The 56,553-nt window shown below is 74.7% G+C and carries 53 protein-coding genes and 1 pseudogene (1 of these 54 only partly in view); 21 read left to right on the top strand and 33 right to left on the bottom strand.

What is annotated here, in order from left to right; genetic code table 11:
* Positions 1-517 carry the 5' portion of an SHOCT domain-containing protein gene (locus ACI782_RS12205; RefSeq protein WP_456909480.1) on the bottom strand. It extends 38 nt beyond the left edge of the window, so 517 of the gene's 555 nt are visible here — the first part of the coding sequence; it begins with the start codon at positions 515-517; the stop codon falls past the left edge of the window.
* A 1,034-nt stretch (positions 518-1,551) separates the two neighbouring features.
* Positions 1,552-2,100 carry an MFS transporter gene (locus tag ACI782_RS12200; RefSeq protein ID WP_456909478.1) on the bottom strand — a complete coding sequence of 183 codons (549 nt, stop codon included), beginning with the start codon at positions 2,098-2,100 and terminating at the stop codon, positions 1,552-1,554.
* A 61-nt stretch (positions 2,101-2,161) separates the two neighbouring features.
* Here ACI782_RS12200 and ACI782_RS12195 point away from each other — a divergent pair, with 61 nt between their 5' ends.
* Complete coding sequence (locus ACI782_RS12195) at positions 2,162-3,292, top strand: serine hydrolase domain-containing protein (protein WP_456909476.1); 1,131 nt, start codon at positions 2,162-2,164, stop codon at positions 3,290-3,292.
* A gap of 25 nt (positions 3,293-3,317) precedes the next feature.
* On the opposite strand, the gene ACI782_RS12190 is transcribed toward ACI782_RS12195, so the two are convergent.
* Positions 3,318-3,782 (bottom strand): MaoC family dehydratase, encoded by a 465-nt coding sequence (locus ACI782_RS12190; RefSeq protein ID WP_456909474.1) that lies wholly within the window; start codon positions 3,780-3,782, stop codon positions 3,318-3,320.
* 45 nt (positions 3,783-3,827) lie between these two features.
* On the opposite strand from ACI782_RS12190, the gene ACI782_RS12185 reads away from it, so the two are divergent.
* From ACI782_RS12185 to ACI782_RS12175, 3 genes are all read left to right on the top strand, one after another.
* Entirely contained in the window at positions 3,828-4,991 is a 1,164-nt protein-coding gene (locus ACI782_RS12185) for a CaiB/BaiF CoA transferase family protein (RefSeq protein ID WP_456909472.1), read from the top strand.
* Between the two features lie 39 nt (positions 4,992-5,030).
* Positions 5,031-5,795 carry a crotonase/enoyl-CoA hydratase family protein gene (locus ACI782_RS12180; RefSeq protein ID WP_456909470.1) on the top strand — a complete coding sequence of 255 codons (765 nt, stop codon included), beginning with the start codon at positions 5,031-5,033 and terminating at the stop codon, positions 5,793-5,795.
* A gap of 114 nt (positions 5,796-5,909) precedes the next feature.
* A complete protein-coding gene (locus ACI782_RS12175) occupies positions 5,910-7,202 on the top strand; it encodes an MFS transporter (protein ID WP_456909468.1) in 1,293 nt (430 codons plus the stop codon).
* Between the two features lie 8 nt (positions 7,203-7,210).
* Here the strand turns inward: ACI782_RS12175 and ACI782_RS12170 are convergent, their stop codons facing one another.
* The 4 genes from ACI782_RS12170 to ACI782_RS12155 all read right to left on the bottom strand — a co-directional run bounded on the left by ACI782_RS12170 (position 7,211) and on the right by ACI782_RS12155 (position 11,285).
* Positions 7,211-7,588: an ester cyclase gene (locus ACI782_RS12170; protein WP_456909466.1), complete on the bottom strand. Its 378-nt coding sequence runs from the start codon at positions 7,586-7,588 to the stop codon at positions 7,211-7,213.
* Positions 7,589-7,610: 22 nt separating this feature from the next.
* Complete coding sequence (locus ACI782_RS12165; protein WP_456909464.1) at positions 7,611-8,852, bottom strand: acyl-CoA dehydrogenase family protein; 1,242 nt, start codon at positions 8,850-8,852, stop codon at positions 7,611-7,613.
* 79 nt (positions 8,853-8,931) lie between these two features.
* Complete coding sequence (locus tag ACI782_RS12160) at positions 8,932-9,630, bottom strand: Clp protease N-terminal domain-containing protein (RefSeq protein WP_456909462.1); 699 nt, start codon at positions 9,628-9,630, stop codon at positions 8,932-8,934.
* A 164-nt stretch (positions 9,631-9,794) separates the two neighbouring features.
* Complete coding sequence (locus ACI782_RS12155) at positions 9,795-11,285, bottom strand: amidohydrolase family protein (RefSeq protein ID WP_456909460.1); 1,491 nt, start codon at positions 11,283-11,285, stop codon at positions 9,795-9,797.
* Positions 11,286-11,536: 251 nt separating this feature from the next.
* On the opposite strand from ACI782_RS12155, the gene ACI782_RS12150 reads away from it, so the two are divergent.
* The 5 genes from ACI782_RS12150 to ACI782_RS12130 all read left to right on the top strand — a co-directional run bounded on the left by ACI782_RS12150 (position 11,537) and on the right by ACI782_RS12130 (position 15,931).
* Positions 11,537-12,745, top strand: a complete 1,209-nt coding sequence (locus ACI782_RS12150; RefSeq protein ID WP_456909458.1) for a CaiB/BaiF CoA transferase family protein — start codon at positions 11,537-11,539, stop codon at positions 12,743-12,745.
* Complete coding sequence (locus tag ACI782_RS12145; protein ID WP_456909456.1) at positions 12,742-13,605, top strand: citryl-CoA lyase; 864 nt, start codon at positions 12,742-12,744, stop codon at positions 13,603-13,605. The genes ACI782_RS12150 and ACI782_RS12145 overlap by 4 nt, the downstream gene beginning before the upstream one ends.
* Positions 13,598-14,461 (top strand): DODA-type extradiol aromatic ring-opening family dioxygenase, encoded by an 864-nt coding sequence (locus ACI782_RS12140; protein WP_456909454.1) that lies wholly within the window; start codon positions 13,598-13,600, stop codon positions 14,459-14,461. The genes ACI782_RS12145 and ACI782_RS12140 overlap by 8 nt, the downstream gene beginning before the upstream one ends.
* Positions 14,462-14,492: 31 nt before the next feature.
* The gene (locus ACI782_RS12135; RefSeq protein WP_456909452.1) at positions 14,493-14,852 is read left to right on the top strand and encodes a hypothetical protein; all 360 of its coding nucleotides are present in this window, start codon (positions 14,493-14,495) and stop codon (positions 14,850-14,852) included.
* Positions 14,853-14,947: 95 nt separating this feature from the next.
* Positions 14,948-15,931, top strand: coding sequence for a quinone oxidoreductase family protein (locus ACI782_RS12130; RefSeq protein ID WP_456909450.1), 984 nt, complete (start codon positions 14,948-14,950; stop codon positions 15,929-15,931).
* 174 nt (positions 15,932-16,105) lie between these two features.
* On the opposite strand, the gene ACI782_RS12125 is transcribed toward ACI782_RS12130, so the two are convergent.
* The 3 genes from ACI782_RS12125 to ACI782_RS12115 form a co-directional block, all read right to left on the bottom strand.
* Positions 16,106-17,245: a glycerate kinase gene (locus ACI782_RS12125; protein WP_456909448.1), complete on the bottom strand. Its 1,140-nt coding sequence runs from the start codon at positions 17,243-17,245 to the stop codon at positions 16,106-16,108.
* 7 nt (positions 17,246-17,252) lie between these two features.
* Positions 17,253-18,542, bottom strand: coding sequence for a nickel-dependent lactate racemase (gene larA, locus ACI782_RS12120; protein WP_456909446.1), 1,290 nt, complete (start codon positions 18,540-18,542; stop codon positions 17,253-17,255).
* Between the two features lie 455 nt (positions 18,543-18,997).
* Positions 18,998-19,825, bottom strand: a complete 828-nt coding sequence (locus tag ACI782_RS12115) for an IclR family transcriptional regulator domain-containing protein (protein ID WP_456909444.1) — start codon at positions 19,823-19,825, stop codon at positions 18,998-19,000.
* Positions 19,826-20,263: 438 nt separating this feature from the next.
* Here ACI782_RS12115 and ACI782_RS12110 point away from each other — a divergent pair, with 438 nt between their 5' ends.
* A complete protein-coding gene (locus ACI782_RS12110; protein WP_456909442.1) occupies positions 20,264-21,295 on the top strand; it encodes a chemotaxis protein CheB in 1,032 nt (343 codons plus the stop codon).
* Positions 21,296-21,299: 4 nt separating this feature from the next.
* Positions 21,300-23,297: a CheR family methyltransferase gene (locus tag ACI782_RS12105; protein ID WP_456909440.1), complete on the top strand. Its 1,998-nt coding sequence runs from the start codon at positions 21,300-21,302 to the stop codon at positions 23,295-23,297.
* A gap of 13 nt (positions 23,298-23,310) precedes the next feature.
* Here the strand turns inward: ACI782_RS12105 and ACI782_RS12100 are convergent, their stop codons facing one another.
* The 11 genes from ACI782_RS12100 to ACI782_RS12050 all read right to left on the bottom strand — a co-directional run bounded on the left by ACI782_RS12100 (position 23,311) and on the right by ACI782_RS12050 (position 35,767).
* A complete protein-coding gene (locus ACI782_RS12100; RefSeq protein WP_456909438.1) occupies positions 23,311-24,609 on the bottom strand; it encodes an ANTAR domain-containing protein in 1,299 nt (432 codons plus the stop codon).
* Between the two features lie 14 nt (positions 24,610-24,623).
* The gene (locus tag ACI782_RS12095; RefSeq protein ID WP_456909436.1) at positions 24,624-25,052 is read right to left on the bottom strand and encodes a hypothetical protein; all 429 of its coding nucleotides are present in this window, start codon (positions 25,050-25,052) and stop codon (positions 24,624-24,626) included.
* Between the two features lie 47 nt (positions 25,053-25,099).
* On the bottom strand, positions 25,100-26,023 hold the full coding sequence (locus tag ACI782_RS12090; protein WP_456909434.1) for an LLM class flavin-dependent oxidoreductase: 924 nt from the start codon (positions 26,021-26,023) through the stop codon (positions 25,100-25,102).
* A 2-nt stretch (positions 26,024-26,025) separates the two neighbouring features.
* Positions 26,026-27,702, bottom strand: a complete 1,677-nt coding sequence (locus tag ACI782_RS12085) for a benzoate-CoA ligase family protein (RefSeq protein WP_456909432.1) — start codon at positions 27,700-27,702, stop codon at positions 26,026-26,028.
* Positions 27,703-27,713: 11 nt separating this feature from the next.
* Positions 27,714-29,195: a benzoyl-CoA 2,3-epoxidase subunit BoxB gene (gene boxB, locus ACI782_RS12080; RefSeq protein ID WP_456909430.1), complete on the bottom strand. Its 1,482-nt coding sequence runs from the start codon at positions 29,193-29,195 to the stop codon at positions 27,714-27,716.
* A gap of 2 nt (positions 29,196-29,197) precedes the next feature.
* Positions 29,198-30,928, bottom strand: a complete 1,731-nt coding sequence (boxC, locus tag ACI782_RS12075) for a 2,3-epoxybenzoyl-CoA dihydrolase (protein ID WP_456909428.1) — start codon at positions 30,926-30,928, stop codon at positions 29,198-29,200.
* Between the two features lie 183 nt (positions 30,929-31,111).
* A complete protein-coding gene (locus ACI782_RS12070; RefSeq protein ID WP_456909426.1) occupies positions 31,112-31,813 on the bottom strand; it encodes an ABC transporter ATP-binding protein in 702 nt (233 codons plus the stop codon).
* A gap of 1 nt (position 31,814) precedes the next feature.
* Positions 31,815-32,606: an ABC transporter ATP-binding protein gene (locus ACI782_RS12065; protein ID WP_456909424.1), complete on the bottom strand. Its 792-nt coding sequence runs from the start codon at positions 32,604-32,606 to the stop codon at positions 31,815-31,817.
* Entirely contained in the window at positions 32,603-33,625 is a 1,023-nt protein-coding gene (locus tag ACI782_RS12060) for a branched-chain amino acid ABC transporter permease (protein WP_456909422.1), read from the bottom strand. The genes ACI782_RS12065 and ACI782_RS12060 overlap by 4 nt, the downstream gene beginning before the upstream one ends.
* Positions 33,622-34,506: a branched-chain amino acid ABC transporter permease gene (locus ACI782_RS12055; RefSeq protein WP_456909420.1), complete on the bottom strand. Its 885-nt coding sequence runs from the start codon at positions 34,504-34,506 to the stop codon at positions 33,622-33,624. The genes ACI782_RS12060 and ACI782_RS12055 overlap by 4 nt, the downstream gene beginning before the upstream one ends.
* Before the next feature lie 46 nt (positions 34,507-34,552).
* Positions 34,553-35,767: an ABC transporter substrate-binding protein gene (locus tag ACI782_RS12050; RefSeq protein WP_456909418.1), complete on the bottom strand. Its 1,215-nt coding sequence runs from the start codon at positions 35,765-35,767 to the stop codon at positions 34,553-34,555.
* A 188-nt stretch (positions 35,768-35,955) separates the two neighbouring features.
* On the opposite strand from ACI782_RS12050, the gene ACI782_RS12045 reads away from it, so the two are divergent.
* A complete protein-coding gene (locus tag ACI782_RS12045) occupies positions 35,956-36,801 on the top strand; it encodes a PaaX family transcriptional regulator (RefSeq protein ID WP_456909416.1) in 846 nt (281 codons plus the stop codon).
* 41 nt (positions 36,802-36,842) lie between these two features.
* On the opposite strand, the gene ACI782_RS12040 is transcribed toward ACI782_RS12045, so the two are convergent.
* Together ACI782_RS12040 and ACI782_RS12035 are read right to left on the bottom strand one after the other, a co-directional pair.
* Entirely contained in the window at positions 36,843-39,200 is a 2,358-nt protein-coding gene (locus ACI782_RS12040) for a bifunctional salicylyl-CoA 5-hydroxylase/oxidoreductase (protein WP_456909414.1), read from the bottom strand.
* Positions 39,201-39,205: 5 nt separating this feature from the next.
* Positions 39,206-40,816, bottom strand: coding sequence for an AMP-binding protein (locus ACI782_RS12035; protein ID WP_456909413.1), 1,611 nt, complete (start codon positions 40,814-40,816; stop codon positions 39,206-39,208).
* A gap of 121 nt (positions 40,817-40,937) precedes the next feature.
* Here ACI782_RS12035 and ACI782_RS12030 point away from each other — a divergent pair, with 121 nt between their 5' ends.
* Positions 40,938-41,783: a PaaX family transcriptional regulator gene (locus tag ACI782_RS12030; protein ID WP_456909411.1), complete on the top strand. Its 846-nt coding sequence runs from the start codon at positions 40,938-40,940 to the stop codon at positions 41,781-41,783.
* Position 41,784: 1 nt separating this feature from the next.
* On the opposite strand, the gene ACI782_RS12025 is transcribed toward ACI782_RS12030, so the two are convergent.
* Together ACI782_RS12025 and ACI782_RS12020 are read right to left on the bottom strand one after the other, a co-directional pair.
* Positions 41,785-42,189, bottom strand: coding sequence for a RidA family protein (locus ACI782_RS12025; protein ID WP_456909409.1), 405 nt, complete (start codon positions 42,187-42,189; stop codon positions 41,785-41,787).
* On the bottom strand, positions 42,186-42,944 hold the full coding sequence (locus ACI782_RS12020; protein WP_456909407.1) for an SDR family NAD(P)-dependent oxidoreductase: 759 nt from the start codon (positions 42,942-42,944) through the stop codon (positions 42,186-42,188). The genes ACI782_RS12025 and ACI782_RS12020 overlap by 4 nt, the downstream gene beginning before the upstream one ends.
* Before the next feature lie 105 nt (positions 42,945-43,049).
* On the opposite strand from ACI782_RS12020, the gene ACI782_RS12015 reads away from it, so the two are divergent.
* The 4 genes from ACI782_RS12015 to ACI782_RS12000 all read left to right on the top strand — a co-directional run bounded on the left by ACI782_RS12015 (position 43,050) and on the right by ACI782_RS12000 (position 47,068).
* On the top strand, positions 43,050-43,847 hold the full coding sequence (locus ACI782_RS12015; RefSeq protein ID WP_456909405.1) for an enoyl-CoA hydratase-related protein: 798 nt from the start codon (positions 43,050-43,052) through the stop codon (positions 43,845-43,847).
* A 103-nt stretch (positions 43,848-43,950) separates the two neighbouring features.
* Complete coding sequence (locus tag ACI782_RS12010) at positions 43,951-45,747, top strand: AMP-binding protein (RefSeq protein WP_456909403.1); 1,797 nt, start codon at positions 43,951-43,953, stop codon at positions 45,745-45,747.
* Position 45,748: 1 nt separating this feature from the next.
* Positions 45,749-46,609 (top strand): amidohydrolase family protein, encoded by an 861-nt coding sequence (locus ACI782_RS12005; protein WP_456909401.1) that lies wholly within the window; start codon positions 45,749-45,751, stop codon positions 46,607-46,609.
* Positions 46,610-46,627: 18 nt separating this feature from the next.
* Positions 46,628-47,068, top strand: a complete 441-nt coding sequence (locus ACI782_RS12000; protein ID WP_456909399.1) for a hypothetical protein — start codon at positions 46,628-46,630, stop codon at positions 47,066-47,068.
* Positions 47,069-47,108: 40 nt separating this feature from the next.
* Here the strand turns inward: ACI782_RS12000 and ACI782_RS11995 are convergent, their stop codons facing one another.
* On the bottom strand, positions 47,109-47,372 hold the full coding sequence (locus tag ACI782_RS11995; RefSeq protein WP_456909397.1) for a hypothetical protein: 264 nt from the start codon (positions 47,370-47,372) through the stop codon (positions 47,109-47,111).
* A gap of 91 nt (positions 47,373-47,463) precedes the next feature.
* Here ACI782_RS11995 and ACI782_RS11990 point away from each other — a divergent pair, with 91 nt between their 5' ends.
* Together ACI782_RS11990 and ACI782_RS11985 are read left to right on the top strand one after the other, a co-directional pair.
* A complete protein-coding gene (locus tag ACI782_RS11990; RefSeq protein ID WP_456909395.1) occupies positions 47,464-48,165 on the top strand; it encodes a hypothetical protein in 702 nt (233 codons plus the stop codon).
* A gap of 84 nt (positions 48,166-48,249) precedes the next feature.
* On the top strand, positions 48,250-48,849 hold the full coding sequence (locus tag ACI782_RS11985) for a YceI family protein (RefSeq protein WP_456909393.1): 600 nt from the start codon (positions 48,250-48,252) through the stop codon (positions 48,847-48,849).
* 53 nt (positions 48,850-48,902) lie between these two features.
* Here the strand turns inward: ACI782_RS11985 and ACI782_RS11980 are convergent, their stop codons facing one another.
* From ACI782_RS11980 to ACI782_RS11960, 5 genes and pseudogenes are all read right to left on the bottom strand, one after another.
* A complete protein-coding gene (locus ACI782_RS11980) occupies positions 48,903-49,202 on the bottom strand; it encodes a hypothetical protein (RefSeq protein ID WP_456909391.1) in 300 nt (99 codons plus the stop codon).
* 112 nt (positions 49,203-49,314) lie between these two features.
* The gene (locus tag ACI782_RS11975; protein ID WP_456909389.1) at positions 49,315-50,838 is read right to left on the bottom strand and encodes an acetyl-CoA hydrolase/transferase family protein; all 1,524 of its coding nucleotides are present in this window, start codon (positions 50,836-50,838) and stop codon (positions 49,315-49,317) included.
* 9 nt (positions 50,839-50,847) lie between these two features.
* Positions 50,848-51,000 (bottom strand): hypothetical protein, encoded by a 153-nt coding sequence (locus tag ACI782_RS11970; protein ID WP_456909387.1) that lies wholly within the window; start codon positions 50,998-51,000, stop codon positions 50,848-50,850.
* A 118-nt stretch (positions 51,001-51,118) separates the two neighbouring features.
* Positions 51,119-51,427: pseudogene (locus ACI782_RS11965) on the bottom strand (dihydroxy-acid dehydratase domain-containing protein); the annotation flags it as partial.
* Entirely contained in the window at positions 51,367-51,531 is a 165-nt protein-coding gene (locus ACI782_RS11960; RefSeq protein ID WP_456909650.1) for a hypothetical protein, read from the bottom strand. The pseudogene ACI782_RS11965 and the gene ACI782_RS11960, both read right to left, overlap by 61 nt.
* Before the next feature lie 931 nt (positions 51,532-52,462).
* Here ACI782_RS11960 and ACI782_RS11955 point away from each other — a divergent pair.
* On the top strand, positions 52,463-53,326 hold the full coding sequence (locus ACI782_RS11955; RefSeq protein WP_456909385.1) for an FAD-dependent oxidoreductase: 864 nt from the start codon (positions 52,463-52,465) through the stop codon (positions 53,324-53,326).
* A 16-nt stretch (positions 53,327-53,342) separates the two neighbouring features.
* Entirely contained in the window at positions 53,343-53,762 is a 420-nt protein-coding gene (locus tag ACI782_RS11950; protein WP_456909384.1) for a hypothetical protein, read from the top strand.
* On the opposite strand, the gene ACI782_RS11945 is transcribed toward ACI782_RS11950, so the two are convergent.
* Positions 53,711-55,114 carry an MFS transporter gene (locus tag ACI782_RS11945; protein ID WP_456909382.1) on the bottom strand — a complete coding sequence of 468 codons (1,404 nt, stop codon included), beginning with the start codon at positions 55,112-55,114 and terminating at the stop codon, positions 53,711-53,713. The two genes, ACI782_RS11950 and ACI782_RS11945, sit on opposite strands and share 52 nt — an antisense overlap.
* Before the next feature lie 110 nt (positions 55,115-55,224).
* Positions 55,225-56,448 (bottom strand): formaldehyde dehydrogenase, glutathione-independent, encoded by a 1,224-nt coding sequence (fdhA, locus tag ACI782_RS11940; RefSeq protein ID WP_456909380.1) that lies wholly within the window; start codon positions 56,446-56,448, stop codon positions 55,225-55,227.
* Positions 56,449-56,553 lie beyond the last annotated feature (105 nt).

Here is a 56,553-nt window from a genome sequence, read left to right as displayed (position 1 = left end):
ACTCCTCCTCGGTGAGGGCTCCTTGATCGCGGAGGAGCGCGAGTTTCCCGATCTGCTCCGCAACATCCAACTGAGGTGCTGACTGCGCGGCGACGGGGTCGGACCCGGGCGCGAGAGTCGCCGTGGCCTGGCGCTCCTTGAGGACGACTGTGAGGTGGATGAAGAGCTTCTCCGGCAGCCGGATGAGGGACTGCTTTCCGTCCGACCAGTCGACGCGGATGGTGCGCGGTGGACGGGCGGTCGACCCGAGGGTGGCATCGATCGCGGCCCCCGCCACCTTGCCCATGAGGCCAGGCAGGACTGCGCCCGCAACGATCTTGCCAACTGCGCCAGCCGCTGCAGAGCCGCCGCCCGTCTCAGCGGTGATCTCTGTCCACTCTGCGACTTCGGCGGCGGTCAGCTTCCGCCCCCTGAAGCCCGTTTGGATGACAAGGTCGCCCTTGTTGCCGGTGAACACGGCCGAGTTGATGTAGTGGCCGCCTACGACCTTGCCCTGGCCGCCCATTCCTTCGAACATGACTGGACCGTAACGAGACTTGCCGACGTCGTTCGGACGGATCGCTGGTTTCGCCTACCGGGATGCTGTTCAGTCTTCACACCAGCCCCGGGCTCGCCACACGTCCCAGGTACGGTCGCTCCAGACCTAGGACGCCGTCTCAGTAGGTGTCCCTGGAGCCGCCTTCGGGGCGAAGTCTGTTGCAGATCGCAGTACCAACCCTGGGGCGCTGTCGGTGCTTGCCCCGGCTGACGGACGGTGCCTCGAGCCGCCAACGTTGCACCCGTCGTCACCGCCCCTGTGGAGAGCAGCGCCCGACCCCGACCTCTGGATCAGCTGCGCAAACTCGCCGAGTTCCGGGATGCGGGCGTGTTCACCGAGCCGAGTTCACGGCGAGGAAGGCTGAGCTGATGCAGCGCTTTCGAGGGCGTCCGATTGATAGGACCGCGGCTTCCAGCGCCCCGCACGCTCCGGCAGGCGGGGCGTTCCCGTTCAGGGTCGGTCATCCCATGGGCCGTGGCTCAGGCAGTCGCGGCAGCGACTGCGCGCCGCGAGCCCGACTCGTTCGCCTGCATCGGCGGCAACGATGTCCCCGTTTCCCAGCCGCTCCCACGCGCGGGGGGCATCCAGTCGAATCTCACCCCACCGACTGCGGTCGGGGTCGTCGCCCTTGTGATGACGGCCGGGGAAGTGGGCGACATGGGCAGGGGAAATCTCCAGCCAACCGACACTGTTGGTCCGCCGCGCATCGCGATCCCGCTTCCCGTGGGAACAGTACGCACGTGGCAAGTCGCACCGATCGCAGTGGAGATCCACCCAACAAACCGTAGTCGCCTCCCCATGACGATTCGCGCCGACGCGTGGCCCGCGGCCGCCGCTCTGATGGCCGCCCGACTGGACGGTTCACACACCGGACGCTCAAGGGACACGCGCGTCTCAGAAGCCGCTCTCAGGGACACCGCATGTCCGGGTGCGGCCTCCTCCCACTCGACGCGACCGACCTCCTGTCGCGATCAGTCGGGGGCCTGAGTGCCGGCGGGTGGGACGCGGCTCGCTCAGGCGCCGGCGGGCGCCGGCAGTCGCCGGTGGCGGAGGTCGCGCACGGCCAGGCCGCCCACGACCGGCCCGGCGGCGGTCGTGACGCCGACCGCGGCGCCGAGCGCACCGAACGCCGTCTCGCGCTCGGCCGGCGGGAACAGCTGCTGGACCAGGCCGGCGACCTGGGGGTTGATGATCCCGGCGGCCAGCCCCTGCAGCACCCGGGCGGCGATCATCGCCCCCGCGGTCGCCGCCAGCCCGACGAGCGCGCTGCACGTGGTGAACGCGCCGACGCCGGCGAGCAGCACTCGTCGGCGACCGCGGTCGTCCCCGAACCGGCCGCCGACGATCGGGACCATGCCGAACGCCAACGCGTAGCCGGAGACCACCCACTGCAGGTCCGCCGCATCCCCGCCGAGCCCGCGGCCGATCGAGGGCAGTGCGACGACCACGATGCTGACGTTGAGCAGCGGGAGGAGGACCGCCGTCAGGCAGACCGCGAGCGCCGGCCACCGGCAGGGTTCGGTGCGCCGGCGTCCGAGGTCACCGTTGCAGTCTGCAGCCACGAGCGCCGGAGTATGGAGGCCCCTGCCGATGAGTCCCGGGGCCGGCGGGGGTCGACACGGAATGAGCCTGCGCCTCGAGCCCGTCCGGACCGTGCTGCAGCGCCAGGTCGACACCGGCCGGCTGCCCGGCTTCGTCGCCGCCGTCCGGCACCGCGGCGAGACCGCGGTGCTCACCGGCGGGACGACGGCGTTCGGCCGAGCCGCGCCGATGCGCGAGGACACCCTGTTCCGGCTCGCCTCGGTGACCAAGCCGTTCGCCGGGGCGCTCGCGCTCGCGCTGGTCGAGGACGGCGTCCTCGGCTTCGACGACCCCGTGGACCGCTGGCTGCCCGAGCTGGCGGCACCGCGCGTGCTCCGCGACCGGGCCGGTCCGCTGTCCGACACCGTCCCCGCGCAACGGCCGATCACCGTCCGGCACCTGCTGACCAACACCCCGGGCTTCGGCGGGCTCTGGGACGGCAGCCCGCTCGACCGCGCCGTCGAGGAGCGGCAGATCGCCCCGGGGCCGTGGGGGCCGCCGGTGGAGCCGGACGAGTACCTGCGCCGGCTCGGTGAGCTGCCGCTGGCCGCACAGCCCGGCGAGGTCTGGCTCTACCACCTGGCCAGCGACGTGCTCGGCGTCCTGGTCGCCCGCGCCACCGGCCGCTCCGTCGCCGACCTGCTGGCCGAGCGGGTGACCGGGCCCCTCGGCCTCGTCGACACCGCCTTCTGGACGCCGGCCCCGGATCGGCTGGCCACCTGCTACCTGCCGACCGACGCCGGGATGGAGGAGGTCGACGCGCCCGGCGGCCTCGGCCGGCCGCCCCGCTTCGAGAGCCTGGCCGCGGGCCTGGTGTCGACCGCGCCGGAGGTCCTCGCCTTCCTCGCCGCCCTGGCCGACGGTGGCGGCCCCGTGCTGCCCGCTCCGGCGGTCGCCGCGATGACCGCCGACGCCCTGACCGCCGCCCAGCGGGCCGCCGCGGCCGAGGTCCTGGGGCCGGGGACGTCCTGGGGCCTGCAGGTCGGGGTCTGCGTGGAGGCCGTCCGCCCCTGGGCGACGCCCGGCCGGTGGGGCTGGGACGGCGGCACCGGCACCAGCGCCTGGGCCGACCCCGCCCACGACCTGGTCGCCGTCCTGCTCACCCAGCGCCTGTACGGCGGCCCCGACGACGAGCCGGTCGAGTTCTGGCAGACCCTCACCGCCTGCCTCTGAGCGGCCATCGTGGCCACAAAGGCCCTCATGGGCGGGTGCGGATCAGGTTCATCGCCACCATGGTCAGCGCGACCACGCCGTCCTGGTTCAGCAGCTCGATCCGGGTGCGCACCAGGCCCCGGTCGGGCTTGGACCGCGACAGCCGGGCCTCCTCGACGGTGGTCCGCAGGGTCAGCTCGTCGCCGGGGCGCACCGGCGCGATCCAGCGCAGCTCGTCGACGCCGGGGGACCCGAGGCTGGAGACGGGGGAGAGGTACTCGTCGGCGAACAGCCGCATCATCAGCGCGCAGGTGTGCCAGCCGCTGGCGATCAGGCCGCCGAACGGGCCGGCCGCGGCGGCCTGCGCGTCGACGTGGAACGGCTGCGGGTCGAAGCGCCGGCCGAAGTCGACGACGTCGGCCTCCTCCACCCGCAGCCGGCCGACCTCGGCGGTCGTCCCGGGCACGTAGTCCTCGAACCAGCGCTCCGTCGCCTGGGGGAAGTCGCTCACCTGCACGAACGTAGCGGCCGGTGGCCGTCGTCACAGGTTGCTAGCGTGACCGGCGTGCAGCCCACCTCCGGCCCCCTGGCGGGCACCCGCGTCGTCGAGCTGGCCGGGTTGGGCCCCGCCCCCTTCGCCTGCATGCTGCTGGCCGAGCTCGGCGCCGACGTCGTCCGGGTCGACCGGCCCGGGGGCGGCACGCAGCTGGTGTCCCCGGAGAAGGAGGCGCTGCACCGCAGCCGCCCGTCGATCGCCGTCGACCTGAAGACCCCGGCCGGCCGGGACGTCGTCCTGCGGCTGGCCGAGTCCGCCGACGTGCTCGTCGAGGGACTGCGGCCGGGCGTCACCGAGCGGCTCGGCGTCGGGCCCGAGGACTGCGCCGCGCGCAACCCGCGGCTGGTCTACGCCCGGATGACCGGCTGGGGCCAGGAGGGGCCGCTCGCCGCCCGCGCCGGCCACGACATCAACTACCTCGGCCTCACCGGCGCGCTGCACGCCATCGGGCCGGCGGACAAGCCGGTGCCTCCGCTCAACATCGGCGCCGACTTCGGCGGCGGGGCGATGTTCCTCGTCGTCGGCGTCCTCGCGGCCCTGCTGGAGCGGGGCACCAGCGGACAGGGGCAGGTCGTCGACGCCGCGATGGTGGACGGCGCCAGCGCCCTGGTCACGATGGTCTACGGGATGCTCGGCGCCGGGCTCTGGCAGGACCGGCGGGCGGCGAACCTGCTCGACGGCGGCGCGCCGTTCTACGACACCTACGCCTGCGCCGACGGCCGGCACGTGGCGGTCGGCGCCCTCGAGCCGCAGTTCTACGCCCAGTTCCTGCACGGGCTCGGCTTCGACGGCGACCTGCCCGGCGGCCAGTACGACGTCGACCGGTGGCCCGACCAGCGGGAGCGGATCGCCGAGGTGTTCGCCACCCGCACCCGCGGCGAGTGGACTGCGGTCTTCGAGGGCACCGACGCGTGCGTCACCCCGGTCCTCGGGCTCACCGAGGCCCCGGCGCACCCGCACCTGGCCGCCCGCGGCACGTTCACCGACCGCGACGGCGGCCCGCAGCCGGCGCCCGCCCCGCGCTTCTCCCGGACCCCCGGCGCGGTCCGCGGCGCCCCGCGGGCACCGGGGCAGGACACGCGGACGGCGCTGGAGGCGTGGGGCTTCCCCGCCGACGAGGTCGACCGGCTGCTGGAGGCCGGCGCGGTGGTCCAGGCCGACTGACCCGGGCCGCTGACCCACGACGAGGATCCGGAGGAGCCCGTGGCGGACGAGGTACTGGTCGAGCGGCACGACGCCGTGCAGGTGATCACGCTCAACCGGCCGGAGGCGCGCAACGCGCTGACCCGCGCCGTCGCCGTGGCCGTGGCCGCGGCCGTCGACGAGCTCGACGCCTCCGACGACCTGCGGGTCGGCGTGCTCACCGGCGCGGGGGGCACCTTCTCGGCCGGCATGGACCTCAAGGCGTTCCTGCGCGGGGAGACCCCGGCGATCGAGGGCCGCGGGCTGTGCGGCATCACCCGGACCCCGCCGCGCAAGCCGCTCATCGGCGCGGTCGAGGGGTGGGCGCTGGCCGGCGGCTTCGAGCTGCTGCTGGCCTGCGACCTCGTCGTGGCCGCGGAGACGGCGCGCTTCGGCGTCCCGGAGGTCAAGCGCTCGCTGGTCGCGGCCGGCGGCGCCGCGCTCTTGCTGCCGCGGCGGGTGCCGTTCAACGTCGCCCTGGAGATGCTGCTGACCGGAGAGCCGATCGACGCCCCCCGGGCGGCGGCGGTCGGGCTGGTCAACCGGCTGACCCTGGAGGGCGGCGCGCTCGACGGGGCCCTCGCGCTGGCGGCGACGATCGCGGCGAACGGGCCGCTCGCGGTGGCCGCCACCAAGCAGGTGGCCCGCAACAGCACCGACTGGACCACCGCCGAGGGCTGGTCGCGCCAGGACGACCTCGTCGGGCCCGTCTTCGCCAGCGAGGACGCCCGCGAGGGCGCCGCCGCGTTCGCGGAGAAGCGCCCGCCGGTGTGGCGCGGGCGCTGAGCGAGCCGGTCCTCCGCCTGCCGGGAGTCGGCTCGGAACCGGCGGGTCCGCGGTGGTAGACCGGTCGGGAGCAGTCGCGACCGGAGGACCGGCGCACGCCGATCGAGGGGGACCATGAGCGCGGAGACCACGCCGGACGCCGGGACCGCCCCCGGGCCGACGGCGGCCCCGCCACCGCTCGGCGCCCTGGGCATCCTGCGGATCGGCGGCTTCCTCGTGCTGTACCTCAACGCCGCGGCGGTGTTCATCGGCGTCATGGCCCAGGCCATCGCCCGCAGCTGGCTGGCCTTCCAGCTCACCGGCTCCAACGCCGCGCTCGGCGGGGTGCTGCTCTCCTTCGGCGTCGCCCTGCTGGTGGCCACCCCCTGGGGCGGGGTCGCGGCCGACCGGCTGCCGAAACGCCTCGTGCTGCAGACCTCGGTGCTGCTGCTGGCGACGTCGAGCGCCTGGATCGGGCTGGCCGTCCTGTTCGACGTCATCGCCTACTGGATGCTGCTCGGCGCCGGCGTGCTGCAGGCGGTCGGGTTCGCGCTGTTCAACCCCGCCCGCATGGCCTTCCTCGCCGAGCTGGTGCCCCGGGGGTCGGTGCCCCAGGCGGTGTCCCTGCTGCTGGTCAACACCGAGGTCAGCCGGGTCGTCGGCCCGGCGCTGGCCGGCGTGGTCATCGGCGCGGTGACCTGGGGGACCGAGGCGATCTTCCTGGCCAGCGCGGTCCTCGCCACGCTCGGCGTCCTGCTCACCGGGGCACTGCCGCCCGGGCACCGGCGCGGGGAGCCGTCGGACCGCTCGCCGCTGGGGGAGCTGGCCGACGGCGTGCGCTACGTCCGCCGGCACCCCGAGCTGTCCGCGCTGACCTGGTGCGGGATCGGCGTGACCATGTGCGGGATGCCGTACCTGGCGTTCATGCCGACCATCTCCAGCGACCTGTACGGGCTGGGCTCGGTCGGCTACGGCGTCCTGTCGGCGACCTCCGCGGTCGGCGGCGTGACGGCGGGCCTGCTGCTGGGCCGGCGCTCGTCGCGGACCGGGGAGACCCGCGTGTTCGCGCTCTCCGGAGCCCTGTTCGGGCTGGCGATCGTCGGGCTGGCCGTCGCGCCCAACGCCTACGTCGCCGTCGTCGTCCTGCTGCTGCTGGGCGGCTCGATGCTCGCCTTCCAGACCACCAACCAGTCGCAGCTGCTCGCGCTGTCGGACATGGAGTACCACGGCCGCGTGCAAGGGCTGATCATGCTCAGCTTCGGCGCCTTCGGCATCGCCGCGCTGCCGCTGGGGCTGCTCGCCGACGTCGCCGGGCTGCGCGTCACCCTGGCCGGGATGGGCGGCGGCGTGCTGCTCTTCGTGCTCCTGTTCGCGCTGGTCAGCCGCAGGCGGGTGGCCGCGGCCACCCGCCTGCGCGACCTGGGCTGATCCCGGCGTCAGCCGCGCCAGTCGACCCCGGGGATCGTGGCGCTCCAGGACTCCACGATCCGGCCGCCGGCCACCCGGTGCACCACCAGCCACGTGACCACCGTGGTCTCCCCGGTGTCGAGGTTGACCCCCGTCGTCGTGGCGCGGGTCCACACCCGGTCGCCGGCGGCCACCTGGTCGTCGACCGTGGTCGCCGGGTCGTGCAGCAGCTGCCAGGAGGCGCTGACCTCCCGCTTGAACTCGACGCGGCTCAGCGACCGCGTGCCGGAGGAGGAGTGCCGGACGTAGGGGTCGGCGATCAGCTCGTCGATGACGCCGAGGTCACGCCGGTTCCACAGCCCGTCCCAGTAGCGCCGCACGATCGCCGTCCCCGCTTGCTGCTCCACGACGGGCGATCTTAGGGACGCGTCAGTCGACGACCGGGCGGCCGGCCGGCAGCAGCGGCTCGCGGCGGAGCTCGGCGCGGGCCACCGACCGCAGGTGCACCTCGTCCGGGCCGTCGAAGAGCCGCATGGCCCGGTGCCAGGCGTACATGGCCGCCAGCGGCGTCACGTCGGTCATCCCCGCGCCGCCGTGCACCTGGATCGCCCGGTCGATCACCCGGGTCGCGGCCCGCGGGACGGCGACCTTGGCCATGGCGACCAGGTTCCGCGCCGCCTTGTTGCCCTCGGTGTCGATGACCTGGCAGGCGAGGTGGCACAGCAGCCGGGCCTGCTCGATCTCCAGCCGGGACTCGGCCACCTGCTGTTGGACGACGCCCTGGTCGGCCAGCGGCCCGCCGAACGCCACCCTCTCCTGGGCGCGCTGCACCAGCAGGGCCAGGGCCCGCTCGGCCGCCCCGAGCGCCCGCATGCAGTGGTGGATCCGGCCCGGGCCCAGCCGCGCCTGGGCCGCGGCGAACCCGCCGCCCTCCTCGCCGACGACGTTGGTCACCGGCACCCGCACGTCCTCGAACCGCACCTGCGCGTGCCCGTGCTGGTCGTGGTGGCCCATCACCGGGTAGTCGCGGACGACGGTCACGCCGGGGGTGTCCCGCGGCACGATCACCATCGTCTGCTGCCGGTGCGCCGGCGCCGACGGGTCGGTCTTGCCCATGAGGATGAACAGCGCGCACCGCGCGTCCATCGCGCCGCTGGTCCACCACTTGCGGCCGTTGACGACGTACTCGTCGCCGTCCCGAACGACGCGGGTGCCGATGTTGGTCGCGTCGCTGCTGGCCACGTCGGGCTCGGTCATGGCGAAGGCCGAACGGATCTCGCCGTTGAGCAGCGGCTCCAGCCACTCCTTCTTCTGCTGCTCGGTGCCCAGCAGGTGCAGCAGTTCCATGTTGCCGGTGTCCGGGGCGGCGCAGTTGATGGCCTCCGGCGCCAGGTCCAGGCTCCAGCCGGACAGCTCCGCGATCGGCGCGTACTCGAGCTGGGTGAGCCCCGACTCCGCGGGCAGGAACAGGTTCCACAGGCCCCGCTCGCGGGCCTTGCGCTTGAGCTCCTCGATGACCGGCGGCACCTCGTGGCCGTCGGGGCCGGCCGCGCGGCGGTGCGCCTGGTAGTCCGCCTCCGCGGGCAGCACCTCCTCCCGCATGAAGGCGAGCATGCTGTCGTACAGCTCCCGGGCGCGGGCCGAGGGGGCGGCCAGGTCGTACGCGGTCATCGGGACCTCCAGTCGGGCCGGGTGGACGCTCCTCCTGCGACCGTAGGGACTCCCCGGCCCGACCGCGCGACCACCCGTCTCAGCCCGCGGCGAGCGCCCCCTCGACGCCGTCCGCCGTGACGCCGAGACCGGTCAGCAGCCCGGCGCCCTCCTCGACCTCGAGCAGCGCGAACAGCAGGTGCTCGGTGTCGATCGCGTCGTCCCCCCGCCGCTCGGCCACGGCGAAGGTGCGCTCCAGGGCCTGCCGCGCCGCCTCGTCGAAGGGCACGAAGTCGGGCACGTCCGCCACCGGCGGGGGGAACGTGCCGGCCGCGGCGGTCCGGACGGCCTCGGCCGTGCGGCCGTCGGCGAGCAGCGCCCGGGCCGCGGCGCCGTCGGAGGCGGCCAGCAGCCCCAGGACCAGGTGCGCGGTGCCGATCTCGGGGCTGCCGGCGGCCCGGGCCTCGTTCTGGGCCGCCACCACGACGTTGCGAGCCGACTCGGTGAAGCGGCCGAAGCCGTCGGGTGCCGGCGGCTGACCGGACGCCCTGCCCACGAACCTCTTCTGCGCCGCCTGCCGGGTGACGCCCATGCTGCGGCCGATGTCCGACCAGGAGGCGCCCGACCGGCGGGCCTGGTCGACGAAGTGGCCGATCAGGGAGTCGGCCACCTCACCGACGGCGTCGGCCAGCAGCACCGCGCTGGAGAGCTGGGCGAGGACGTCCTCGTCCACCTTCCGGACGGCGGCGATCAGGTCGTCGAGGCGGACGGGGTTGGACATCTGGACCGGAGGAGTCATGTGTCAACCGTAGGTTGACGCTAGCCAGGTGTCAACGCGCGGTTGACGCTCAGCCGGTCGCCTCCGCCGCCCGCCGGGCCTCTCCGGCGAGATCGCCGATCTCGCACGCCTGCGGCAGCGGAACCGGGCGAGATCGGCGACCTCGCCCGGTTCCGCTGCCGACCTCAGCGACCCAGCACGCGGTCCTCGCCGCCGGCGCGCTTGGACTCGTCCTTGAAGTCGGTGTACCGGTACGGGTTCTCGAGGATCTCCGCCTCCGCGGCGGGCTTGTCCGGGAACATCCCCGCGGTCCACGCCTCCTCGCCGAGCTCGGCGCGCAGGTGGTCGACGGTCGCCTCGACCTCGCGCCGGACCGCTGCCAGGTCCACACCGACCAGCTCGTGCGCGTACTTCACGACCCGGCCGTCGACGATGACCGTGTGCACGTCCGCGCGCTGCGCCTGGAAGGCGACGTGGCCCAGCGGGTTCAGCAGCGGGAAGGACACCGGCGACCGGTCGTTCTTGACGAGCACGACGTCGGCCTTCTTGCCCGCCTCGAGGCTGCCGAGGTCGTCGTCCCGGCCGATGGTGTGCGCGCCGCCGCGGGTCGCCCACTCGACGACCTGCTGGGCCCGCAGCCGCAGGTGGGTGATCGTCTCGCCCTTGAGGTGGGCGTCCATGTGCTCGGACATGCGGTCGGTGTTCAGCGTGGCCCGGATCGCGGAGAACATGTCGCCGCTCCACCACACGCTGGTGTCCGCCGAGAGCGACACCGGGATGCCGTACTGCAGCACCTGCTCGGTGGGGGCGTGGCCTTGCCCGGCGCTGCACTCGGACTCGGTGGCCACCGAGATCGACCCGCCGGTGGCGGCGATCCGCTGGTAGCTGTCCCGGGTGAGCGTCGAGGCGTGCACGTACGTGGTCTCGGGCGTCATGAACCCGTGCTCGTGCATCTGCTGGATGCCGGTGTCGCTCGTGGCGCCCCACACCCCGGCGTGGGTGGTGACCGGGATGCCGAGGTCGCGGGCGGCCTCGAAGGCGGCCTTCTCGGGGAACGCCGGGTCGCCGGTGACGTCGAAGGCGATCTGCACGCCCATCCTGTCGTCGCGCGCGTCGCGCAGCCGCTCGAGGAACGACCGGACGGCGGGGTCGGCGGTCCACTCCCACGGGCCCTGCTGGATGTTGCCGTAGGCGAGCACGAACCGGCCGGGGACCGAGCGCAGCGCCTCCAGCGCGGCCTCGCCGTGCTCCACCGACGACAGGCCGTGCGACCAGTCGACGGTCGTGGTGACGCCGGCGTCGAGGGACTCGATGGCGGCCAGCCGGTTGCCGGCGGCGACGTCCTCGGGGCGGAACTTCTTGCCGTGCTCGAGGTAGTACCAGACGAAGTACTGGGTGAGCGTCCAGTCGGCGCCGTAGCCGCGCATGGCGGTCTGCCACATGTGCCGGTGGGTGTCGATCATGCCGGGCATGACGATGCCGCCACTGGCGTCGATGACCAGGGCGCCCTCGGGAGCCTCCAGGCCCGGGCCCACGGCCGCGATCCGGTCGTCGACGACGAGGACGTCGGCGTCGGGCAGGACGGTGCAGGCGGCGTCCATGGTCAGCACCGTGCCCCCGCGCAGCAGCACGGGCCGGCCGGGCTGGGGGACGGCCCCCTCGGCGGAACTGGTCATCGTCTCCTCCTCGAGACTCGCGACTCGCGACCGCAGCGGACCTGCGTCCGTATACCGGTCAGTACCTCGGACCTGGTCACCTTCGTCGCGGCGCGAGGAGGCTGTCAAGACGCGCCCGCGCGTAGCGCCTCGGTCGACAGGAGGAAAGAGTGTTGCTTGACACCTCTGGGTACCGGGCGAAGACTCCGGCCCATGCATTGCGGACCAACGTCCGCATGCCGGTCACCGAGCCATGAGAGGTGCACTGACCCATGACCGCACAGCAGCTCGTCCCGGGTGCGACGCCGGGGCGGGGGCCCCTCGCGGGTCTGCTGGTCGCCGACTTCTCCCGCGTCCTGGCCGGGCCCTACGCGACCATGCTGCTCGCCGACCTGGGCGCCGAGGTCGTCAAGGTGGAGAGCCCCGCCGGTGACGACACCCGCAGCTGGGCCCCGCCGGTCCGCGACGGCATCTCGACCTACTACCTCGGCGTCAACCGCAACAAGCGGTCGATCGCGCTGGACCTCAAGGACCCCGACGACGCCGCCGCGGCCCGCGAGCTGGCCCGCCGCGCGGACGTGTTCGTGGAGAACTTCAAGCCCGGCGGCCTGGCCCGCTTCGGCCTGGACTACGAGACCGTGGCCGAGGGCAACCCGGGCGTCGTCTACGCGTCGATCAGCGGCTTCGGCAGCGGCCCGGAGGGCCGGAAGCTGCCCGGCTACGACCTCATCGTGCAGGCCATCTCCGGCTTGATGAGCCTCACCGGCGACCCGGACGGCGAGCCGTACCGCGCCGGCATCTCGGTGTTCGACGTGATGGCCGGCCTGCACGCGAGCATCGGCATCCTGAGCGCGCTCAACGCCCGCCACGAGACCGGCGCGGGCCAGCACGTGGAGGTCAACCTGCTGGCCTCGGCGCTGTCCGGGCTGGTCAACCACTCCAGCGCGTACGTCGCCGGCGGCGTCGTCCCGTTCCGGATGGGCAACAGCCACCCCAGCCTGTTCCCGTACGAGCCCCTGCCGTGCGCGGACGGCGACCTGATCGTCACTGCCGGGAACAGCGGGCAGTTCCGCAAGCTGGTCGAGGTCCTCGGCGTGCCCGAGCTCGCCGACGACCCCCGCTTCCTGCGCAACGAGGACCGCACCGCCAACCGCGACCAGCTGCGGCCGCTGCTGGTCGAGCGGCTGCGCACCCGCACCAAGCAGGAGTGGTTCCGCGACATCATCGCCGCCGGCGTGCCCTGCGGACCGATCAACACCGTCGACCAGGGCGTCGCCTTCGCCCAGGAGGTCGGCCTCGACCCCGTCGTCAGCGTGGGGGAGGGGGACGACGCGGTGCCCTCAGTGCGCAACCCGATCACGTTCTCTTCCACCCCGGCCGACTACCGCTTGCCACCGCCCCGCCTCGACCAGCACGGTGCGGAGATCCGCGAGTGGCTGGCCGCGCCGGTCGCCCGCAGCGCCGGCGAGGAGGACGCGTGACGGACGACGGACGCCCGGTGTACCCGACGGCGCTGGGCGCCTCCAGCCTGGAGAGCATCACGCTGCTCGGGCAGGACCTGGCCCGCGACGTCATGGGCGAGGTCGGCTTCGGCGAGCTGGCCTTCTGGCTGGCCACTCAGCGCCGGCCGTCGAAGGGGGAGGCGCGGGTCTTCGAGGCGGTCCTGGCGGCGCTGGCCGACCACGGCTTCACCCCGACGGCTATCGTCACCCGGCTGACCTACCTGTCCGCGCCGGACTCGGTGCAGGGCGCGCTGGCGGCGGGCCTGCTCGGCGGCGGCTCCCGGTTCCTCGGGGTGACCGAGGACTGCGGCCGCTTCCTGCACGACGTCCTCACCGGCGTGGACGGCGACCTGCCGACCGACGACGCCGGCTGGGACGCCCTGGCCCTGGAGACGGTGACCGCCCAGCGGGCCGCGCGCCGCTTCGTCCCGGGCCTCGGGCACCACGTGCACAAGAACGGCGACCCGCGCACGCCGCGGCTGTTCGCGATCGCCGCGGAGGAGGGCCGGTACGGCCCGCACCTGTCGCTGTTCGCCGCGATCGGCCGCGTGCACCCGCAGGTGCTCGGCAGGACGCTGCCGCTCAACGGCGCCGGGGTGTGCGGCGCGGCGCTGGCCGACCTCGGGCTGCCGCTGGAGCTGCTGCGCGGGTTCGCGCTGCTGGCCCGCACCGCCGGGCTGATCGGCCAGCTGGCCGAGGAGCTGCGCTCCCCGGTGGGCAACGACATCTTCCTCTCGGTGGACCTCAACAACCGGTCCGTCCCGCCCGACCCCTACGTCCCGGACCCCCTCCCGGGCACCCACTCGGACACCGACACCAACGGAGGTCGTCGTGGCTGAAGTAGCCGCGGTCATCGCGTCCACGCACCACCCTTTCTACTACCGGGCCAGCACGTCGACCGGCGCCGACCGGCCGCCGTTCGCCGACGAGTGGGTGGCCAAGATCGAGCGGTTCCGGGAGACGCTGACCAGGGCGGAGCCCGACGTGCTGGTGATGGTCGGCAGCGACCACTTCCACCAGCTGTGGCTGGACAACATGCCGCAGTTCCTCGTCGGCAAGGCGCCCTGGTTCGACGCCAACTGGTACAACGAGGAGCGCGAGTTCGGGCTGCCGCGGATGAAGCTGCGCGGCGAGGAGGAGCTGGCCGCGCACCTCCTACGCGACGGGCTGGACCGCGACTTCGACCTGGCGTTCTCCAACGAGCTGCGGATCGACCACAGCATCACGTGTCCGATCATCACGCTGCGCCCGCAGGCGGACCTGCCGATCGTGCCGATCTACACCAACATCTTCGCCCCGCCGCTGCCGCAGCCGAAGCGGTTCGTGCAGCTCGGCCGCGCGATCCGGGAGATGGTCGAGTCCTGGGAGAGCGACAAGCGGGTCGCCATCATCGGCACCGGCCACCTGTCGCTGGAGCTGGGCGGGCCGCGCCAGTTCGGCGAGCACGGCCCCGACCCCGAGTTCGACCGCAAGGCCGTGGAGTGGATCGCCGGCGGCGACATCGAGGGCTGCCTGGCCGAGGTCTCGCTGGACAGCCTGCACGCCCCGGGCAACGCCACCCACGGGTTCATGGACTTCATGCTGATGATGGGCGTCGCCGGCGAGGGCCGGAAGGCCGACCACGTCGACACCCTCGACCTGTTCCACACCATGGAGGCCTACTTCACCTGGTACCCCAACGGGGCCCCGGCCTGAGCCCGCGGACGAACGGAACGGAGACAGCCGCATGAGCAAGTACCTGCTCGACAAGTTCCTCTTCACCGTCGACCGCGACCCCGAGCTGGTCGAGCGCTACCGCGAGGACCCCGCCGGCACGGTCGAGTGGTGGGAGGCCGAGAAGGCCAACGAGCTGCTCAACTGCACCGCCGCCGAGAAGTCCACCTGGCTCGCGTTCACCGACGAGGAGCGGACGGCGCTGCGCGAGCACGACCACGTGCGGCTGTTCGAGATGGGCGCCCACCCGTTCCTCACGCTCACGCTCTTCATCGCGATGTTCGAGCGCGACCACGGGCCGCTGGAGTACCAGAAGGCCTACGGCAAGGCCATGGAGCACATCACGCTGCCGTACCCGGACATCGCCACCTGAGAAAGGACCCCCTGCCCCCCACCGCTCGCAGGCTCGCGGCGGGGCCCTGCAGGGGGCCGGGGGCCGGGGCAGTCCCACCTCCCGAGGAGGAACAGATGCGCGCCGCCGTCCTGCACACCCCCGGTGCACCCCCGGCGTTCGGGCCGCACCCCGACCCGACGGCGGGGGAGGGGCGGACGCTGGTGCGGGTGACCGCGGCGCCGGTCGTCCCGCTCGACCAACTGTGCGCCTCGGGCACCTCCTACTTCGGCACCCCGGCGACGCCCTACGTCCCCGGCGTCCAGGGCGTGGGCGTGGTCGAGGAGTCCGGCGCGCACCCGCCCGGGACGCGGGTGTGGTTCGCGACGTCCGCCGGCATGGCCCCCGGCGACGGCAGCCTCGCCGAGCGGTGCTCGGTGCCCGACGCCGACGTCGTCCCGGTGACCGCGGCGGTCCCCGACACCCTGGTGGCCGCGCTCGGGCTGTCCGCGATCGCCGCCTGGATGGCGCTGACCTGGCGCGGCCGGGTGCAGCCGGGCGAGCGGGTGCTGGTGCTCGGGGCGGGCGGCGCGGTCGGCCAGGTGGCGGTCGGCGCGGCGCGGCTGCTCGGCGCCGGCCGCGTGGTCGCGGTCTGCCGGTCGGCGGCGGCGCAGGAGCGGGCGCGCCGGGCGGGCGCGGACGCGGTGGTCCCGCTGTCGGGGGACGTCGACGACCTCACCGCGCGGCTGGCCGAGGCCTGCCGCGGAGCCGCCGACGTCGTCGTCGACCCGGTGTTCGGCGTGGCCGCAACAGCGGCCTCCCGGGTGCTTGCGCCGTCCGGGCGGCTGGTCAACCTCGGCGGCGCCTCCGGGGACACCGCGACCTTCTCCTCCTCGGTGCTGCGCAGCCGCAGCGCCGAGGTGCTGGGCTACACGAACAACGCGCTCACGGTGCAGCAGCGGGCCCAGGCGCTGACCGCCGTCCTGGGCCACGCCGAGCGCGGCGCGCTGGGGCTGGACCACGAGGTGCTGCCGCTCGAGGAGGTCGAGCGCGGCTGGGCGCTCACGGCCGAGGGCACCGGCCGGCGGGTCGTCCTGGTGCCCGAGGCGCGGCCCGCCTGACGCCCCGCCTGAGTCCGCGCCGCGGGTCGCCCGGTTCCACCTGCAGGGCACCGAGCGCGCGCTGAACAACCTCATCCACGCCTTCGGCCGCGTCGACGTCACCGTCGACCGGGCCTGACCGCCTCCTGACACGGGTGCCCCCGGGACGCCGACCGTCCCGGGGGCACCGGTGCGTCAAGAGGCGCCGCGGAGCTCCTCGCCGATCCGCCCCCCGACGGTCTCCAGCAGCGCGGCGGCGTCGGTCATGCAGCGCGCCGGGTCCGGCTCCAGGTCGGTGAGCGCGTGGACGGCGCCCAGGCCCGCCGCGCGCGCCTCGTCAGGGCTGATCAGGCTGCGCCCCGCCACCGCGACCACCGGCGTCCCGGCCGCGCGGGCCAGGGCGGCCAGCCCGATCGGGCCCTTGCCGCGCAGGCTCTGGGCGTCCAGCGAGCCCTCGCCGACGACGACCAGCGCGGCGTCGCGGACGACGTCGGCGAACCCGGTGAGCTCCATGAGCAGCCCGACGCCGGGGGTCAGCCGCGCTCCCAGCACGCTCGACAGCCCGAACGCGATGCCCCCGGCCGCGCCGGCGCCCGGGCGGTCCCGCAGGTCGCCGCCGGTCGCCGCGGCGACCACGTCGGCCCAGCGCGCCAGGGCGGCGTCCAGCCGGGCCACCGCCGCCGGCGTCGCGCCCTTCTGCGGGCCGTAGACGGCCGCGGCGCCGGCGGGCCCGGTGAGCGGGTTGTCGACGTCGCAGGCCACCACGACCTCCGCGCCGGCCAGCCGCGGGTCCAGGCCGGCGATGTCCAGCCGCGCCGCGTCCGCCAGGCCGGCGCCCCCGGGCGGGACGTCGTCCCCCTCCGCGGTGAGCACGCGGGCCCCGAGACCGACCAGGGCGCCCGCGCCGCCGTCGGTGGTGGCGCTGCCGCCGACGCCGATCACGATCCGCCGCGCGCCCGCACCGAGGGCGTCTGCCACCAGCCGGCCGGCGCCGAGGGTCGTGGCGGCCAGCGCCGTCTGCTCCGTGGGCCCCGGCGGCGGGAGCAGCGCCAGGCCGGCGGCGGCGGACATCTCGACGACGGCGGTGTCGCCGCGGAGGGCGTACCGCGCGGTCACCGGGTCGCCGAGCGGGCCCGGGACGACGCAGGTGCGGGCGGTGAACCCGGCGGAGAGCACCATCTCGACGGTGCCCTCGCCGCCGTCGGCGATCGGCTGCTCGACGACCTCGGCGTCCGGCAGGCTCCGCCGGAGCCCACGGGTCAGCGCCGCGGCGACCTCGGGCGCGGTGAGCGAGCCCTTGAACTTGTCGGGGGCGAGGACGATCCGGACGGCCACGGGGCGCTCAGCCGGCCAGGTAGGGGATCGTCTGCGGCCCCTCGGGCAGGTAGCAGACCCGGGCCCGCTCCCCGTGCCGCTCGACGGCCTCGGCGATCGCCCCGGCCAGGTCGGTCACCGGGACCAGGTGGGCGGCCCGGACCTCCTCCGGGGGCAGGCCCGAGCAGAACAGCCGCACGTCGGCCTTGGCGAGGACCCGGGCCAGCACCTGCACCTGCCACTGGTCGGGCACGCTGAACCCCGGGGAGCCGATCAGCTCGAGCAGCCCGGCCGGGTCGGGAGCGGACCCCAGGACCTCGGCGAAGGAGCCGTGGGCGGGCAGCCCGTCGGCGCACTCGGCCGCGACGACGACCGTCCCGCCGGGTCGGACCACCCGCTCGGCGGCGGCCATGCCCTTCACCGCCTGGTAGAGGTTCTGGTCCAGCGGGAACCCGGAGTTGGTCGTCACGACGACGTCCATCGCCTCGGGGACCGCGCGCATCGCGGCGGCGCGAGCCAGCTCGCAGGCGTGCGCGTGCATGGTGGAGAGCTCGCCGCAGACCACGTGGGTGATGCGCTTGGCGCGGTCGAGCAGCACGTCGAAGGCGAGGTCCGGCGGCGCGGCGGCCGCGCAGGCCCGGATGTCACGGTGCACCGGGTTGTCCTCGACCACGCCCCAGGTCGCCAGCGGGCTGCCGATGCGGGCCGCGTCGTGCAGGACCATCACGGTGTCGAGGCCGGCCAGGCCCGGCGCGACCATCTTGGGGCCGCCGCTGAAGCCCGCGAAGAAGTGCGGCTCGACGAACCCGGTGGTGATCCGCAGGTCGGCCTCGAGCCACCGGGAGTTCAGCCAGAGCGGGACGCCGTCCCCCACGGTGCCCACGAAGGTGAGGGAGTCGCGGTCCCGGGCGTCGTGGTTGACCACCTCGCAGCGGGCGACCACCTCGTCGCCCAGCATCGCGCGCAGCTCCTCGGGGGTGTTGCCCCGGTGGGTCCCGGTGGCGACGAGGACGGTGACCTCACAACCGCGGGCCGCGCCGTCGATCTCCTCCAGCAGCGCGCGCAGCACCGGCTCGCGCGGCTGGGCCCGGGTGCCGTCGCAGACCGACACGGCGATGGACATGCCGTCCCGGACGAGCGCGGCCAGCGGGGGAGCGCCGCGGGGAGCGCGCAGCGCCGCCCGGAGCGCGGCGGCGGGGTCGCGCAGGGCGGGGTCGTCGTGCGGCGTGATGACCACGGCACCCTCGGCCCGGGGCACCTCGACGGTGCCGCGGCCGTAGGCGAGGGCCACCGTGCCGGCCGGGGAGGTGAGGGTCATGGGTGCGCCGTCCGTCCTCTGGTCCGCATGCCGACCGCGTGTACGTCCACCGTCGCCACAGCCAGTGTGAGCACCTCAGTCTGCCCGGCGGACCCGGTCTTCCGCTGGGAGAACGTGGCCCGTGACACAGGCGCGCGTCGCTGCCGAGACTGGCCGACCGATCCCCGCCTGCGCGCGCCTGCGCGGTCGCCCGAGACCGTCGCCGACTCGAAACGGACAGGTGTACGTTCCGGCGGTTGACGGGGACCGTGGTCGCTGCACCCACCGCCACCGGGGACTCCGGCGGCTCCGACAGCGGGGGGCGAGGCGTCCGAGGGGCCGTTCTCCGTCGCGGCCCTGGGCGGGAAGATCCTCTCGATGCCGGTGAGCAGCCGGCTCGAGGCTGCGACCGCACGGCCCGCACCGCATGCCGCGCCGGAGACCGAGTGAGCGTCGGCCGGGCCGATCCGGGGCGCTCAGGCGGTCGCCGGGCCCTCCTGCGGCCGGGCGGTCTCGACGTGCGGCCGGGTCTGCCACAGCGCCCACTCGGCGCTGACGTCGCCGGCCGTGCGCAGCAGGTGGGGGAGGTGCTCCTGCACGAGCCGCTCGGTGGTGGTCTCGGCGGCGTGCACCGTGACGTTCATGGCGGCGCGGACCGCGCCGGTGCGGTCGCGGACCGGGACGGCCACCGAGCGGATGCCCGGGGCCAGCTCCTCGTCGGCCAGGGCCCAGCCGCGGGCGCGCACCCGCACCAGCTCCTCGCGCAGCTGCTCGGGGGAGGGGTTCGCGGCCGCGGGCAGCCCGGCGCGGCTGGGCTCCGCCAGCACGGCGTCGAGCTCCTCGGGGGAGAGGGCGGCCAGCAGCACCTTCCCCTGCGAGGTGCGGACGGCGGGGAAGCGGGTGCCGATCTCGACCCGCAGCGTGATGATCTTGGGCACCGACACCCGGGCCACGTAGACGATGTCGGACCCGTCCAGCTGGGCCATCGACGACGACTCGCCGGTCCGGGCGACCAGCGCCTCGAGGTGCGGCCGGGCGATGTCCCAGAGGCCGAGCGAGCTGACGTAGGCCATGCCGAGGCTGAGCACGCGGGGCGTGAGCTGGAAGGCGCCACCGGAGGTCCGGACGAACCCCATCTCCTCGAGGGTCAGCAGCAGCCGTCGGGCGGTCGGGCGGGCGAGCCCGGTGGCGGTGGCGACCTCGGTGAGCGACATGGTGGGGCGGTCGGCGCTGAACGCGGCGATGACGTCGAGGCCGCGTGCGAGGGCCTCCACGAAGTCCGGCCCGGTACCGCGCCCGGCCATGGGCTCCCCCTCCGCCTCGGTGCTCGACGCAGGCGACCCTATCGACGGCCGCGCCCATCCGCCGTCGCCCGCGCCGCCGGTGGCACCCCGACGGGGGAGACCGGCCGCCGGTGATCAGGAGGGCGTGCCGTGGCGCCGGCCGGAGCCGGGCCGCCGGCGTGCGGCGTCGGCGACCGGGGGCCGGACGCCGTCCGGGGCTCCCAGGTGTGCCAGGCCGTCGAGGACGTGGGCGGGGAGGGCTCCGCGCGCCGCGACACCACTGACGTGTGCGTCCGGCCGCGGCTTCGACCCGGGCCGGACGGCACCGATCCGGCGGCCCACCTGCCCGGCAGACGGCGCGGCGGTCTCCCGCGTGTCGGGGGGCCGAGGCAACTACCGTTCCGTGCACACCCCGGGACTGCAGACCGCCGGTCGCGGGACGAGGGACGGTGAGGCCAGGTGTCGACGACACAGCGCGATCTCGTGGTGATCGGCGCCTCCGCGGGCGGGGTCGAGGCGCTGCGCGAGCTGCTGGCCGGCCTGCCGGCCGACCTGCCGGCAGCGGTCCTGGTGGTGCTCCACATGCCGTCGAGCGGGCGCAGCTCGTTGCCGCGCATCCTCCAGCGGGTCTCCGCACTCCCCGTCCGCGCGGCCGAGCACGGGGCCCCGCTGCAGCCCGGGACGGTCACCGTCTGCCTGCCCGACCACCACCTGATGGTCATGGACTCCGTGGTCTCGCTGACCAGGGGTCCCCGCGAGAACGGTCACCGGCCCGCGGTCGACGTCCTGTTCCGCTCGGCGGCGCGGGCGGCCGGTCCCCGGGTCGTGGCGGTCGTGCTCTCCGGCGCGCTCGACGACGGCACCGCGGGCATGGTCGCCGTCCGCAGCCGGGGTGGGCTGGGGGTGGTGCAGCACCCCGAGGACGCGATGTACGCCAGCATGCCGCTGCACGCCCTGGAGGTCGGCGGCGCGGACCACGCCGTACCCGTCGCCGAGATGGGGGCGCTGCTCGCCGGCCTGCTCACCGAGAAGGTCGAGGTGGAGGACGTCCCGCCGCCGTCCGACCTCATGGAGACGGAGACCGCCATGGCCGAACTGGACGGCGACACGCTCGACGACGAGGACCGGCCCGGTGTGCCCTCCGGGTTCGGGTGTCCGACCTGCCACGGAGCGCTGTTCACCATCACCGAGGGGGCGATGGAGCGCTACCGCTGTCGGGTGGGGCACGCGTGGTCCCCGGAGGCGCTGGCCGAGGAGCAGTCCCAGGCGCTCGAGGGCGCCCTGTGGATGGCGCTGCGCGGGCTCGAGGAGCGGGCGGCGCTCAGCCTGCAGATGGGCCGGCGCGCCCGGGAGCGCGGGCACAACCACAGTGCGCTGCGCTTCCAGCAGCGGCACGACGAGGCGCAGGACGCGGCCGCCCTGCTGCGTCGGCTGCTGCACCGCGGGGAGCTGAGCGGGAGCGCCCTGCCCGACGAGATGAACGAGGCCTGAGCAGATGGACGAGCGCAGTTCCGGGCACCGGGCGGACGACGACCCGGGAACCGTGCAGGTCGACACCTCCTCGTTGGACGACCCGGACCCCGCGTTCGACGCAGTCGACGACGACCCGGAGGACGACGCGGCCGACGAGGGCGCGGCCGAGATCCCGCACGCCGCGGCGGGCCCGGACCCGGACTTCGAGGCGCTCCTGGTGTTCCTGCGCGAGCGCCGGGGCTTCGACTTCACCGGCTACAAGCGCCCGAGCCTCATGCGGCGGGTCCGGCGGCGCATGGCCGAGGGGGGCATCGACTCGTTCGGTGACTACCTGGACCACCTGGAGGTCCACCCCGGCGAGTTCACGCCGCTGTTCAACACCATCCTCATCAACGTCACCAGCTTCTTCCGCGACCACGCGGCCTGGGACCACCTGCGCCAGGACCTGCTGCCGGACCTGCTGGCGGCGAGCGGCCCGGCGATCCGGGTCTGGAGCGCCGGGTGCGCCTCCGGCCAGGAGGCCTACAGCCTGGCGATCCTGCTCGCCGACGCCCTCGGGGCCGACGAGTTCCGCAAGCGGGTGAAGATCTACGCGACCGACGTCGACGAGGACGCGCTCACCTCCGCGCGGCAGGCGCTGTTCACCGAGCGGGAGATGGTAGGCCTCACCCCCGACCAGATCCGGGAGTACTTCACCGTCGAGGGCGGACGGTTCGCGTTCCGCAAGGACCTGCGGCGCTCGGTGATCTTCGGCCGCAACGACCTGGTGCAGGACGCGCCGATCTCGCACATCGACCTGCTGCTGTGCCGCAACACGCTCATGTACTTCACGGCCGAGACGCAGGCGCGGATCCTGGGCCGGCTGCACTACGCGCTCAACCCCAGCGGCGTGTTGTTCCTCGGCAAGGCGGAGATGCTGCTGTCGCACAACCAGCTGTTCACCCCGGTGGACCTCACCCGCCGGTTCTTCCGGAAGCGGGACGGCGCCTCGACGCCGGAGCGGCGACCGGTCGTCCCCCCGGTGCGCGCGGTCCCCGACCCCGTCAACGAGAACCTCGCCCGGCTCCGGCGGGAGGCCCTCCTCTCCGGACCGGCCGCCCAGCTGGCCATCGACTCCGAGGGCCGGCTGGCCGTGGTGAACCGCCAGGCCGAGCGGGTGTTCGGCGTGGACCAGCGGGACGTCGGCCGGCCCTTCCAGGACCTGGAGATCTCCTACCGGCCGGTGGAGCTGCGCTCGTCGATCGCCGAGGCGGGGCAGACCCGCCGGCCGCTGTGGCTGCGGGGGGTGGAGCGGCGGCGGCCCGGGCAGGAGCCGACGGTGTTCGACGTCCAGATCGTCCCGATCTACCGCGAGGACGGCGAGCTGCTGGGCACGACGGTGGTCTTCGACGACGTCACGCGGTACCGGCGGCTCCAGCGCGAGCTGGAGGTCGCCAACCGTCAGCTGGAGACCGCCTACGAGGAGCTCCAGTCGGCCAACGAGGAACTGGAGACCACCAACGAGGAGCTCCAGTCGACGGTCGAGGAGCTGGAGACCACCAACGAGGAGCTCCAGTCGACCAACGAGGAACTGGAGACGATGAACGAGGAGCTCCAGTCGATGAACGACGAGCTCCACTCCACCAACGAGGAGCTGCGCGCGACCACCGACGAGGTCGGCGCGGTCAACCGGTTCATGAACGGCGTGCTCGGCAGCTTCCGTGCCGGGGTGGTCGTGGTCGACGCCGACCTGCGGGTGCTGGTGTGGAACGCGGCGGCCGAGGACCTCTGGGGTCTGCGGCAGGACGAGGTGCAGGGCCAGCACCTGCTCAACCTGGACATGGGCCTGCCGATGGGCCCGCTGCACCCGCTGCTGCGCTGGCAGGTCTCCGACCAGGGCGACGGGCACGACACGGTGGAGGTGGACGCGGTCAACCGGCGGGGCCGGCCGGTGCGCGTCCGGCTGACCGTCACGCCGTTCACCCAGGCGCCGGGTGAGCGGCGGGGGGCCGTCGTCCTGATGGACCCGATCGACGGCTGAGGAAGGGCCGGCCTCACCGCTCCGCTGCGGCGATCACCTCCGACGCGTGACCCTCGACCACCAACTGGGCCAGGTCGCGGAGCTTGACGTTGAGCCGGTTGCTCAACGCGACCAGCCGGGCGAACGCGTCGTCGGCATCGATCCCGAGGCGGGCCATGAGGACCCCCTTGGCCTGGTCGATGACCGCGCGGGAGGTCAGCGCCTTCTCCAGGTTGGCGGCGAGCTCCCGCAGCGACTCCCGCTCGGCGACGCTCTGCAGCACGCCGCCCACGGCCGCGGCCACCAGTTCGGCGATGCGGAAGCTGTCGGGACCGAAGGCGTCGACCGTCGCGGCGTACACGTTGACGACACCGACCGGCTGCTCACCCTCGCGCAGGGGGAGCGCCAGGACGCCGCGGACGTCCCCCGCGGCCATGCGCCCGAGAGTCGGCCACCGCTCGTCTGCGGTGACATCCGGTGACAGCACGGCCGTCCCGGTGACGTGGGCGTCCCAGCACGGGCCCTCGCCGGCCTGCATCTGCAGGCCGTCGAAGGCCTGCGCGCCGACCGAGTCGCTGCCCAGGTTCTGCGGCTCCAGCGGGGAGCCGAGGGTGATGCTGACCGCGGCGGCGGCGGGGACGGCGCTGCGCACGAGGACCGCCATCCGGGTGAGGAGCCGCTGGCGGTCGTCCTCGCCGATCGGCAGGGTCGAGAGCTCGGCCAGGGCCGCCGCGAGCCCCAGGGACTCGGTGGGGGAGAGCTCCGCCGGCGTGGCCGGCAGGTCCCTGGCGGCCCGGGCCTCCTCGGGCGGCTGGACCGGGAGCAGCACCCACTGCAGGCGGGTACCGGGGCCCTGGCCGTCGGGGACGTCGACGAAGCCGAACATGTCGACGGGGGTCTCGCCGCGCCGGCGGCCGCGGACCGTGACGTGCAGCCGTCGCTCGGTGGCCCGGCCGGTCGAGAGGTCGCGCACCGCCGACCGGAACCCAGGGACGTCGTGGGGGGTGAGGAAGACGCTCAGCGGCTTGCCCCGCAGGCGGACCAGCGGCACCTCCAGCAGGGCGGCCAGCGCGGTGTTGGCGTCCAGCAGCGCCCCGGCGCCGTCCGTGCTGCCCAGTGCCACCGGGGCCAGTCCCGACAGGTGACTGCGCCACCGGCGCTCGGTCTCGTACCGTCGGAGCAGCTGCTCGATCTGGGCCTGCTGGACACGGACCTCCTCCTCGGCGACCCGGAGCTCCTCGTGGGCGACCTCGAGGTCGGCGAGGGTGCGCAGCGCCTCCTCCACGGGCAGGCTCCCGTCGGGCCGCGCAGCCGGATCGGAGTCGGTTCCCATGTCGTTCCCCTCGGTCAGGTGGCGCTGACGCCGTCCGGCTCCGCACCGGCGGGCTCCGCTCCCTCGTCCGGGTGCACGGAGGCGGAGTGGAGGGCCTCGGCCCGCGCGGCGGCGCGGTCGGCGACCGCCTCCCGTCGGTGCTCCGCCGCCCGCTGCAGGTGCTCGTCGCGGTTCCCGATCCCCTGCTGCGCGGCCTTCTCGTGCGCCTCCGCCGCGGCCTCGTGGCCCCGCGCGGCCCGTTCGTGGCCGGACACGGCCCGGTCGTGCGCCTCCTGGGCGCGCGCCGCGGCCTCGCCGGCGTGTTGCTGCGCGGACTCGACGTCCTCGAGCGAGGGCGCGTGCTCGGATCTCATGCGGGCGAGCCGCTGGGCGATCTCTCGGGCACGGATCCCGGCCTCGGCGGCCCGCGACGCCGCCTGGCGGCCCGGGGATTCCTCGGACATGGCGCGATTGTCCTCCCGTGCCGCCCCGTCGCACAGGTCGGCGGACGTCACCGGACCGGGTCGCCGCGCAGCTGCGGCAGGACCGCGGCGGTGAACAGCTCGACCAGGGCGGCCCGCTCGGGGCCCCGGCCGACGGGGGAGAACACCAGTGTCTCGGCGCCGGCGTCCGCGTACTCGCGGACGCGGGCGGCGACGCGGTCGGGGTGGCCGTGCAGGAGGTAGCGGTCGGCGAGCGGGTCGAAGTCCTGCTGGTAGACCGCGCTGACCGTGTCGACGACCTGCTGCCGGGACCGGGCGGGGTCCTCGCCGACCCCACCCCAGCAGAACACCGCTCCCCGCACCGCCGCCGGGTCCCGGCCCGCGGCCTCGGCCGCCTCGCGCACCTCGGCGAGGCTGCGGGCCAGTTGCTCGGGCGCGTACATGTACGGCATCCAGACGTCGCCGAAGCGGCCGGCCCGGCGGATGGCGGCCGGGCGGCGCCCGCCGAGCCAGATCGGCGGGCCGCCGGGCTGCACCGGCCCCGGGTCGAGGGCCAGGCCGGGCACCCGGGTGAAGCGGCCGGCGAAGTCGACCGGGCCGCCGGCCCACAGCGCGCGGAACAGCTCCAGCGCCTCGTCGGCCCGCGCGCCGCGCTCGGTGACGTCGACCCCCGCGGCGACGAACTCCGGGGGGTACTCGCCGCCCACGCCGACGCCGAGGTCGAACCGGCCGCCGCTGACCCGGTCCAGCGTGGTGGCCAGCTTCGCGGCCAGCGCCGCCGGGTAGAGCGGGACGACGGTCAGGGCGCTGAGCACGCGGATGCGGCTGGTCGCCCCCGCGGCCGCGGCCAGGGCGACGAAGCCGTTCGGGTGGCTGCTGTGGAAGAACAGGTGCTCGCCGGCCGCCACGCCGTCGTAGCCCGCGTCCTCGGCGGCGCGGGCCTCCGCGGCGACGGCGGTCTGGTCGCTGCTGAGGCTCAGGACGACGCGCACGGTCAGGCCTGGCCGCCGGAGGTGAGGTCGTCCGAGCGGGCGGCGCCGCGCAACCGGGCGAGCGCGAGCTCGCGGATGCGGAAGCGCTGCAGCTTGCCGGTCGCCGTCGTGGGCAGCTCGGCGAACACCAGCACGTGCCGGGGGCGCTTGAAGGCGGCCAGACCCTCCCGGCAGAAGGCCACGAGGTCCTCGGCCGTCGTCGCCGCGCCGGGCAGGAGGACGACGCAGGCGACCGGCTTGTCCAGCCCGTCGGCGTCCGGGATGGACACGACCACGGCCTGGGTGACGTCGGCGTGCTGGCGCAGCCGCTCCTCGACCTCGGTGGGGGAGACCCAGATCCCACCGGCCTTGATGATGTCGTCGGTGCGGCCGAGCGAGGAGTAGTAGCCGTCGGCGCTGCGCACGTAGGTGTCGCCGGTGCGCACCCAGGGGCCCTGGAAGACCCGCCGGGTCACCTCGGTGCGCTGCCAGTAGCCGGTGGCGGCCGAGCTGCCGCGGACGTAGAGGTGTCCGGGGGTGCCGTCGGGCACGGGCGCGCCCTCGTCGTCGACGATCTTCGCCTCGTACCCGGCGACGATCTCGCCCGTGGCGCCGGCGCGGGTCCGCCCGGGGCGGCCGCTGATGAAGATGTGCAGCATCTCCGTCGAGCCGATGCCGTCGAGCACCTCCACGCCGAACGTCGAGGTGAACCGCTCGAACAGCGCGGCCGGGAACGCCTCCCCGGCCGAGACGCAGGCCCGCACCCCGGCGAACGCGTCGGGGGGCAGGCCGGCGGCCAGCAGCGCGGCGTAGTAGGTCGGCCCGCCGAAGAACAGCGTCGGCCGGTGCTCCTGCAGCACCCGCAGCGTGCTCGCCGGGTTCGGCCGCGCCCGGTCCAGGACGGTGCTCGCGCCCACCGCGAACGGGAAGGTCAGGCTGTTGCCCAGGCCGTAGGCGAAGAAGAACTTGGCAACCGAGAAGGTGACGTCGTCCGGGCCGATGGCCAGCACGTCGCGGGCGTAGGTCTCGGCGGTGTCCCGCAGGGAGCCGTGCCGGTGCATCGCCCCCTTGGGCATGCCGGTGGTGCCCGAGGTGTAGAGCCAGAAGGCGGGGGAGTCGGCGATCGTCGGGTAGGGCTCGGCGGCCTGCTCGCGGCACCCGGCGCCGGCGGCGACGAAGTCGGCCCATCTGCGCACCCGGGTGCCGGCGACCTCCGGCAGCGCGTCGCCGGTCAGGACGACGACGTCGGCGAGGTCGCGCAGGCTGCCGACGGCCGGGGCCAGGCCGGTGAACTCGGCGCTGAGCGCGACCAGCCGGGCCCGGCTGTCCCGGGCGAGGACGGCGATGTCCTTGGCGGTGAGCATCGTGCTGACCGGTACCGGGACCGCGCCGATCCGCAGCCCGGCGAGGAACGCGGTGACCAGCTCCGGGGTGTCGCCCATGCACAGCAGCAGGCGCTCCTCGGGGCGGACGCCGGAGGCGATCAGCGCCGCGGCGAACGCGGTGACCGCCTCGTCGAGCTCTCCGTAGGTGACCGTGCGGACGCTGCCGTCGAGGTCGATCGCGGTGATCGCCCGCTGGTGCGGGGTGGCTCGCGCGTGCCGGCTGACCAGCCAGTCGGCGGCGTTGAAGAGCTCCGGGCTCGGCGGGACGACGCCCGGGAGGGACGCCGCGGGCGAGGGGACGTCGAGGAGGGACACGGCAGCCTTCTTCAGAACCGCACGTAGTCGTACTCGACCGGCAGCTGGTTGATGCCCACCGACGGCGGCGCGATCCAGCTCGCGAACTCCCCGGCCTCGTGGCAGGGCACCATCAGCTCGGCGACCCGCGCCCGGTCCTCCGCCGTCGGCAGCCACTCGTCGGCCTGCGCGGTCCAGGTCGCCTCGTCGACGATCTCGCCGAACGGCGTCACGGAGTGACCCGCGAACGCGCCGACCTTGCGGGAGAAGCCCTGGTGCGGCAGGTACAGCGTGGGCTCGAGGCCCGCCTTCTCCAGCTCGCCGTTCCAGCGCTTGACCCCCGCGCGGCAGTCGTCGGCGTACTCGTTGCGCAGGTCCAGGTTGAGCGCGGTGAGCATCGGGACGGTCTTCGTCGTCATCACGCCGTCCTCGATGACCGGGACGTCCATCGTGAGGTCGGTGAGCACGTGGTCGTCCTTGCGGCGGGTCTCCATCCACCGGCCCTTGAGCCCGGCGGTGAAGTAGGACGCCGCGTTCGAGGAGACCTCGGAGCCGAACAGGTCCAGCGACAGGGAGTAGTGCAGGTTCAGGTACTTCTGGATCACCGACAGCGGGATGCCGCCGTGCTCCCACACGTCGTCGGTGCCGTGCTCCTTCATCAGCTCGGCGGTGCGCTGCACGGTGCGCTGCACGCCCGTCGTCCCGACGAACATGTGGTGCGCCTCCTCCTTCAGCATGAAGGTGCAGGTGCGCGCCAGCGGGTCGAAGCCGCTCTCCTTGAGCGTGCCGAGCTGGTACTTGCCGTCGCGGTCGGTGAAGTACGTGAACATGAAGAACGACAGCCAGTCGGTGGTCGCCTCGTTGAAGGTGCTGAGGATCCGCGGCGAGTCGTAGTCACCGGAGTTGCGCTGGAGCAGCTGCTCGGCCTCCTCGCGGCCGTCGCGGCCGAAGTAGGCGTGCAGCAGGTAGACCATCGCCCAGAGGTGGCGGCCCTCCTCCACGTTGACCTGGAACAGGTTGCGCATGTCGTACAGCGACGGCGCGGTCATGCCCAGGTGCCGCTGCTGCTCGACCGACGCGGGCTCGGTGTCGCCCTGGATGACGATCAGCCGGCGCAGGTCCGCGCGGTACTCGCCGGGGACCTCCTGCCAGGCCGGCTCGCCCTTGTGGCGGCCGAAGCCGATGGTCCGGTCGGGGTCGCGCTCGGCGAGGAAGATGCCCCAGCGGTACTGCTCCATGGGCACCCGGTCGAAGTGCGCCCAGCCGTCGCGGCCGACCGCGATCGCCGTCCGCAGGTACACGTCGTGGGTCGGGATGGAGGGCCCGAGGGTCTTCCACCAGTCGAGGAACTTCGGCTGCCAGCCCTCCAGCGCCCGCTGCAGCCTGCGGTCGCCGGCCAGGTCGACGTTGTTGGGGATGCGCTCGCTGTAGTCGATCGTCGACAGCGGGCCGGTGGGGGCGGGGGCGTCGCCGGTGACCGTGCCCGTGGTCGGCGTCGATTCGGTGGCCGTCATCGTCAGACCCGCTTCCTGTCGTAGTCGGCCCGCTGGCCGGTGCCGTAACGGCGCAGGGCGCCCTCGGGGCCAGCGGCGTTGGGCCGCTGGAAGATCCAGTTCTGCCAGGCGGTGAGCCGGCCGAACACCTTCGTCTCGGGCGTCTCCCGGCCGGCGAAGCGGAGGTTGGCCTCCATGCCGGTGAGCGCGTCGGGGGAGAAGCTGGCCCGCTCCTCGACGGCGAGCCGGATCTCGTCGTCCCAGTCGATGTCGTCGGGCGTGCTGGTGACCAGGCCCAGCTCCGCGGCGTCGGCGGCGAGCAGGTCGCGGCCGGTGGCGGCCTCCGCGGCGGCCAGCTCGTCGGCACTGCCCAGGAAGCGCACCTGCAGCCGGGTCAGGCCGTTGCCCATCGGCAGCAGGCCCGTGTTGAAGGCGTCCAGCCGGATCGCGGCGGGCGGCGCCGGGTCCTCGTCGTCCTCGAACTGCCCCTCCAGCACGTACTGGCGGTCGGCGGCCAGGGCGATCTCGGCCAGCGCGCCGGCGGAGCAGGACCCGGGCTCGATCAGCGCGAACAGGCTGCGAGAGGTGGTGTCCAGCCGCTTGAGCACCCGCCGGTAGAAGGCGATCGTCTCGTTCACCAGCCAGTCGTCGCGGTGCGCGAGGAGGAACTCGTCGTAGGCGGCGGTGGTCGCCAGGTCGCCCTCGGTGCGCAGCAGCCAGGTGCCGGTCGCCGGTTCGTTGGTGCGCAGCCGCAGGACGACGTCGTCGAGCTCGCGGCTCACCGCCAGCAGCCACGCGGCGTCGCCCTGCTCGTGCAGCTCCTCGACGCTGCCGGGGACGGCGTCCGGGCCGAGCACCGTGATCGCGGCGGTCCCGGCGTCCCGGTCGAGGACGACGCGAACGTGCTCGTAGCGGGTGGTGTCGCCGTCGGTCTCGCGGCGCAGCGGGGTCAGCCGGATGCCGGTCGCCCCGGCGCCGGGGCGGGTGGAGGTCGCGGCCAGCTCGGCCGCGTGGCGGGCGACCTCGGCGGGGAAGTCGCGGGCCCTGGCGAGGGCGTCGACCAGGCGCCAGCGCACCGCGCGCTCGCCGCGGACGCCCTCGGCGGTGGTGGCGAAGACGTCGGCGAGGTCGCGGCGGACGCCGCGCTTGTCGACCACGCGGGTCAGCCCGCCGGTGCCCGGGAGGACGCCGAGCAGCGGGACCTCGGGCAGGGAGACCGCCGAGGAGTTGTCGTCGACGAGCACGATCCGGTCGCAGGCCAGCGCCAGCTCGTAGCCGCCGCCGGCGGCGCTGCCGTTGACCGCGGCGAGGAACGGCAGGCCGGAGGAGGCCGACGCGTCCTCGATGCCGTTGCGGGTCTCGTTGGTGAACTTGCAGAAGTTCACCTTCCAGCCGTGGGGGGAGGCCGCGAGCATCTTGATGTTCGCGCCGGCGCAGAACATCCGCTCCTTGCCGCTGGTGACGACCACCGCCCGGACCTCGGGGTGCTCGAAGCGGATCCGCTGCACCGCGTCGTGCAGCTCGATGTCGACGCCGAGGTCGTAGCTGTTCATCTTCAGCTCGTAGCCCGGGACGATCCCGCCGTCCTCGGCGACGTCGAGGGTCAGCGTGGCGATGTCGCCGTCGACCGACAGCGTCCAGTGCCGGTACCGCTCCGGGGAGGTGTCGAACGAGACCTCGGGAGGAGCGGTCGGCTCGACCACGGAGGGCGGGCCCTCGGCCGTGCTCGCCGAGCGGTCGTCGAGGGTGGTCACGGGTCCTCCTCGCTGGCGCTCGCCGGGCTCGTGCCCGACGGTGCTCCGCTGTCCGTGCGACCTCGGTCGCGGTGCCGCCCGGGGCGTCGCCGCGCCGTGGGGTGTGACGGCCGTCACCCATCCTGACGTGCTACACGATGGGATGCAACAGTCGCCCTGGATGTAGCGCCCTGGCGGACCGGTTCAGGCCACCCCGAGCAGCGCACGGGCGACGGAGCTGTCGCGGCGGAACTCCGGCGTGGAGGAGCGGTGCACGACCCGGCCCTTGTCCATCACCGCGATCTCGTCGGCGACGGCGAAGGCCAGGTGCAGGTCCTGCTCCACCACGAGCAGCGTGGTGCCCTCCGCCCTCATCCCCGCGACGGCCTCGCCGACGAGGTCCACGACCGTCGGGGCCAGCCCGTCGGAGGGCTCGTCCATGAGGACCAGCCGCGGGTTGGTGAGCAGGGCGCGGGCGATCGCCAACATCTGCTGCTCCCCACCCGAGAGCTGCCCGGCCGCGTGCCGGCGGCGCTCCCCGAGCCGGGGGAGGAGCCGCAGGACGCGGGGCACGTCCCACGGTCCCCGGCCGCGGCCGCGCCGCGCGGCGAGGTCCAGGTGCTCGGTGACGGTGAGGGGCGCCCACACCCGCCGGCCCTGCGGCACGATCGCCACCCCGGCCCGCGCGACGACGTCCGGACGGCGGCCGGTCAGGTCGACGCCCTCCAGCCGCACCGTCCCCGCCGACGGGGGCACCAGGCCCATGAGGGTGTGCACCAGCGTGGTCTTCCCGACCCCGTTGCGTCCCAGCAGACCCAGCACCCGGCCCGCGTCGACGTCGAGGTCGACCCCCTGGAGCACGGTGCTGCGCCGGTATCCGGACCGAAGTCCGCGGACCTCGAGCACTTCAGCTCACCTCCAGCCGGGCGGGCCCGCTGCCGTCGAGGAACAGCGAGCCCCGGCCGGTGCCCAGGTAGGCCTCCTGCACCGCGGTGCTCGCGCGCACCTCCTCGGGGGTGCCGGTGAGCAGCACGCGGCCGAGGTGCAGCACGGTCATCGACGTGGCCAGGGCGAAGACGACGTCGAGGTCGTGCTCGACGATCACGACGGTCACCGAGGGGGGCAGGGCCCGGAGCAGCCCGACCAGCTGGGCGCTCTCGGCCGGGGACATCCCGGCCGCCGGCTCGTCGAGCAGCAGCAGGGTCGGCTCGCAGGCGAGGGCGACGGCGACCTCGAGCTGCCGCCGCTCCCCGTGGGACAGCGCGGCCACCGGGGTCGACGCCCGCGGCGCGAGGCCGACGTCGGTGAGCAGGGCCCGGGAGCGCTCGCGGGCCGCGGCCTGCCGGCGCGGCACCAGGGAGTGCCGGGTCCGGTGCTGCCGCTGCGCGGCCAGCAGCACGTTCTGCTCCGCCGTCTGGCGGAGGAACAGGCTGGAGTGCTGCAGGGTCTGGCTGATCCCGCGCCGCGCGCGCTGCGGCTCCGACAGCCGCGTGACGTCCTCCCCGGCGAGGGCGACGGTGCCCGCCGACACCCGCAGGGCCCCCGTGACCAGCCGGAACAGGGTGCTCTTCCCGGCGCCGTTGGGGCCGATGAGGGCGTGCCGCGCGCCCGCGGGGACCTCGAGGGAGACGTCGTCCACGGCCTTCAGGGCGCCGAAGCGGCGGCTCACACCGGAGAGGGACAGCAGCGGCGGGGTCATGCGGGCACCCCCGGGCCGCGGCGGCGTCGGACCAGGTCCGCCACGCCGGCGACCCCGCGCGGCAGCAGGTAGACGGCGGCGACGAAGACCAGGCCCAGCAGCAGCGGGCCGTGCCCCTCGAGCGTGGGCCCGAAGGTGTCGCGGACGAGGACGACGACCGCCGCGCCCAGCGCCGGCCCCCACAGCGAGCCGGCGCCGCCCAGGACGACCGCGAGCAGCAGGAGGGCGCTGGTGGTGAAGCCGGTGTCGCTCGGGTTGACGATCCGCACCAGGCCCGCGAACAGGCCACCGGCCAGGCCGGCGAACCCTCCGGCGATCGCGAAGGCCACGTACTTGTAGCGGAACGGCGAGTACCCCAGCGAGCGCATGCGCGGCTCGTTGTCGCGGATGCCGCGCAGCGCGGCTCCGAACGGCGAGGAGGCGACCAGCCACAGGCCGAGGGCGCCGAGGAGGACCACGGCGAGCACGAACCAGTAGACGTACCCGGCCAGGGTCAGGGGCGTGCCGGCGACCCGGATCGACGGGATGCCGAACAGGCCGTTGGAACCGCCGGTCACCGACGACAGGGACTGGGCCAGCTGGTGGACCAGCTCGCCGATGGCCAGCGTGAGCATCAGGAAGAAGACCCCGCCGCTGCGCACCGCCAGCCAGCCGGTCGCGGCCGCCGCCACCCCGCCCGCGACCCCGGCCGCCAGCACGGTGACCACACCCTCGCTGGTCCAGTGGATCGCGACCAGGCCGGCGGTGTAGGCGCCGATGCCGAACCAGGCCGCGTGCCCGAGCGAGGGCAGCCCGGTGGTGCCGACCAGCAGGTCCAGGCTCATCGCGAACAGTGCGAAGACCAGGATGCGGGAGACCGTGTTCGTGCCGAACGGGTCCACGAACAGCGGTACCGCCGCGAGCAGCGCCAGCAGGGCCAGCGCCAGGACGACGGCCAGGGGCCGGGTGCCGCGCCGCGGGGACCCCGCGCCCGCCGTCGCGCCCGGGGCGGTGGCGGCAGGGGGACTCTCCACGCTCATGAGTGGGCCACCTTCCCGGCGAAGAGTCCACGGGGTCGGACGATCAGCACGAGCGCGAGGGTGCCGAAGAGGATGAACGACGCGAGTTCCGGCAGCAGCGCACGGCCGAGCGACTCCACCTGGCCGATGACCAGCGCGCCGATGAGCGCGCCCCGGATCGAGCCGAGGCCGCCGATGACGACGACCACGAGGGCCAGCAGCAGGATGGTCTCGTCCAGCCCGGGCCGGGCGCCGTACACCGGGGCGGCGAGCACGCCGGCGACGGTCGCCAGCACCGAGCCGATCCCCAGGACGGCGACCTTGACCTTGCGGTTGTCGATGCCGAGGGCCGAGACCATCTCGCGGTCGGCGACGCTGGCCCGCACCAGGGCGCCGACCGACGTCCTCTCCACCACCAGCCAGACGACCACGGCCAGCACCAGGCCGACGGCGATCACCAGGAGCCGGTAGGTGGGGTAGGCGCTGCCGGCCACGTCCACGCTGCCGTCCAGGCCCGGCGGCGGGGGGACCGAGCGGACGTCGTTGCCGTACACGATCGACAGCACCTCGGCGACGACCAGGGAGATCCCCAGGGTGAGCAGGGCCTGGTCGAGGATCGGCCGGCGGGCCAGCGGCTCGGTCATCCCGGACAGCGCGCCGCCGGCCAGCAGGCCGACGAGCGCGGCGACGGCGAGTGCGGTGAGGAAACCGCTCCAGGACGCGCCGGCGGCGAAGGTGACCGCCAGGTAGGAGCCCACGAGGAAGAACGCGCCGTGGGCCAGGTTGAGCACCTCCATCATCCCGAAGACGAGGGACAGGCCGACGGCGAGGACGAACAGCAGCGCGCCGATGGCCAAGCCGTTGAGGATGCTGACGAGGTTGGCGTCGAACCAGCCGAGCACGGGTCTCCTCTCCGCGGTGCCGGGCCGCGGTCGGGCCCCTGCGAGGTCAGGGCTGGGGGAAGACGCCGAGTTCCTCGACGACGGAGTTGACCAGGGTGCCGTTCTCGTCGACCACCTCGCGCAGGTAGACGGCCTGCTCCGGGGTCTGGCCGGTGAAGCTCCACGGGCCGCGGGGGCTGTCCTCGACCTCGCCCACGCCGCCCAGGGCCTCGCTCAGCGCCTCGCCGCCGGTCCCCCCGGCCTCCTCGAGCGCGCGGGCCAGGACGTTCGCGGCGTCGTAGGCCTGCACCGCGTAGGTCGTCGGCAGCTCGCCGTACGCCTCCTGGTATGCCTGCACGAACTCGGTGTTGACCGGGTTGTCGATCTCGGTCGAGTAGTGCAGCGTCGTCCGGACGCCGACGGCCGCGGGGCCCTGCGCGTCGAGCACGCTGCCCTCGGTGAGGAAGCCGGAACCGTAGAGCGGGATGGTGTCCTTGAGGCCGAAGTCCGCGTACTGCTGGACGAAGCTGACCGCCTCACCACCGGCGTAGAAGACGAAGGTGGCCGCGGCCCCGGAGGACTGGATGCCGGACAGGAACGGCTGGAAGTCCTGCGTGGTGCCGAACGGGGTGAGCGCCTGGCCGGCGACCGTGCCACCCCCGGCGGTGTAGGCCTCGGTGAAGCCGGCGACGACCTCCTGGCCGGCCGCGTAGTCCGGCGCCATGACGTAGACCGGGCCGATGCCCTCCGCGGCCAGGTGCTCACCCATCGCCGCGGCGATCTGGGCGTTGGTGAACGACGAGCGCCAGACGTAGGGGCTCGCGGCGTCCTTGGTGATGGCCTCCGCGCCGGCGTTGGCCACGATGAGCGGGATCTGCGACTCGGTCACCTGCTCGGCGACGCCCAGCGCGGTGGCCGAGTTGACGATGCCGACCAGCGCGTCGACGTCGCCCTCGGTGAGCAGCCGCTGGACGGCGGGGACGCCGGTGTCGGGACCCTCCCCCTCGTCCGCGGTCACCGTCTCGACGGCGAAGCCGCCCAGCTCGCCGCCGTTCTGCTCCAGCCAGAGGTCCCAGCCCTGCTGCATGTCCTCGCCCAGCGGGGTGTACACCCCGGCCTGGGGGATGACCAGGCCGACGCGGACGGTGCCGCCGCCTTCGCCGCCGCCCCCGCCGCCGTCGTCCCCGCCGAGGCTGCCGCCTCCACACGCGGCCACGGCCAGGGTGAGGACGCCGACACCGAGGCCGCCGAGCAGACGCCGACCGGTCAGGGGATGCAGCACGGGCACACTCCGGAGGTCGCGACGTACTACGACGCACGCCTGGTGCCGCACGACGATGTAGCGGGCTCGGCGAGTGTGTCAAGGGTCACAACGGCCGTCCGGCCGAGCCGGTGTCGATCCGTGACCTGCGCGGTCCGCGCGTGCCGGGAACCGGAGGGCCGTCGGCACGGGGTGTCACGATGAGGGGCGTGGAGGTCGTCGACGGACCCTTCGTCACCCGCCGGCAGGAGCTGGGGGCGGCGAGCGCGCGCAGCCTGCTGCTCACGGTGCTCGGCGAGTTCGTCCTGCCCTCCGGCGGCCCGGTGTGGACCGCCAGCCTCATCGACCTGCTCGCCGACCTCGACGTGGCCGAGAAGGCGGCGCGGCAGGCGATCATGCGCACGGCCGACAGCGGCTGGATCGAGCCGACCCGGGTCGGCCGGGAGACCCGCTGGTCGCTGACCGGGGCCGGCACGAGGCTGCTCCGGGAGGGCACCGAGCGCATCTACGGGTTCGCCGCCGACGACCGCGCCTGGGACGGCCGCTGGCTGGTCCTGTCGGTCGGCGTCCCCGAGAACAACCGGGCACTGCGCCAGCGGCTGCGCACCCAGCTGGGCTGGGCAGGGCTGGGCTCGCTGGACACCGGCACCTGGGTCACCCCGCGGGTCGACCGTGAGCAGGAGGCCCGCGAGGTGCTCGACGACCTCGGCCTGCTCGCCGACAGCTGGTCGTTCATCGCCACCGCCGGCGTCGTCGGGGACGAGCGGTCGCTGGCGCGTACCGCCTGGGACCTCGACGCCATCGAGCGCCGCTACGAGGACTTCCTGGAGCTGGTGAGCCGGCGCCGGCCGCGCACCGACCGGCAGGCGCTGGTCGCCCAGGTCCGGCTCGTGCAGGAGTGGCGCCGCTTCCCGCTGCTCGACCCCGGCCTGCCGCGCGAGCTGCTGCCGCCGCGCTGGAGCGGGAGCCGGGCCGCGGAGGTGTTCCGCGAGCGGCACGCCTCCTGGGCGACGCGCGCCCGGCGGGCATGGGCGGAGCTGTCCGCCGAGCGCTGAGGCACCTCGTGCCGGCCCACGGTGTGCCCGGTGCGCACGGGTCAGGGACGCCAGCGGGCGTGCCGGGTACCCGCCGGGCCGCCCCGTCGGACCAGCTCCAGCCGCGGCCGCGGGCCGTCGGTGCGGCCGGTCTGCGGCGGGCGGCTGCCCGCCCGGAACGGTGCCGGCCACGTCGCGCCCGGCCCGCGGTAGCCCTGCTCGGCGGCGGCGTGCAGGGTCCACTGCGGGTCGTAGAGGTGCGGCCGGCCCAGGGCACACAGGTCGGCGCGGCCGGCGAGCAGGATCGAGTTGACGTCGTCCCAGCTGGAGATCGCGCCCACCGCGATCACGGCCACGCCGAACTCGCGGCCGACCTCGTTGCGGATCCGGTCGGCGTAGGGCGTCTGGTAGCTGCGGCCGAACGCCGGCCGCTCCTCCTTGACCACCTGCCCGGTCGAGACGTCGATGCCGTCGGCGCCGTGCTCGGCGAAGGCGCGGGCGACCGCGACGGCGTCGTCGACGTCCGTGCCGCCCTCGAACCAGTCGGTCGCCGAGATGCGCACGGTCATCGGCCGCTCGGCCGGCCACGCGGCGCGGACGGCGTCGAAGACCTCCAGCGGGTAGCGCAGCCGGTCGGCCAGCGACCCGCCGTAGCGGTCGGTGCGCCGGTTGGACAGCGGCGAGACGAACGAGGACAGCAGGTAGCCGTGCGCGCAGTGCAGCTCGAGGACGTCGAAGCCGGCGCGGGCCGCGGCGCGGGCGTTGGCCACGAACTGCTCGCGGATCGCGGCGAGGTCGGCGTCGGCGAGCTCGCGCGGTACGGCGTTGGCCGGCGAGTAGGGGATCGGGGAGGGCGCGACGACCTCCCAGTTCCCCTCCGGCAGCGGCTCGTCGATGCCCTCCCACATGAGCTTGGTCGAGCCCTTGCGGCCGGAGTGGCCCAGCTGGACGCCGATCCTCGCGTCGGTGGCGCCGTGCACGAAGTCGACGACCCGCGCCCACGCCGCCTCCTGCTCCGGCGTGTAGAGCCCCGAGCAGCCGGGGGTGATCCGGCCCTCGGGGGACACGCAGACCATCTCGGTCATCACCAGGCCGGCGCCGCCGAGCGCCTTGCTGCCGAGGTGGACGAGGTGGAAGTCGGTGGGCAGCCCGTCGACGGCCGAGTACACGTCCATCGCCGAGACGACGACCCGGTTCGCCAGCTCCAGGCCGCCGAGGCGGAACGAGTGGAACATCGGCGGCCGCGGCTCGACCGGCTCGGGCTGGCTGCGGGCGAACCACGCGTCCACCCCGGCCACGAACTCGGGGTCGCGCAGCCGCAGGTTGTCGTGGGTGACCCGCCGGCTGCGCGTGATGATGTTGAAGGCGAACTGCTCGGGCTCCTGGTGCACGTAGCGGCCGATGTCCTCGAACCACTCCAGGCTGGCCTGCGCGGCGCGCTGGGTGGAGAGCACCACCGGCCGGCGCTCGGCCTCGTAGGCGGCCAGCGCGCTGTCGAGGTCCGGCTGCTCGTGCAGGCAGGCCGCCAGGGCCAGGGCGTCCTCCATCGCCAGCTTCGTGCCCGACCCGATGGAGAAGTGCGCGGTGTGCGCGGCGTCCCCGAGCAGCACCACGTTGCCGTGCCGCCAGGTCTCGTTCCGCAGGGTCACGAAGTTCAGCCACTTGGAGTTGTTGGCGTGCACCCGGTGGCCGACCAGCACCTCCGAGAACAGCTCCTCGACGAGCGCGATCGACTTCGTGTCGCTCTCGCCGGGGGGCAGGTCGAGGGCCGCGACGTCGCCGAACGCACGCTGCCAGACGTCCTCGTGCACCTCGACGATGAACGTGCTTCCGGTGCGGTCGTAGGGGTAGCCGTGGATCTGCATGACGCCGTACGGCGTCTCCTCCACGTAGAACTCGAACGCCTCGAACACCAGGTCGGTACCGAGCCACATGTACCGGCAGCGGCGGGTCTCGAACGTGGGCCGGAAGACGTCGGCGTACCGCGAGCGCACGGCCGAGCGGGCACCGTCCGCGGCGACGACGAGGTCGTGCGTGCCGCGCAGCAGCTCGGGGTCGGGCGCCTCGGCCCGGAAGTGGACCGCCACGCCGAGGTCGGCGCAGCGGCGCTGCAGGACGTGCAGCAGCTCGCGGCGGCTCATGGCCGCGAAGCCGTGGCCGCCGGAGGTGGTGACCCGGCCGCGGTGGTGGACGTCGATGTCGTCCCACCGGGCGAAGTGCCGGGCCATCTCCCGGAAGACCACCGGGTCGGCGTGCTCGATGCCGCCGAGGGTCTCGTCGGAGAAGACGACGCCGAACCCGAAGGTGTCGTCCGGCGCGTTGCGCTCCCACACGGTGACCTCGTGCCCGGCGTCGAGCTGCTTGACCAGGGCGGCCAGGTAGAGCCCGCCCGGTCCGCCCCCGGCCACCGCGATGCGCATGCCGCTCACCGGAGCCTGTACCGCTGCAGCTTGCCCGTGGCCGTGCGGGGGAGCTCGGTGCGGAACTCGACCGCGCGGGGGCACTTGTAGCGCGCGATCACCTGCGTGCAGTGCGCCTGCAGCTCCTCGGCGCTCACCTGACCGGTGCGCTCCGGCGCCAGGACGACGAAGGCCTTGACGATCGTGCCGCGGTCGGGGTCCGGAGCGCCGACCACCGCGCACTCGACCACCGCCGGGTGGGTCAGCAGCGCCTGCTCGACCTCGGGTCCGGCGATGTTGTACCCGGCCGAGATGATCATGTCGTCGGTGCGGGCCCGGTAGGTGTAGTAGCCGTCGGCGTCGCGCACGTAGGTGTCGCCGGTGTAGTTCCAGCCGTGCCGGACGTAGACCTCCTGGCGGTCGCCGTCGAGGTACCGGCAGCCGGTGGGACCGCGGACGGCGAGGTGGCCCTCGGTGCCGTCGGGCACCGGGTTGCCGTCGTCGTCGAGGACGGCGGCGGTGTAGCCGGGCACCGCGCGGCCGGTCGAGCCGGGTCGGATGTCGTCGTCGGCCGCGGCGATGAAGACGTGCAGCATCTCGGTCGACCCGATGCCGTCGATGACCCGCACCCCGCTGGCGTCGTGGACCCCGTGCCAGACCGACGCCGGCAGCGGCTCCCCGGCCGAGACCGCCCGGCGCAGGCCCGCCAGCCGCCCGCCGCGCCCGCCGGCCACGATCGCCCGGTACGCGGTCGGGGCGGTGAACAGCACGGTGACCCCGTGCTCGGTGACGGCGTCGGCGAGCCGGTCGGGGGAGGGCTGCTCGAGCAGCAGCACGCTGGCGCCGGCCCGGAGCGGGAAGACCAGCAGGCCGCCGAGGCCGTAGGTGAAGGCGAGCGGTGGGCTGCCCGCGAAGACGTCGTCCGGCTCCGGGCGGACCACGTGCGCCGAGAAGGTGTCGGCGATGGCCAGCACGTCGCGGTGGAAGTGCATCGTGGCCTTCGGCCGGCCGGTGGTGCCCGAGGTGAACGCCATGAGCGCGACGTCGTCCGCCGCCGTCGGGACGTCGGCGAAGCCCTCCGGCTGCCCGGCGGCCCGGACCGTGAGGTCGTCGGGCCCCTCGCCCCCGTAGGGCACCACGGTCAGCCCGGGGACGGCGGCCCGGGTCAGGTCGTCGGTCAGCCGCGCGTCGCAGAGCGCGACCGTGGGCCGGCACATCTCGCCGATCGTCGCCAGCTCGCCCGCCCGAAGCGCCGGCATCGTGGTCACCGCGACGCCGCCGGCCTTGAGGACGGCGAACCAGCACGCGACCAGGTCCGGGCCGTTGAACCCGCGCAGCAGCACCCGGTTGCCGGGCACCACCCCCAGGTCCGTGCTGAGGACGCCGGCGATGCGGTCGGCCCGGGCGCGCACCTCGGCGTAGGTCCAGGCCGGACCGCCGGGGGCCCGGACGCACGGCCGATCGGGACCGAGCCGGCCGATCGTGCCGTCGAGCAGCTCCGTGGCGCAGTTGAGCCGCTCGGGGTAGCGCAGGTCGCCGAGGTCGATGACCGGCCACTGCCCGGGTGCGGGGAGGTGCTCGCGGCAGAAGGGATCGACGTGGGCCGAGGCGGACAGCGGCGGGGCGCTCAGGGTCATGGGAGGACCTCCCTGCGGTCGCCGGGTCCGGCCGCGCCGGGCCCTGCCCGCCAGTATGGCGCTGCGCTGACGGGAGTCAACGGCGCGGCATGGAGGATGGGAGGTGCCCTATCGTGGGCTCGTGACCGCCGTCGAGGAGGCGGCGGCGCCGGTCGCCGTCGTCCTGCCGCCCCGCCAGCTGATCGTCAGCCTGTACGGCCTCTACGCCCGGGAGCGCGGGGGCTGGCTGTCGGTGGCCGCCGTCGTCCGGCTGATGGCCGACCTCGGGGTGGAGGAGGCCGCCGTCCGGTCGTCGGTGTCCCGGCTCAAGCGGCGCGGTGTGCTCGACGCGCGGCGGCAGGGCGAGATCGCCGGGTACGCGCTCACCCCCGAGGCGCTGGAGGTGCTGGCCGAGGGGGACGCGCGGATCTTCGGCCGGCGCCGCGCCCGCGAGGAGGACGGCTGGCTGCTCGTCGTCTTCTCCGTCCCCGAGTCCGAGCGGGGGCGCCGCCACCGGCTGCGCTCCGAGCTCACCCGCCTGGGCTTCGGCACCGTGGCGCCCGGCGTCTGGATCGCCCCCGGACACCTCGGCGAGGAGGTCCGCGAGGTGCTGCGGCGGCGCGGCCTGGCCGGCTACGTCGAGACCTTCGCGCAGGCACGGGTGTCGGCGGCGGAGGCGCGGGCCGGCGTCGCCCGCTGGTGGGACCTCGACACGCTGCACGAGCGCTACGCCGGGTTCCTGGACCGGCACACCCCCGCGCTGGCCCGCTCCGCCGCCGACCGGCCGCTCGACCCCGCCCGGGCCTTCGCCGACCACGTCCGCCTCGTCACCGACTGGCGGGTGCTGCCCTACGCCGACCCCGGCCTGCCGCTGGAGCTGCTGCCCGGCGACTGGAACGGCGCCCGCGCCGCCGACCTGTTCGCCGAGCTGGCCGACCGGCTCGCCGGCCCTGCTCGCGCGCACGCGCGGCGCCTGCTCGACGGGTGACTCAACCGGGCAGGACGGCGGTGCCCTGCACCTCGACGAGGGCCTCGTCGTCCCACAGCCGGGCCACCCCGATGCCGGCCATCGCCGGGTAGTCGTCGCCCACCAGCCGCCGCCACACCGCGCCGATCTCGCGCGCACGGGCGCGGTAGTCGGCCAGGTCGACCGCGTAGACGGTGAGCGAGGCCAGGTGCGCGGGCTCCCCTCCGGCGGCCCGCAGCGCGGTCAGCAGGTTGCCCAGCGCCTGCTCGAACTGCGCGACGACGTCGGTGCCGACGATGCGCCCGTCGGCGTCCATCGCGGTCTGCCCGGCGAGGAAGACCGTCCGCCCGGGTGGGGCCACCACGGCGTGGCTGTACCCCGAGGGCCGGGCCAGTCCCGGCGGGTCCACCCGCTGCACCGCACTCACGACTGCACCGCCCCTCCGTCGACGTTGATGCCCTGTCCGGTGATCGCCGCGCTGGCCACGCACAGCAGCACGGCGTCGGCCACCTCGTCCGGGTCGACGAGCCGGCCGATCGGCTGGCGCCGGGCGAGCGCCTCCCGCGCCTGCTCCTCGGTGCGCCCCGTGGTCGCGCTGATCCGGGCGACGGTCTGCGCGGTCATCGGGGTGTCGACGTAGCCGGGGCACACGGCGTTGACCGTGACGCCGCTGCCGGCCACCTCGGCGGCCGCCGACCGGACCAGTCCCAGCAGCCCGTGCTTGCTGGCCGTGTAGGCCGCGACGTAGGGGTCGCCGCGCTTGGCCGCGGTCGACGCCACGGCGACCACCCGGCCCCAGCCGGCCCCGACCATCCCCGGCAGGACGCGGCGCAGCAGGCGGAACGGGGCGGTGAGGTTGAGGTCGAGCACCCGGGCCCACTCCTCGTCGGTGGTCCGCGCCAGCGGCGCCGAGGTGCCGGCCCCGGCGTTGAGGACGAGGACCTCCACCGGGCCACCCCACGCCCGCTCGACGGCGCCGACGACGGTCTCCGCGGCGCCGGCGTCAGTGAGGTCGGCGGGGACGACGAGCGCCAGCCCGCCCAGGTCGCCGGCGACCGCGGCCAGCTCGTCGGCGCTGCGGGCGGTGAGGGCGACCGGGTGCCCCTGGGCGGCCAGCCGGCGGGCGACGGCGGCGCCGATGCCCCGCCCCGCGCCGGTCACCAGGCAGCGGCGGGGGACCACGGGCGGCAGCTTGCCAGCCGCTCGTGACGACCGTCAACATGACGACATACCGGCTCCGGCGGCGTCCGCTCCGGCCGCGCCGGCGACCACGGAGGGGTGGTGGGCATGCGGCCCGAGGAGTTCACCGACGTCCGCTACGAGGTCGAGGAGGACAACCACGCGGTCGTCACCATCGACCGCCAGGAGCGGATGAACAGCTTCCGCGGCCGCACCGTCGACGAGCTGATCTCGGCGTTCAAGCACGCCTGGGCCGACCCGCGCGTGGCCGCCGTCATCCTCACCGCCGCCGGCGAGCGGGCCTTCTGCACCGGCGGCGACGTCAAGGAGCGGGCGGAGACCGGCGGCTACGGCGAGACCGAGTGGGGCACGTTCGAGATCGAGCGGCTGCACCGGGTCATCCGGGACATCCCGAAGCCGGTCATCGCCGCGGTCAACGGCATCGCGATCGGCGGCGGGCACGTGCTGCACGTCCTCTGTGACCTCACCGTCGCCTGCGAGGAGGCCACGTTCGCGCAGTCCGGACCGCGGGTGGGCTCGTTCGACGCGGGCTTCGGCTCGGCCTACCTGGCACGCGTCGTGGGGGAGAAGCGGGCGCGCCAGATCTGGTTCCTCCTCGACCGGTACGACGCCGCGACCGCCGAGCGCTGGGGTCTGGTCAACGAGGTCGTGCCGCGGGAGCGCCTGCTCGACACCGCGCGCGAGTGGGCGCGGAGGATCGGTTCCTACTCGCCGACCGCCCTGCGGTTCCTCAAGCACTCGTTCAACGCCGACACCGACCACCTCGGCGGCATCTCGCACCTCGCCTTCGACGGGCTCTCGCTGTTCTCGGTCAGCGAGGAGGGCATGGAGGGCGCCCGCGCCTTCGCCGAGAAGCGGCCGCCGGACTTCCGCCGGTTCCGGTGACCCGGCCGCGCGAACCGCTACAGGGACCTTGACCCCGGGCGAGCACGCGTCGAACATCCGGGGGCATCCCCACCGGGCCGACGTCGTCATCGAGGGGGCAGCCGTGATCGGCACGTTCAGCGTCCCGCGCATCGAGTCCGAGTCCCTCCCCGACGGCCGGCTGCTGCTGCGCTCGGCGGAGCCGCTGGCCGAGCACCCGGTCAGCGTCGTGCACTCCTTCCGCGCCGGCAGCGAGGCCCACCCCGACCGGCTGCTCGTGGCCGAACGCGCGGGGGACGGGTGGGCGCGCTCGACCTGGGCCGAGGTGCGCGCGCAGGCCGACCGGCTGGCGCAGGGACTCCTCGACCGCGGCCTGGCCGACCGGCCGGTCATGGTGCTGTCGGGCAACAGCCGGATCCACCTGGCGGTGGCGCTCGCGGCGATGACCGTCGGCGCCCCCGTCGTCCCGACCAGCGTCGCCTACTCCCTGCAGAGCGCCGACCACGCGAAGCTGCGCGCGATGGCCGACCTCGTGGATCCCGGCCTCGTGGTCGCCGAGGACGCCTCCTTCGCCGCCGCGGTGGCGGCCGTGGCCGGGGACCGGCCGGTGCTGAGCCGGGACGGCGACCTGCCCGGCTCGGTGCCGGTCGCCGCGTTCGGCGCCGAGCCGACCCCCGAGGTGGACCGCCGGTGCGCCGCGCTGCGCCGGGACGACGTCGCCAAGGTCCTGTTCACCTCCGGGTCGACCGGCTCGCCGAAGGGCGTGCTGACACCGCACGGGATGCTCTCGGCCAACCAGCAGCAGATGCGGCAGGTCTGGCCGTTCCTCGCCGAGGAGCCGCCCGTGCTGCTGGACTGGCTGCCCTGGAGCCACACCTTCGGCGGCAGTCACGACCTGAACATGGTGCTCACCAACGGCGGCACGCTCTGGATCGACGACGGCCGCCCGGCTCCGGCGCTGGTCGGCCGGACCGTGCGCAACCTGGCCGACGCCCGCCCCACCGTCTACTTCAACGTGCCCGCCGGCTACGCCGCCCTGCTCCCGCACCTGGAGCGCGACCGGGCCGCGGCGGCGGCCTTCTTCGACCGGCTGCGGCTGGGCTTCTTCGCCGCCGCGGCGCTGCCGCAGCAGCTGTGGGACCGGATGGAGAAGCTGGCCGCGGAGCACGGGGCCCGGATGCAGATGACCACCTCGTGGGGGCTGAGCGAGACCGCCCCGGCCGCGACCAGCGCGCACTACCCGATCACCCGCAGCGACGTCCTCGGCGTGCCGCTGCCGGGGGTGGAGCTGGCGCTGGTGCCGGTGGGGGAGAAGACGGAGGTCCGGGTGCGCGGCGCCAACGTGACGCCCGGGTACCTGGGCCGGCCGGACCTCACCGCCGCCGCCTTCGACGAGCACGGCTTCCTCCGCACCGGGGACGCCGTGGCCCTCGCCGACCCCGACGACCCCGCGGCGGGCCTGCTGTTCCGCGGCCGGATCGCCGAGGACTTCAAGCTGTCCACCGGCACGTTCGTCAGCGTGGGGACCTTGCGGCCGCGACTGCTGTCGGCGTCCCGGGGCCTGCTGGCCGACGCCGTGGTCTGCGGCCAGGACGGCGACGTCGTCACGGCGATGGCCTGGCTCGCGCCGCAGCACGCCGCCGGACGGGTCGACGCCGACGGCGTGCCGGACCCGTCCCTGCGCGGGGAGCTCGAGGCGACCCTGAGCCGGCTGGCCGCCGAGGGCGGGGGGTCCTCCCAGTGCGTGGAGCGGCTGCTGGTGCTGACCGAGCCCGCCCAGCTGGACGCCGGGGAGGTCACCGACAAGGGCTACGTCAACCAGGCCGCCGTCCGGGAGCGGCGGGCCGGCCTGGTCGCGCTGCTCACCGCGGAGCCGGCGCCCCCGCAGGTCGTCGTCCGGCCCGCGGGGCAGGATCGCTGACGTGCTCGACGGCCACCTGCTCGTGGACGCGCACGTCCACGTCCCGCACCTGTCCACGCTGGCGCCGGCCTGGATCGAGTGGGCCCGGCAGTTCGGCCGGCCGGGGGTCCTCGAGGAGGTCTGGCGGCCCGACGGCAGCCCGGACCCGGCCGCGCTGACCCGGCTGTTCGCCGAGGACGGCGTCGACGTCGCGCTGCTGTTCTGCGAGTACAGCCCCAAGGCGACCGGCTACCAGCTCTTCGACGACCTGCTGCCGCTGGTGGAGCACGACCCGCGGCGGTTCCGCCCGGTGGCCAACGTCAACCCGCACCTGCACTTCCCGATCGCCCGGGAGCTCACCCGCCAGCTGGACCTCGGCGCGGCCGCGCTGAAGATCCACCCGGTGCACGGCGGGTTCCGCGCCGACGACGCGGCGATGTACCCGGCCTACGCCGTCCTGGTGGAGCGCGGCGTACCGCTGGTCGTGCACTGCGGCACGAGCAGCTTCCCGGGGTCGACCAACGCCTACGCCGACCCGGTGCTGCTCGACGCCGTTCTGCGCGACTTCCCGGAGCTGCAGGTCGTGCTGGCGCACGGCGGTCGGGGTTGGTGGTACGACGCGGCGGCGTTCCTGGCGGTGTCCCGGCCGAACGTCTGGATCGAGCTGTCGGGGCTGCCGCCCAAGCGGCTGCCGGAGTACTACGCCCGCTTCGACCTCGCCCGGCTGGCGAGGAAGTGGGTCTACGGCACCGACTGGCCCGGCGTCCCCGGTCCGGCGGCGAACGCCCGGGCCGTGGCCTCGCTGGGTCTGCCCGAGGACGTCGTCCCGCTGGTGCTGGGCGGCAACGCGCTGCGCGTCTACTCGGGACTGGACCCGGCCTGAGCGGCCTACCATCGCGCCGTGGTCGACGGTCAGCCCCGCGACATCGCGTGGCGTCGCCGCCTGCACGAGCGGAGGGCGGCCGGCACCGCCCGGCTGACGGCCGCTCAAGAGCGGATCGCCCGGTCCAACGAGCGGGTGCAGCAGCTGCGGGAGCTGCTGGCGGCCTGGCCGGCGTCCCGGCCGGAGCCCACGGCGCTCGACGGCGGGGACGCCGACCCGGACCGGGCGCTGGCGGAGCTGCAGGACGACCTGTCCTGGGCGCTGGAGCAGCTGGAGATCCGCACCCAGGAGGTCCGGTCACTCCAGGACTCCCTCGCCGAGAGCGAACGCGAGCTGGCCGCCACCATGCGCGAGCTGCGGGTGCTCAACGAGGAGCTGCAGGAGCTGAGCAGCCGGGCTGCCGACCGACCGGTGCTCTCTCACCGGTCCCGGCCGCCCAGGCCCTTGAGACGCTCGTAGCCGGGAGGAGGTGCCCCGGAGCCGGCGGCGGGCGGGCAGCTCAGTCGCCCTCGTCGGGCTCGGCCTCCGCGTGTTCCTGCTCGGCTCGGTGGAGGTGCCGGTCGGCCCGCTCCGAGATCCGGTGCGCGTGCTCGCGGATCTTCTCCGCGGAGGGCAGCCGGTCGGCGACGTCGAGCAGGAGCTCCTCGGTCCGGTGTTCCGCGTCGGCGACGCGGCGATGGCTGTCGGCGACCTCGCGTCGCACCCTCGCGCGCGTCGCGCGCGCCTCCTCCGTCAGCTTCTCGACCTCGTCCGGGCTGACCACAGCTGCAGGATAGGTCTGCGTGGGGCGGGGAGGCGCGGCCGACAGTGTTCCGGACCTTGTGGGCGCCATCGGTCGGCGGGACCCTCGGCACATGGAGTCCGACGGGCGGACCCTCCACGAGGACGCGGAGGGGGCGGAGCCCGAGCGCGCGCGGGCCGAGCAGGTGCAGGTCTCCCGACAGCTCTGGGAGGACATCCGTCACCACCAGGAGCGGTTGCGGGAGATCGCCGGTGAGGTGGCCACGACGGAGAGCCACGTCGCGGCCACGTTCCGGGAGATGGCCGAGCAGGCGCGCCGCGAGGGCCGCCTCGACGTCGCGCGGCGGCTGGAGACCGAGGCTGCGGCGGCGCTGTCCGGTGCTGAACAGCAGCGCAAGCGCGCCGAGCAGCGCCCGGCCGGACCCTCCTCCAGGGAGCCCGACCAGGCCGGCACCGAGCGCCGCGCTGTCGCGGTGCGCCGCACCCTGGACGATGCGACCCGGCAACGGGAGGAGGCCGCCCGCCGGAGGGACGAGGCCGCCCTCAGGCGTGACGAGGCCGCAAGGCGGCGGGACGAGGCCGCGGTGGAGCGCGACCAGCGGGCCGTGGAGCGCGCCCAGGCCGCGGCACGCCGGGCCCCGGATGACGACCGTGCGGGGGACGACACCGACCTCAGCAGCGCCCAGCAGGACCGGCTGGCGTCGGCCCGGGACCGCGACGCCGCCCGCGGCGACCGGGAGGCCGCCGCGCGCGACCGGTCCGCGGCCGCCGCCGACCGCGAGCAGTCCGAGGTGGACCAGGAGACCCGCTACTGACCGGCCCAGGGACCCCTGGCGTGTCGCCGCGCCGGGCATCCGTCAGGATGGGGCGGATGCACTCGGGGGAAGGGGAGGTCGGCCGTGGGCAAGCACCGGGCACGTGACGCGGACCCCACCGACTTCGACGCGGCGACCAGCGCCCTCGTCGACGTCAGCGGCGACTACGAGGTGGACGCCGCCCACACGCGGATCGGCATCCGCGCCCGCCACGCCATGGTGACCACGGTGCGCGGGTCGTTCACCGACTTCGCCGGGACGGCGCACCTGGACGTGGCGAACCCGCCGGCCAGCTCGGTGACGCTGCGCATCCGGACGGCGAGCGTCGACACCGGCCAGCCCGACCGCGACGCCCACCTGCGCTCCGCCGACTTCCTCGACGTCGAGCGGTGGCCGGAGATCGTCTTCGTCTCCACCGACGTCGAGCAGGTCGACGACGAGACGTACACGGTGACCGGCGACCTGACCATCCGGGACGTCACCCACCCGGTGACGGTCGACTTCGCGCTGACCGGCTCGGCCAAGGACCCGTTCGGCAACACCCGCGTCGGCTTCGAGGGCGCGCTGGCGATCAAGCGCAGCGACTGGGGCCTGACCTGGAACACCCCGCTGGACACCGGCGGCGTCCTGGTCAGCGACCGCATCCAGATCGAGTTCGACGTCTCCGCGGTCCGCACGGCCTGACCGGGGCGCCGGCGGGTCGACCCCCGGCGTCCGCGGCTCGGCCGGCGCCGTCGTCAGTGGCCCCGGCGGTCGCGGTAGCGGGCGGCGCGCCGGGCGGCGGCGGCCCGACGGCGCTCGCTGTCGCGCAGGTCCCGCTGGTGCGCGACCTCCTCGCGCCGGGCGGTGGCGGTGCCGGCCGGGTAGCCGGCCTTCACGACCCGGTCCTCGGTGGTCTCGGGCATGGAGGCCAGGGAGTGGATGAGCCCGAGGGAGATCCCGCCACCGGAGACCGCCGCGCGCAGCCCCGGGGGAGCGGGCAGGAAGACCATGATCAGCGCGATCGGGACCGACATCTGGACGACCCGTGCTGCCACAGTGCGAGCATCACCAGGTAGTGCGGGTGGGTCAGGCCCACGGGTTCGAGCACCGGGCGGTGGACGGCGACCACGTTGCGGTGCACCAAGCACCGGAGTCCCTGCAGCGGCCTCAGAGGGCCGGCTTCATCGTCCCCTCGGTCAGGAACCGGGTGTGCCAGCTCAGCGCCTCGGCGAGCAGGTGGGGGGTGTGCCGTCCGGGGGCGTCGCGCATCGCCCGCTCGACGTAGTCCCGCAGCAACGGCCGGTAGTCCGGGTGGGCGCAGCGCTCGATGACCAGTTCCGCCCGGCGGCGCGGCGCCAGGCCGCGCAGGTCGGCCAGCCCCTGCTCGGTGACGATCACGTGCACGTCGTGCTCGGTGTGGTCGACGTGGCTGACCATCGGCACGATCGCCGAGATCGCCCCGCCCTTGGCGGTCGACGGGGTCAGGAAGAACGAGATGTAGGCGTTGCGGGCGAAGTCACCCGAGCCCCCGATGCCGTTCTGGATGCGGCTGCCCATCACGTGGGTGGAGTTGACGTTGCCGTAGATGTCGGCCTCGATCAGCCCGTTCATCGCCAGGACGCCGAGCCGGCGCACGATCTCCGGGTGGTTGCTGATCTCCTGCGGGCGCAGCACGATCCGCTCGCGCAGCGTCCGCGCCTCGGCCTCGAACCGCGCCGTCCCCTCCGGGCTCAGCGAGAACGCGGTCGCCGACGCCGCCACCATGCGCCCGGAGCACAGCAGCTCGAGCATGCCGTCCTGGATCACCTCGGTGTAGGCGGTCAGCCCCTCGAACGACGACGTCCCCAGCCCGGCCATGACCGCGTTCGCCACGTTGCCGACCCCCGACTGCAGCGGCAGCAGCTCGCGGGGCACCCGGCCGCGGGTCACCTCGTGCTCGAGGAACTCGACGATGTGGCCGGCGATGGCCCGCGAGGCGTCGTCCGGCGGGGCGAACGGGCTGTTGCGGTCCGGGGCGTCGGTCTCGACGACGGCGACGACCTTCTCCTCGGGGCAGCGCAGGTACGGGACGCCGATCCGCTCGTCCGGCCGCACCAGCTGGATGGGTCGCCGGGCCGGGGGCAGGGCGGTGCCGTAGTAGACGTCGTGCATCCCGTCGAGCGCCTCGGGCTGACGCGCGTTGACCTCCAGGACCACCCGGTCGGCCAGGTCCAGCCAGGTCTTGTTGTTGCCCACCGACGAGGAGGGCACCAGGTCGCCGTCGGCGGTGATGCCGCTGACCTCGACGACGGCGACGTCCAGCGGGCCGAGGAAGCCCATCCACGCCATCTGCGCGACGTGCGACAGGTGTACGTCGATGTACTCCATGCGGCCGGCGTTGATCTTCTCGCGGCTGACCGGGTCGGACTGGTAGGGCAGCCGCAGCTCGATGCCGTCGGCGGCGGCGAGCGCGCCGTCCAGCTCTGGAGCGGTGGAGGCGCCGGTCCAGACGTTGACCCGGAACGGCTCGCCCGCGTCGTGCGCGTCGTGGATCTCCCGAGCCAGGGCCTGGGGGACCACCTTCGGGTAGCCGGCTCCGGTGAAGCCGCTCATGCCGACGGTGTCGCCGTGCCGGACGTGCGTGGCGGCGACATCCGCCGGTACGACCTTGCGGGCCAGGCCCGCGTGCCTGATGCGGCCCGACTGCGCCATGGGCCGAGGCTACGCGGCGGTGTCCGACGGCCACACGGCCAGCAGGGTGCGGACGGCTGTCACCAGCGCCAGGGGCTGGTGGAGCATCGGGTGGTGCCCCGCCTCCGGCAGCTCGACCACCGGCAGGGGGACGGGGGCGAGCGCGGCCATCTCGGCGGCCATCTCGCGGGTCGGCGGGGCGCACGACCTCCTCGTCGGCCACGGTCGCGTCGGCGAGCACCTCGCCGAGCGTCCCGCCGTCCACCGTCGCGACGTCGAGGTCGAGCAGGTGGCGCAGCCGGGCGAGCACGGCCCGGGTGCCGCCGGCCCGCTCGAGGTCCTCGATGAACGCCGGCCCGTTGGGGCGGACGGCGCACAGCAGCGGCACGCGGTCGGCCAGCTCGGCGAACAGCCCGGGGACGTCGACGTCCACCGCGGCCTCGTGCGCCACCGCCTGCAGGTGCGTGATGGCGTTGACCGATCCGCTGATCGCCAGCATGACGGTGACCGCGTTGCGGAACGCGCCCGGCGTCATCACCCGGCGCGGGGTCATCCCCTCGGTGACCAGCTCGACGATGCGCGCCCCGGCGCGGGCGACGGCGTCCCACATGGCCGGGCCGTTCGCCTGCACCGGGCTGGCGTCGGGACGTCGAGCCGCCCGGCCGCCATGAGGTGGGCCGGCGAGGTCTTGTCGCAGGAGGCGAGGGTGACCATGCCGTCGAGCTGGTGCGCTCCGCGGCGATCAACGCGGCGATGGCCGGCTGCCTGCCCGAGTACCTCCCGGTCGTGCTCGCCGCGTGGGACGCGCTGACCGCCGAGGGGTACGCGGGCAAGGGCATCTGGCAGAGCCCCACCGGCACCGCGCCGCTGCTGCTGGTCAACGGCCAGGTCCGCGAGCGGATCGGGCTGAACTCCCGCGGCAACGTCTTCGGCTCCGGGTTCCGCGCGAACGCCACCATCGGCCGGGCGATCCGGCACTCCGCCATCAACGCCTTCGGCCTGCGCCCGCACCAGCTCGACCAGGCCACCCAGGGCACGCCGGCGAAGTACACCTGCTGCATCGCCGGGAACGAGGAGGACAGCCCCTGGGCGCCGTTCCCCACCGACCACGGCTTCGCCGCGGGGGACAGCACGGTGACCTCGATGCTCGTCCGCTCGGTCATCCACCTCGAGGCCCGGCACGCCACCGACCCCGAGCAGCTCGGCCGCGACCTCGCCGGCACGCTGGCCCGCACCGGCGCGCTGGTGCACGAGACGATCAGCGGCTGCCTGGTCCTCGGTCCCGAGCACGTCTTTGCCACGGCCGGGTGGTCGAAGTCCGACGTCCGGCAGTTCGAGTACGAGCACGCGGTCAACACCCGCGAGCGGCTGGCCGAGGTCGGCAAGGACGCCGTGTCGCGGGAGACCCGCTGGCGGCTGCCGGCCGGCCACCCGGACGCGGTGCCCGACACCGCCGCGGAGGCCGGGCAGGACGTCGTCCCGGTGCTCAGCTCGCCCGAGGCGCTGCTGGTCGTGGTGGCCGGCGCGCACAACGCCGGGGTCTCGGCGATCGCCGGGACCTTCGGGCCCCGCGGCGGGCCCCCGCGATCGCCCGCGTCCCGGCCGCCCCGGCCGCCTCGCCGACCCCGACCGCTGGGAGCGCCCGATGAGCACCGTGCACGAGCCCGCCCGCGAGACGCCGGTCTACGGCGAGTTCGACGTCGCCGTCATCGGCGGCGGCCCGGCCGGGCTGATGGCCGCGGCGTCCGCCGCCCGGGCCGGCCGCTCGACGATCCTGCTGGAGCGCTACGGCTTCCTCGGCGGCGCGGGCACCATGGGCGGGCTGTCCACCTTCTGCGGGCTGCACGCGAAGGTGCACGGCGAGCACCGGCATGTCATCCACGGCCTCGCCGACGAGCTGCTCGAGCGGCTGGTCGAGCTCGACGGCCTCGACGAGCCGCACCTGACCATCAACGACGGCATCCTCGCCCAGGCGTTCGACATCTCCGCCTACAAGCTGGCCGCCGACGAGCTGGTCACCTCCTCCGGCGCCCGGCTGCTGTTCCACGCCACCGCGGTCGGCGTGGTGATGGCCGAGGAGGGGGCGAGCGTCGACGCGGTCCTGATCGAGTCGAAGTCCGGGCGGGCCGCCGTCCGGGGCCGGGTCTTCGTCGACGCCTCGGGCGACGCCGACGTCGCCGCGTGGGCGGGGGTGCCCTTCGAGAAGGCGCCGCACCTGCTCTACCCGTCGCTGATGTTCCGGATCAACGGCGTGGACGTCGCCGCCGCCGGCCCGGCGCCGTGGCGCACCGTCGAGCGGCTGATGGAGGAGGCCGAGGCCGCCGGCACCCACCGGTTCCCGCGCAAGGAGCCGATCGTCCGGCCGCAGCGCAACCCGCTGGAGTGGCGGGCCGACCTCACCCAGCTGTCCGACCCCGACGGCAGCGCCGTCGACGGCACCGACGTCGACCAGCTGACCCACGGCGAGCTGCAGGGCCGCCGGCCCGGCGCGCGTCTACTCCTCCCGTGAGGAGGGACTCGCCGGCATGCGCAACGGCGAGGTCCAGCCGGGGGAGGTCGTCGTCCTCAGCGGGCTGGGCCTGCGCGGCTCACCCGGGATGGCGCTGACCTCGGCGTTCGTCTTCGCCCTCGACGGGGCCGGGCTGGGCGACCAGGTGGTCGTGGTCACCGACGGGCAGACGTCGGGCCTGGTCAACAAGGGCCTGGTCGTCGCCGAGGTGAGCCCCGAGGGGGCGGTGGGCGGCCCGCTGGGGCTGGTCCGCGACGGCGACCTCGTCTCCGTCGACGTCGACGCGCGCAGCCTCGAGCTGGAGGCGCCCGAGGAGGAGCTCGCCGAGCGCCGGGCGGCGATGCCGCCGCTGCCGCGGGCGGCCGGGTGCGGCTGGCTGTCGGTCTACGCCCGCTCGGTGGCACCGCTCTCGCGCAGCGCGACGCTGGGCGGCTGAGCCGCGGTCCGTCCGGCGAGGACCCAGGCCACCAGCGCGGCCAGCAGGCAGGCGACGCAGCCGATCGCCCCGATCACCGTGTACGCGCCGCCGGCCGGCAGCCCTCCGCCGGCCGGCGTCGCCACGGACAGCACCGTGGCGGTCAGGGCGCTGCCCACCGAGAAGCCGGCGTAGCGCAGCACCTGGTTGAGGGCCATCGCGCTGCCGGTCTCCCGGGGCGGGACGGCGGAGACGACCAGCCCCGCGGCCGCGGCGAAAACCGTGCTCACGCCGAGCCCGGCGACCGTCGTCACCACGACCAGGGACCACAGGTCCCCGCGGTAGAGGGCGAACAGCGCCTGCGCGCCGGCCATCAGCAGCGCGCCGACCGCCAGCACCGCCCGTGGGCGGACCCGCTCGCCGAGCCGCCGGGACAGCGGGCCGGCGAGCATGCCGGCCAGCGAGAACGGCAGGAGCAGCAGGCCGGCGACCAGCCCGGAGGCACCGAAGCCGTAGCCGCTGTCCGCGGGCGTCTGGGCCAGGATCGGCACCGAGCCCATCATGAGGTAGTTGGCCAGGCTGACCAGCAGCACCGAGGCGTGGCCGGCGGCCGGCAGCCGCCCGCGGGCCAGTCGCAGGTCGATGAGCGGGGCCCGGACCCGGAGTGCGACGAGCGCCCAGGCGGCGAGCAGCAGGAGCGAGGCCGCGGTCACCAGGAGCGTCCGCGGCGACGTCCAGCCCCAGGTCTCACCCTCGCTGAGGGTGAGCAGCGCACCGGCCAGGCCCGCGCCGAGCAGCAGCGCGCCGGCCAGGTCGAACCGGCGCGGGGGGACCGCGGCGGCCGGAGGGAGCACCAGGGCCCCGGCGGCGAGCGCGCCGGCAGAGATCGCCGTCGCCGTCCAGAAGGCGGCGGTCGCCCCCGCGTACGTGGCGATGGCGCCGGCGATGGGGAAGCCGAGGCCGACCCCGGAGACCACGGTGATCGACAGGGCGGCGATCGTGCGGCGGGAGCGCGGGGCGGGCAGCGCCTCCCGCGCCGTGGCGATGAGCAGCGGCATCAGGCCGAGCCCGAAGCCCTGCAGCCCCCGCCCGGCCAGGAACCAGCCGAGGGACAGCGGCAGCGCGGTGAGCACACCGCCGAGCACGACCACGACCAGCGCGGCCAGGGCGACCGTCCGCCGGTGCGACCCGTCGCCGAGCCGGCCGAGGACGGGTGTGGCCACCGCCCCCACCAGCAGGGGCATGGTGAGCGACCACTGCGCGACGTGCAGCGGGACGTCGTGCAGGTCGGCGACGGCCGGGATGAGCGGCGCGCCCACGCTGCTGGTCACCGCGACGACGGTGGCCAGCAGCACCAGGACGGGGATCAGCACCCCGGGGGAGCGCAGGCCCGCCCGGCGGCCGTCGCGGCGGTCTCGGACCGCCGTCGAGGACCCGACCACGCCGGTGGCCGGGTCGTCGACGGCGTGGGGGCGGTTCCTGGTCAGGCTGCGGCCTTCCCGGTCACGTTGTGCGGGTCGATGACGTACTTCTTCGCGGCGCCCTGGTCGAACTCGGCGTAGCCGCGGGGAGCGTCGTCCAGGCTGATGACGGTGGCGTTGACCGCCTTCGCGATCTGTACCCGGTCGTGCAGGATCGCCATCATCAGCTGCCGGTTGTAGCGCATCACCGGGCACTGGCCGGTGGTGAACGACAGCGACTTGGCCCAGCCGGTGCCCAGCGACAGGGACAGGGAGCCCTTCTTGGCCGCCTCGTCGATGCCGCCCGGGTCGCCGGTCACGTACAGCCCCGGGATGCCGAGCGCGCCGCCGGCGCGGGTGACGTCCATCAGGGAGTTGAGGACCGTCGCCGGCGCCTCCTGGGCGCTGGCCCCGTGGCCGCGGGCCTCGAAGCCGACGGCGTCGACGCCGCAGTCGACCTCGGGGACGCCGAGGATCTGCTCGATCTGCTCCTGGGGCTCGCCCTTGGACACGTCGACGGTCTCGCAGCCGAAGGCCCGGGCCGCGGCGAGCCGGTCCTCGTTGAGGTCGCCGACGATGACGACGGCCGCGCCGAGGAGCTGGGCGGAGACCGCGGCGGCCAGGCCGACCGGGCCGGCGCCGGCGACGTAGACGGTCGACCCGGTGGTGACGCCGGCGGTGTGGGCGCCGTGGTACCCGGTCGGGAAGATGTCCGAGAGCATGGTCAGGTCCAGGACCTTCTCCAGGGCCTGGTCGCGGTCGGGGAAGGGCAGCAGGTTCCAGTCCGCGTAGGGGACCATCACGTACTCGGCCTGGCCGCCCTGCCAGCCGCCCATGTCGACGTAGCCGTACGCCGAGCCGGGGCGGTCGGGGTTGACGTTCAGGCAGATGCCGGTCTTGCCCCCCTTGCAGTTGCGGCAGCGCCCGCAGGAGATGTTGAACGGCACCGAGCAGACGTCGCCGACCTGGATGAACTCCACGCCCGGGCCGGTCTCCACGACCTCGCCGAGGATCTCGTGGCCGAGCACCAGGCCGTGCGGGGCGGTGGTGCGGCCGCGGACCATGTGCTGGTCGCTGCCGCAGATGTTGGTGGTCAGCACCTTGAGGATCGCGCCGTGCGGCACCTGCCGCCCGACGTTGTCCGGGTGGACGCCGGGGCCGTCCTTGAGCACGAGCTCGGGGTACTCCAGGTCGCTGACCTCGACCTTGCCCGGGCCCTGGTAGGTCACGCCGCGGTTGTTCGCCATGGGGTCCTTCTCCTCGTCGTCGAGTGGACGCCGGCACCCTCGCGAGCTGCCGGCCGGTTCGGTCAACTGCTCTCCCGGGGGGCGGGAGGACGGCGCCGCCCTCCC

The organism is Geodermatophilus sp. SYSU D00703 (assembly GCF_054050155.1).
The sequence above is the reverse complement of the archived record's forward strand: the minus strand, read 5'-3'. Positions and strand labels throughout refer to the sequence as shown.

What these genes read in the sequence shown, in the direction of transcription:
- ACI782_RS12195 (WP_456909476.1), top strand. Translation starts at nt 2,162, where the DNA reads ATGAGCCTGCGCCTCGAGCCCGTCCGGACCGTGCTGCAGCGCCAGGTC.
- ACI782_RS12175 (WP_456909468.1), top strand. Translation starts at nt 5,910, where the DNA reads ATGAGCGCGGAGACCACGCCGGACGCCGGGACCGCCCCCGGGCCGACG.
- ACI782_RS12165 (WP_456909464.1), bottom strand. Translation starts at nt 8,852, where the DNA reads ATGACCGCGTACGACCTGGCCGCCCCCTCGGCCCGCGCCCGGGAGCTG.
- ACI782_RS12160 (WP_456909462.1), bottom strand. Translation starts at nt 9,630, where the DNA reads ATGACTCCTCCGGTCCAGATGTCCAACCCCGTCCGCCTCGACGACCTG.
- ACI782_RS12155 (WP_456909460.1), bottom strand. Translation starts at nt 11,285, where the DNA reads ATGACCAGTTCCGCCGAGGGGGCCGTCCCCCAGCCCGGCCGGCCCGTG.
- ACI782_RS12150 (WP_456909458.1), top strand. Translation starts at nt 11,537, where the DNA reads ATGACCGCACAGCAGCTCGTCCCGGGTGCGACGCCGGGGCGGGGGCCC.
- ACI782_RS12135 (WP_456909452.1), top strand. Translation starts at nt 14,493, where the DNA reads ATGAGCAAGTACCTGCTCGACAAGTTCCTCTTCACCGTCGACCGCGAC.
- ACI782_RS12130 (WP_456909450.1), top strand. Translation starts at nt 14,948, where the DNA reads ATGCGCGCCGCCGTCCTGCACACCCCCGGTGCACCCCCGGCGTTCGGG.
- larA (WP_456909446.1), bottom strand. Translation starts at nt 18,542, where the DNA reads ATGACCCTCACCTCCCCGGCCGGCACGGTGGCCCTCGCCTACGGCCGC.
- ACI782_RS12115 (WP_456909444.1), bottom strand. Translation starts at nt 19,825, where the DNA reads ATGGCCGGGCGCGGTACCGGGCCGGACTTCGTGGAGGCCCTCGCACGC.
- ACI782_RS12105 (WP_456909440.1), top strand. Translation starts at nt 21,300, where the DNA reads ATGGACGAGCGCAGTTCCGGGCACCGGGCGGACGACGACCCGGGAACC.
- ACI782_RS12100 (WP_456909438.1), bottom strand. Translation starts at nt 24,609, where the DNA reads ATGGGAACCGACTCCGATCCGGCTGCGCGGCCCGACGGGAGCCTGCCC.
- ACI782_RS12095 (WP_456909436.1), bottom strand. Translation starts at nt 25,052, where the DNA reads ATGTCCGAGGAATCCCCGGGCCGCCAGGCGGCGTCGCGGGCCGCCGAG.
- boxB (WP_456909430.1), bottom strand. Translation starts at nt 29,195, where the DNA reads ATGACGGCCACCGAATCGACGCCGACCACGGGCACGGTCACCGGCGAC.
- ACI782_RS12065 (WP_456909424.1), bottom strand. Translation starts at nt 32,606, where the DNA reads ATGACCCCGCCGCTGCTGTCCCTCTCCGGTGTGAGCCGCCGCTTCGGC.
- ACI782_RS12060 (WP_456909422.1), bottom strand. Translation starts at nt 33,625, where the DNA reads ATGAGCGTGGAGAGTCCCCCTGCCGCCACCGCCCCGGGCGCGACGGCG.
- ACI782_RS12040 (WP_456909414.1), bottom strand. Translation starts at nt 39,200, where the DNA reads ATGCGCATCGCGGTGGCCGGGGGCGGACCGGGCGGGCTCTACCTGGCC.
- ACI782_RS12035 (WP_456909413.1), bottom strand. Translation starts at nt 40,816, where the DNA reads ATGACCCTGAGCGCCCCGCCGCTGTCCGCCTCGGCCCACGTCGATCCC.
- ACI782_RS12015 (WP_456909405.1), top strand. Translation starts at nt 43,050, where the DNA reads ATGCGGCCCGAGGAGTTCACCGACGTCCGCTACGAGGTCGAGGAGGAC.
- ACI782_RS11990 (WP_456909395.1), top strand. Translation starts at nt 47,464, where the DNA reads ATGGAGTCCGACGGGCGGACCCTCCACGAGGACGCGGAGGGGGCGGAG.
- ACI782_RS11975 (WP_456909389.1), bottom strand. Translation starts at nt 50,838, where the DNA reads ATGGCGCAGTCGGGCCGCATCAGGCACGCGGGCCTGGCCCGCAAGGTC.
- ACI782_RS11970 (WP_456909387.1), bottom strand. Translation starts at nt 51,000, where the DNA reads ATGGCCGCCGAGATGGCCGCGCTCGCCCCCGTCCCCCTGCCGGTGGTC.
- ACI782_RS11960 (WP_456909650.1), bottom strand. Translation starts at nt 51,531, where the DNA reads ATGGTCACCCTCGCCTCCTGCGACAAGACCTCGCCGGCCCACCTCATG.
- ACI782_RS11955 (WP_456909385.1), top strand. Translation starts at nt 52,463, where the DNA reads ATGAGCACCGTGCACGAGCCCGCCCGCGAGACGCCGGTCTACGGCGAG.
- ACI782_RS11950 (WP_456909384.1), top strand. Translation starts at nt 53,343, where the DNA reads ATGCGCAACGGCGAGGTCCAGCCGGGGGAGGTCGTCGTCCTCAGCGGG.
- fdhA (WP_456909380.1), bottom strand. Translation starts at nt 56,448, where the DNA reads ATGGCGAACAACCGCGGCGTGACCTACCAGGGCCCGGGCAAGGTCGAG.